General features: G+C 42.3%; 53 protein-coding genes (2 of these 53 running past the window's edge). 24 read left to right on the top strand and 29 right to left on the bottom strand.

The annotated features are described in order from the left end of the window. From B6N13_RS09140 to B6N13_RS09120, 5 genes are all read right to left on the bottom strand, one after another. Positions 1 to 592: the beginning of a serine hydrolase domain-containing protein gene (locus B6N13_RS09140; RefSeq protein ID WP_169459155.1), read on the bottom strand. Its footprint begins 983 nt before the window's first position; the window shows 592 of its 1,575 coding nt (coding positions 1-592); its start codon is at positions 590 to 592; its stop codon lies off the left edge, out of view. 193 nt (positions 593 to 785) lie between these two features. Next, on the bottom strand, positions 786 to 1,292 hold the full coding sequence (locus B6N13_RS09135) for a GNAT family N-acetyltransferase (RefSeq protein WP_169459154.1): 507 nt from the start codon (positions 1,290 to 1,292) through the stop codon (positions 786 to 788). Positions 1,293 to 1,384: 92 nt separating this feature from the next. Beyond that, the gene (gene dfrA / locus B6N13_RS09130; RefSeq protein ID WP_169459153.1) at positions 1,385 to 1,855 is read right to left on the bottom strand and encodes a trimethoprim-resistant dihydrofolate reductase DfrA; all 471 of its coding nucleotides are present in this window, start codon (positions 1,853 to 1,855) and stop codon (positions 1,385 to 1,387) included. A 28-nt stretch (positions 1,856 to 1,883) separates the two neighbouring features. After that, on the bottom strand, positions 1,884 to 2,483 hold the full coding sequence (locus B6N13_RS09125; RefSeq protein WP_248280277.1) for a GNAT family N-acetyltransferase: 600 nt from the start codon (positions 2,481 to 2,483) through the stop codon (positions 1,884 to 1,886). Positions 2,484 to 4,444: 1,961 nt separating this feature from the next. Further along, positions 4,445 to 5,392: a prolyl oligopeptidase family serine peptidase gene (locus tag B6N13_RS09120; protein ID WP_169459152.1), complete on the bottom strand. Its 948-nt coding sequence runs from the start codon at positions 5,390 to 5,392 to the stop codon at positions 4,445 to 4,447. 250 nt (positions 5,393 to 5,642) lie between these two features. Here B6N13_RS09120 and B6N13_RS09115 point away from each other — a divergent pair, with 250 nt between their 5' ends. Then, positions 5,643 to 6,005 carry a hypothetical protein gene (locus tag B6N13_RS09115; RefSeq protein ID WP_100635309.1) on the top strand — a complete coding sequence of 121 codons (363 nt, stop codon included), beginning with the start codon at positions 5,643 to 5,645 and terminating at the stop codon, positions 6,003 to 6,005. Positions 6,006 to 6,007: 2 nt separating this feature from the next. On the opposite strand, the gene B6N13_RS09110 is transcribed toward B6N13_RS09115, so the two are convergent. From B6N13_RS09110 to arfB, 15 genes are all read right to left on the bottom strand, one after another. After that, positions 6,008 to 7,675, bottom strand: coding sequence for an ATP-binding cassette domain-containing protein (locus B6N13_RS09110; protein WP_248280276.1), 1,668 nt, complete (start codon positions 7,673 to 7,675; stop codon positions 6,008 to 6,010). Further along, on the bottom strand, positions 7,635 to 9,410 hold the full coding sequence (cydD, locus tag B6N13_RS09105; RefSeq protein WP_169459151.1) for a thiol reductant ABC exporter subunit CydD: 1,776 nt from the start codon (positions 9,408 to 9,410) through the stop codon (positions 7,635 to 7,637). The genes B6N13_RS09110 and cydD overlap by 41 nt, the downstream gene beginning before the upstream one ends. A 5-nt stretch (positions 9,411 to 9,415) precedes the next feature. Continuing rightward, positions 9,416 to 9,526, bottom strand: a complete 111-nt coding sequence (gene cydX / locus B6N13_RS09100) for a cytochrome bd-I oxidase subunit CydX (protein WP_012069220.1) — start codon at positions 9,524 to 9,526, stop codon at positions 9,416 to 9,418. A gap of 64 nt (positions 9,527 to 9,590) precedes the next feature. Beyond that, complete coding sequence (cydB, locus tag B6N13_RS09095) at positions 9,591 to 10,727, bottom strand: cytochrome d ubiquinol oxidase subunit II (protein ID WP_012069219.1); 1,137 nt, start codon at positions 10,725 to 10,727, stop codon at positions 9,591 to 9,593. 1 nt (position 10,728) lies between these two features. Beyond that, positions 10,729 to 12,303, bottom strand: a complete 1,575-nt coding sequence (locus B6N13_RS09090; RefSeq protein WP_012069218.1) for a cytochrome ubiquinol oxidase subunit I — start codon at positions 12,301 to 12,303, stop codon at positions 10,729 to 10,731. Positions 12,304 to 12,957: 654 nt separating this feature from the next. Beyond that, positions 12,958 to 14,751: a lysophospholipid acyltransferase family protein gene (locus B6N13_RS09085; protein WP_169459150.1), complete on the bottom strand. Its 1,794-nt coding sequence runs from the start codon at positions 14,749 to 14,751 to the stop codon at positions 12,958 to 12,960. 2 nt (positions 14,752 to 14,753) lie between these two features. Continuing rightward, on the bottom strand, positions 14,754 to 15,206 hold the full coding sequence (locus tag B6N13_RS09080; protein ID WP_012069216.1) for a hypothetical protein: 453 nt from the start codon (positions 15,204 to 15,206) through the stop codon (positions 14,754 to 14,756). 24 nt (positions 15,207 to 15,230) lie between these two features. Then, the gene (locus B6N13_RS09075) at positions 15,231 to 15,674 is read right to left on the bottom strand and encodes a YHS domain-containing (seleno)protein (RefSeq protein ID WP_169459149.1); all 444 of its coding nucleotides are present in this window, start codon (positions 15,672 to 15,674) and stop codon (positions 15,231 to 15,233) included. 19 nt (positions 15,675 to 15,693) lie between these two features. Next, complete coding sequence (locus B6N13_RS09070; RefSeq protein WP_169459148.1) at positions 15,694 to 16,479, bottom strand: NRDE family protein; 786 nt, start codon at positions 16,477 to 16,479, stop codon at positions 15,694 to 15,696. Beyond that, the gene (locus tag B6N13_RS09065; RefSeq protein ID WP_169459147.1) at positions 16,479 to 17,036 is read right to left on the bottom strand and encodes a hypothetical protein; all 558 of its coding nucleotides are present in this window, start codon (positions 17,034 to 17,036) and stop codon (positions 16,479 to 16,481) included. The genes B6N13_RS09070 and B6N13_RS09065 overlap by 1 nt, the downstream gene beginning before the upstream one ends. 59 nt (positions 17,037 to 17,095) lie before the next feature. After that, positions 17,096 to 18,229 (bottom strand): D-alanine--D-alanine ligase, encoded by a 1,134-nt coding sequence (locus B6N13_RS09060; RefSeq protein WP_169459146.1) that lies wholly within the window; start codon positions 18,227 to 18,229, stop codon positions 17,096 to 17,098. Beyond that, positions 18,226 to 18,807: a VTT domain-containing protein gene (locus B6N13_RS09055; RefSeq protein ID WP_169459145.1), complete on the bottom strand. Its 582-nt coding sequence runs from the start codon at positions 18,805 to 18,807 to the stop codon at positions 18,226 to 18,228. The genes B6N13_RS09060 and B6N13_RS09055 overlap by 4 nt, the downstream gene beginning before the upstream one ends. A 174-nt stretch (positions 18,808 to 18,981) precedes the next feature. Beyond that, on the bottom strand, positions 18,982 to 19,185 hold the full coding sequence (locus B6N13_RS09050) for a DUF1289 domain-containing protein (RefSeq protein ID WP_169459144.1): 204 nt from the start codon (positions 19,183 to 19,185) through the stop codon (positions 18,982 to 18,984). An 82-nt stretch (positions 19,186 to 19,267) separates the two neighbouring features. After that, positions 19,268 to 20,548 carry an aminotransferase class I/II-fold pyridoxal phosphate-dependent enzyme gene (locus B6N13_RS09045; RefSeq protein ID WP_169459143.1) on the bottom strand — a complete coding sequence of 427 codons (1,281 nt, stop codon included), beginning with the start codon at positions 20,546 to 20,548 and terminating at the stop codon, positions 19,268 to 19,270. 106 nt (positions 20,549 to 20,654) lie between these two features. Beyond that, positions 20,655 to 21,068 carry an alternative ribosome rescue aminoacyl-tRNA hydrolase ArfB gene (gene arfB, locus B6N13_RS09040; protein ID WP_012069209.1) on the bottom strand — a complete coding sequence of 138 codons (414 nt, stop codon included), beginning with the start codon at positions 21,066 to 21,068 and terminating at the stop codon, positions 20,655 to 20,657. A gap of 140 nt (positions 21,069 to 21,208) precedes the next feature. Between arfB and hisA the strand changes: the two genes are divergently transcribed. Continuing rightward, positions 21,209 to 21,970, top strand: a complete 762-nt coding sequence (gene hisA / locus B6N13_RS09035; RefSeq protein ID WP_012069208.1) for a phosphoribosylformimino-5-aminoimidazole carboxamide ribotide isomerase — start codon at positions 21,209 to 21,211, stop codon at positions 21,968 to 21,970. 198 nt (positions 21,971 to 22,168) lie between these two features. Next, the gene (locus B6N13_RS09030; protein WP_012069207.1) at positions 22,169 to 22,975 is read left to right on the top strand and encodes a hypothetical protein; all 807 of its coding nucleotides are present in this window, start codon (positions 22,169 to 22,171) and stop codon (positions 22,973 to 22,975) included. A 78-nt stretch (positions 22,976 to 23,053) separates the two neighbouring features. Here the strand turns inward: B6N13_RS09030 and B6N13_RS09025 are convergent, their stop codons facing one another. Then, positions 23,054 to 23,521, bottom strand: coding sequence for a hypothetical protein (locus tag B6N13_RS09025; protein WP_169459142.1), 468 nt, complete (start codon positions 23,519 to 23,521; stop codon positions 23,054 to 23,056). A gap of 155 nt (positions 23,522 to 23,676) precedes the next feature. On the opposite strand from B6N13_RS09025, the gene B6N13_RS09020 reads away from it, so the two are divergent. After that, positions 23,677 to 25,026: a sigma-54 dependent transcriptional regulator gene (locus tag B6N13_RS09020; RefSeq protein WP_012069205.1), complete on the top strand. Its 1,350-nt coding sequence runs from the start codon at positions 23,677 to 23,679 to the stop codon at positions 25,024 to 25,026. A gap of 67 nt (positions 25,027 to 25,093) precedes the next feature. On the opposite strand, the gene B6N13_RS09015 is transcribed toward B6N13_RS09020, so the two are convergent. Then, positions 25,094 to 25,366, bottom strand: a complete 273-nt coding sequence (locus tag B6N13_RS09015; RefSeq protein WP_012069204.1) for a hypothetical protein — start codon at positions 25,364 to 25,366, stop codon at positions 25,094 to 25,096. Between the two features lie 464 nt (positions 25,367 to 25,830). On the opposite strand from B6N13_RS09015, the gene aguA reads away from it, so the two are divergent. From aguA to B6N13_RS08995, 4 genes are all read left to right on the top strand, one after another. Next, entirely contained in the window at positions 25,831 to 26,940 is a 1,110-nt protein-coding gene (aguA, locus tag B6N13_RS09010) for an agmatine deiminase (RefSeq protein WP_169459141.1), read from the top strand. Between the two features lie 291 nt (positions 26,941 to 27,231). Then, a complete protein-coding gene (gene rsgA, locus B6N13_RS09005) occupies positions 27,232 to 28,209 on the top strand; it encodes a GTPase RsgA (RefSeq protein ID WP_012069202.1) in 978 nt (325 codons plus the stop codon). 188 nt (positions 28,210 to 28,397) lie between these two features. Next, on the top strand, positions 28,398 to 28,925 hold the full coding sequence (gene hemG, locus B6N13_RS09000; protein WP_012069201.1) for a menaquinone-dependent protoporphyrinogen IX dehydrogenase: 528 nt from the start codon (positions 28,398 to 28,400) through the stop codon (positions 28,923 to 28,925). A gap of 101 nt (positions 28,926 to 29,026) precedes the next feature. Further along, on the top strand, positions 29,027 to 30,895 hold the full coding sequence (locus tag B6N13_RS08995) for a cation:proton antiporter (protein WP_169459140.1): 1,869 nt from the start codon (positions 29,027 to 29,029) through the stop codon (positions 30,893 to 30,895). A 42-nt stretch (positions 30,896 to 30,937) separates the two neighbouring features. Here B6N13_RS08995 and B6N13_RS08990 read toward each other — a convergent pair whose 3' ends face one another. Then, positions 30,938 to 31,306, bottom strand: a complete 369-nt coding sequence (locus B6N13_RS08990) for a hypothetical protein (RefSeq protein ID WP_012069199.1) — start codon at positions 31,304 to 31,306, stop codon at positions 30,938 to 30,940. Positions 31,307 to 31,481: 175 nt separating this feature from the next. Between B6N13_RS08990 and B6N13_RS08985 the strand changes: the two genes are divergently transcribed. From B6N13_RS08985 to B6N13_RS08975, 3 genes are all read left to right on the top strand, one after another. Next, a complete protein-coding gene (locus tag B6N13_RS08985; RefSeq protein ID WP_169459139.1) occupies positions 31,482 to 32,702 on the top strand; it encodes an MFS transporter in 1,221 nt (406 codons plus the stop codon). A 165-nt stretch (positions 32,703 to 32,867) separates the two neighbouring features. Next, positions 32,868 to 33,806 carry an N-acetyl-gamma-glutamyl-phosphate reductase gene (argC, locus tag B6N13_RS08980; RefSeq protein ID WP_169459138.1) on the top strand — a complete coding sequence of 313 codons (939 nt, stop codon included), beginning with the start codon at positions 32,868 to 32,870 and terminating at the stop codon, positions 33,804 to 33,806. Positions 33,807 to 33,880: 74 nt separating this feature from the next. Next, positions 33,881 to 35,317, top strand: coding sequence for an SLC13 family permease (locus B6N13_RS08975; protein ID WP_169459137.1), 1,437 nt, complete (start codon positions 33,881 to 33,883; stop codon positions 35,315 to 35,317). 109 nt (positions 35,318 to 35,426) lie between these two features. Here the strand turns inward: B6N13_RS08975 and B6N13_RS08970 are convergent, their stop codons facing one another. Continuing rightward, positions 35,427 to 36,254, bottom strand: coding sequence for a 5'-nucleotidase, lipoprotein e(P4) family (locus tag B6N13_RS08970; protein ID WP_169459136.1), 828 nt, complete (start codon positions 36,252 to 36,254; stop codon positions 35,427 to 35,429). A 222-nt stretch (positions 36,255 to 36,476) separates the two neighbouring features. Between B6N13_RS08970 and B6N13_RS08965 the strand changes: the two genes are divergently transcribed. Next, positions 36,477 to 38,090, top strand: coding sequence for an NAD(P)/FAD-dependent oxidoreductase (locus tag B6N13_RS08965; protein WP_169459135.1), 1,614 nt, complete (start codon positions 36,477 to 36,479; stop codon positions 38,088 to 38,090). Positions 38,091 to 38,170: 80 nt separating this feature from the next. On the opposite strand, the gene B6N13_RS08960 is transcribed toward B6N13_RS08965, so the two are convergent. Beyond that, positions 38,171 to 38,572 carry a carboxymuconolactone decarboxylase family protein gene (locus tag B6N13_RS08960; RefSeq protein ID WP_169459134.1) on the bottom strand — a complete coding sequence of 134 codons (402 nt, stop codon included), beginning with the start codon at positions 38,570 to 38,572 and terminating at the stop codon, positions 38,171 to 38,173. A 137-nt stretch (positions 38,573 to 38,709) separates the two neighbouring features. Here B6N13_RS08960 and B6N13_RS08955 point away from each other — a divergent pair, with 137 nt between their 5' ends. Next, positions 38,710 to 39,573, top strand: coding sequence for a LysR family transcriptional regulator (locus B6N13_RS08955; RefSeq protein ID WP_169459133.1), 864 nt, complete (start codon positions 38,710 to 38,712; stop codon positions 39,571 to 39,573). A gap of 220 nt (positions 39,574 to 39,793) precedes the next feature. Here the strand turns inward: B6N13_RS08955 and B6N13_RS08950 are convergent, their stop codons facing one another. Further along, positions 39,794 to 41,182, bottom strand: coding sequence for an MATE family efflux transporter (locus B6N13_RS08950; RefSeq protein WP_169459132.1), 1,389 nt, complete (start codon positions 41,180 to 41,182; stop codon positions 39,794 to 39,796). Between the two features lie 281 nt (positions 41,183 to 41,463). On the opposite strand from B6N13_RS08950, the gene B6N13_RS08945 reads away from it, so the two are divergent. After that, positions 41,464 to 42,261, top strand: a complete 798-nt coding sequence (locus tag B6N13_RS08945) for a transglutaminase family protein (RefSeq protein ID WP_012069190.1) — start codon at positions 41,464 to 41,466, stop codon at positions 42,259 to 42,261. Between the two features lie 39 nt (positions 42,262 to 42,300). Here B6N13_RS08945 and B6N13_RS08940 read toward each other — a convergent pair whose 3' ends face one another. Further along, positions 42,301 to 42,981 (bottom strand): hypothetical protein, encoded by a 681-nt coding sequence (locus tag B6N13_RS08940; protein ID WP_169459131.1) that lies wholly within the window; start codon positions 42,979 to 42,981, stop codon positions 42,301 to 42,303. A 188-nt stretch (positions 42,982 to 43,169) separates the two neighbouring features. Here B6N13_RS08940 and B6N13_RS08935 point away from each other — a divergent pair, with 188 nt between their 5' ends. From B6N13_RS08935 to B6N13_RS08905, 7 genes are all read left to right on the top strand, one after another. Then, on the top strand, positions 43,170 to 44,057 hold the full coding sequence (locus B6N13_RS08935) for a LysR family transcriptional regulator (protein ID WP_012069188.1): 888 nt from the start codon (positions 43,170 to 43,172) through the stop codon (positions 44,055 to 44,057). A gap of 121 nt (positions 44,058 to 44,178) precedes the next feature. Beyond that, on the top strand, positions 44,179 to 45,414 hold the full coding sequence (locus B6N13_RS08930; RefSeq protein ID WP_169459130.1) for a CaiB/BaiF CoA-transferase family protein: 1,236 nt from the start codon (positions 44,179 to 44,181) through the stop codon (positions 45,412 to 45,414). Positions 45,415 to 45,423: 9 nt separating this feature from the next. After that, complete coding sequence (locus B6N13_RS08925; RefSeq protein ID WP_169459129.1) at positions 45,424 to 46,389, top strand: hydroxymethylglutaryl-CoA lyase; 966 nt, start codon at positions 45,424 to 45,426, stop codon at positions 46,387 to 46,389. A gap of 63 nt (positions 46,390 to 46,452) precedes the next feature. Further along, the gene (gene dctP / locus B6N13_RS08920; RefSeq protein ID WP_169459128.1) at positions 46,453 to 47,442 is read left to right on the top strand and encodes a TRAP transporter substrate-binding protein DctP; all 990 of its coding nucleotides are present in this window, start codon (positions 46,453 to 46,455) and stop codon (positions 47,440 to 47,442) included. A gap of 69 nt (positions 47,443 to 47,511) precedes the next feature. Next, positions 47,512 to 48,075 carry a TRAP transporter small permease gene (locus tag B6N13_RS08915; protein WP_012069184.1) on the top strand — a complete coding sequence of 188 codons (564 nt, stop codon included), beginning with the start codon at positions 47,512 to 47,514 and terminating at the stop codon, positions 48,073 to 48,075. Then, complete coding sequence (locus B6N13_RS08910) at positions 48,075 to 49,346, top strand: TRAP transporter large permease (RefSeq protein ID WP_169459127.1); 1,272 nt, start codon at positions 48,075 to 48,077, stop codon at positions 49,344 to 49,346. Before B6N13_RS08915 ends, B6N13_RS08910 begins: the two co-directional genes overlap by 1 nt. Positions 49,347 to 49,567: 221 nt before the next feature. Continuing rightward, a complete protein-coding gene (locus tag B6N13_RS08905; RefSeq protein WP_169459126.1) occupies positions 49,568 to 50,920 on the top strand; it encodes a DUF945 family protein in 1,353 nt (450 codons plus the stop codon). Positions 50,921 to 51,019: 99 nt separating this feature from the next. Here B6N13_RS08905 and B6N13_RS08900 read toward each other — a convergent pair whose 3' ends face one another. Beyond that, positions 51,020 to 51,733, bottom strand: a complete 714-nt coding sequence (locus B6N13_RS08900) for an SPOR domain-containing protein (RefSeq protein WP_169459125.1) — start codon at positions 51,731 to 51,733, stop codon at positions 51,020 to 51,022. Between the two features lie 67 nt (positions 51,734 to 51,800). Continuing rightward, the gene (locus B6N13_RS08895; RefSeq protein ID WP_169459124.1) at positions 51,801 to 52,235 is read right to left on the bottom strand and encodes a YqaA family protein; all 435 of its coding nucleotides are present in this window, start codon (positions 52,233 to 52,235) and stop codon (positions 51,801 to 51,803) included. 198 nt (positions 52,236 to 52,433) lie between these two features. Between B6N13_RS08895 and B6N13_RS08890 the strand changes: the two genes are divergently transcribed. From B6N13_RS08890 to glgB, 3 genes are all read left to right on the top strand, one after another. Next, positions 52,434 to 54,050 carry a methyl-accepting chemotaxis protein gene (locus B6N13_RS08890; protein ID WP_012069179.1) on the top strand — a complete coding sequence of 539 codons (1,617 nt, stop codon included), beginning with the start codon at positions 52,434 to 52,436 and terminating at the stop codon, positions 54,048 to 54,050. A gap of 350 nt (positions 54,051 to 54,400) precedes the next feature. Continuing rightward, complete coding sequence (locus tag B6N13_RS08885) at positions 54,401 to 57,526, top strand: glycoside hydrolase family 15 protein (RefSeq protein WP_012069178.1); 3,126 nt, start codon at positions 54,401 to 54,403, stop codon at positions 57,524 to 57,526. Between the two features lie 26 nt (positions 57,527 to 57,552). Beyond that, a protein-coding gene (gene glgB, locus B6N13_RS08880; RefSeq protein ID WP_012069177.1) for a 1,4-alpha-glucan branching protein GlgB crosses the window boundary here: on the top strand, positions 57,553 to 57,671 show its 5' end (the start). It continues 2,077 nt past the right edge of the window; only the first 119 of its 2,196 coding nucleotides appear in the window; its start codon is at positions 57,553 to 57,555; its stop codon lies off the right edge, out of view.

Here is a 57,671-nt window from a genome sequence, read left to right as displayed (position 1 = left end):
AGCTAATACGAAACGGAGAAAGTGGTAAAAGCCTCAACCGTTCAAGAATCGTTTGACGATCAAAACCAAGAACCTCAAGTTCATCTCCAGCATGGTCTGGTAAACCTGATCGGTGGCTGTAAAGATCCCCGATGGTCAACTTGTCCCTAACAGCCGTATCTGAAAGGGCAAACCAGGGAAGAAGATCTTTCATGCGACTGTCCCATGAAACCACACCTTTACTAACCTGCCGAGCAACGGCTGTCGCACCAACAGCCTTAGACAGCGAAGCCAGCTGAAAGACAGTATCCGGTGTAATAGGCAAACTGTTTTTATCACCGCGTACCCCAAAACCTTTGGCGTAAATGGTCTTATCACCATGAACCACCGCAACAGCAATGCCCGGAATACCACTACGAGCTTTTATATCTTCAATAATACTATCCAACGCGGCGACAGCTTCCTCTATCTGGCCTTCAGGAACAGAAATACCAGAGGTTCTAGATGGAGAAAGTTCTTCAGCAAACAAGAGAGAGGACAAAAATGTAAGCGAGGCCGAAGCCAATAAAGCGGAAGCCACAAAACGGTGACATGAAAGCCTAAAAGTTAACATGAGATACCTCATATTCTCATTTTGTATAAACCGGCTCCGCCGAGACATCTCATCGTCAAATACTGACAAAGTCAAATCTGAACCAAAGCGGCCATCCCAGCCTTAAGAAAATCCTGAGCCCCTAACTAAATAATAGTCCTTACTACTACATTGAATTTAATAATACATAAGCATTTATTCAAGATTAAAATATCTATAAAACACCATTTATAAAATACCGCTGAACCACTTTACCATCCAAGGTCAATTCAGAATGCAACTCACCACCGTTCGCAATGATAGTACTGGCCGAAGCATAGTTGTCTTTATAACAATGCACATGGACACAACTTATCCCCATAGCATTTAGCTTTTCTACTGAAAGCTTCATTAACAACTTACCCAATCCTTTGCCTCGATAAGAGGGACGAATGCCTAGCCCAATATGACCACCACATTCTTCTATCGCGCTATTAAGGTAATGACGTAAATTCGTCACACCAACCAGCTTATCCCCTTCCACCAGCCACAAGGTTGTACTTGGCACAAAACCATCAGGTAGATTTATACCCAAGGAAAAATCAGACAACTTCGCTAAAAGTGTATCGAAATCTTGATGATCAAAACCCATAGGAAAAGGATAACGAACTTCATCCCCCAACTCTTTGATGTACGCGTTATAGCTTTGGATATATTTTGAAGATGGTAAGACTAAATCCATTTTGTCTCCGAGTTGAGGTGTGTTTTTTTAAAGGTGTTTGAGATGGTTAAAAGCTCTATTTGCAACACTGCCACCGCTTCTTATGGCTAAATCTACTTTTGCCAAATGCGATACGTATAATCTAAGTTTGAACTAAATCGTTGTTTGAATACTTCACTATAGCCATCAGGAACTTGAGGAAAAAACACATCACCATCAATATCTGTATGGACTGTCGATATGTGCAGTGTATCAGCGCAATGGATAAGTGCTTTATAAATTTCTCCGCCACCAGACACAAATGCATGGTCGGTAACATTTTTCAGTGTAGATAATGCATTATCAATTGATGAAAAATAGAATACATCTTTATCGTCTGATTTTAACTCAGAGCGAGTAATTACCGCATATTTTCTATTTGGGAGCTTCCCCATAGACTCAAAAGTCTTTCTACCAACAATTAACCATTGATTATATGTCATAGCTTTAAACAGCAACTGCTCACCTTTAACAGACCAAGGTATATCTAAGCCTGAGCCTATTACACCATTTTCAGAAACTGCTGCGATTAACGATAATTTCATACGACTCCAGTGAGGGTTAACACCGCAATCAGGCGCTTGTCGCCTGCATTGTCTGGTTATGCTGCTCTGGACAATCACTTACCAATCGTCCATACATTGCCGAATCAGAAACGATTCCATTGACCTCCCAACGCTGCCTTAGCAGACCTTCTTTGGAAAACCCGAGTTTCACTAGAGCTTTCGCTGAAGATTGGTTGTCTGGGTCAATCTCTGCTTCAATTCTCCGCAGTCCCAATGAGTAGAATCCATACTTAATCAATGCTTCTCCTGCCTCATTAATATACCCTTTTCCCCAACAAGAGCGACCCAAACCAAAACCGATCTCGGCACGCTTGGATTCTTGGTCGTAGCTAAACAACATACACTTTCCAGCCAGTTCGCCTGTAGACTTCAGATACACGCCTAGTATGAGCGACTCTTGACGCCGCATCGAATCGCTACTTTCATTAATGAAGTCAATAGCGTCCTGAATTGTCGTCCAAGGCGCAGTATTCCAATACCGCATAACCTCAGGATCTGAAAAAATTTTTAGTAGGCTATCCGAGTCATCAATTGCTAAAGGCTTCAATATTAATCGTTCGGTTTCAATAACTGTGAAAAACAACTCTTTGGGCATTAGATCCTCCATTTCTACGCATAACATTTTGTAAATACACATGCGCGTTTAAATATATTTATATTTAAAACTTTCTTAAAATTACTATAAATCACTGACTCTAAAGCCATTAACAAAGATTGCAACGAAAGTTAAAACTGGAAAAACGAGCGTGCGTGTTATTCCTTTTATCCACAGCGCGTTATTTCTGCTGTGTGAATCCTTATTCATTGATATTAGTAGAATTTTTTACTTTCCACCAGTACAAAACGCGCGCAACTGGTTTATTTAAAATGGCTAAACGCGCAAGAAAGTACACTATAAAAAAATAAACTGTATATCTATCCATTAATTGCGTTTTGGTTTTCACCCTAAATAAGCCTGTTCGATGCAACGAAGTTGCGCGCCCCTATGGAGTTTCAGAGTCATTAACAGAAAGATTCTCTCGGACAGCAAAACCAATCTATGCCTTACGATAAAAATCGTGTTGCTAAACCAATATTAAACAACATAAATGAGACGTTTGGGCGAAAGCCCGATAAAGCGAATTTTTGGTTACTTTTTGGGCGCTTGCAAAAAGTTACCCGCTCAGCAGAGCGGAAAAAAACTCGGGAATACAAAGCGTTTGAATGGAACATGGATTCCGTGTCGGGCTGAAGCCGTTGCCCACAATGAAAGCTTCGCTTTCAACGGCGAATCACGGTCGTGCCTCCCTCATCCGCCCTACGAAAACCAGCATTACCGATGCTGTCAGTTCGACGCGACGAAGTTGCGCGACTTTATGGCGTTTCAGGGTCAGTTAAAAATTCCCTTCCTAGAATCCGCAAAAACAATCCATGCCTTAGGATAAAATTCGTCTTGCTAAATCTAATCTTAAGCAAAATGAATGAGACGTTTGGGCGATAGCCCGATAAAGCGACCTTTTGGTTACTTTTGTGTCGCTAGACAAAAGTAACCCGCTCAGCAGAGCGGAATAAAGGTCTGGAATACAAAGCGTTTGAATGGAACATGAATTCCGCGTCGGGCTGAAGCCGTTACCCACAATGAAAGCTTCGCTTTCAACGGCGGATCACGGTCGTGCCTCCCTCATCCGCCCTACGAAAACCAGCATTACCGATGCTGTCAGTTCGACGCGACGAAGTTGCGCGACTTTATGGAGTTTCAGAGTCATTAACAGAAAGACTCTCTCGAACAGCAAGGCCAATCTATGCCTTACGATGTAACGAGCGTAGGTAGCAATCATGGGGCTATGAAAAAAATCAGGCATTAAAGATCTTAAAGCGAATTTTTGGTTACTTTTTGGGCGCTTGCAAAAAGTTACCCGCTCAGCAGAGCGGAAAAAAGGTCGGGAATGCAAAGCGTTTGAATGGAACATGAATTCCGCGTCGGGCTGAAGCCGCGACCTACAATGAAAGCTTCGCTTTCAGCGTCAGATCACGCCTCGTTCCTCGTCTCATCAGACCTACGTTCTTTGGTGTCTATTATTGAATTCACTATGAAGTCAGTTCGACGCGACGAAGTTGCGCGACTTTATGGAGTTTCAGAGCCATTAACAGAAAGACTCTCTCGAACAGCAAAACCAATCTATGCCTTACGATGTAACGAGCGTAGGTAGCAATCATGGGCCTATGAAAAAAATCAGGTATTAAAGATCTTAAAGCGAATTTTTGCTTTCTTTTGAACTGAAGTTTTTGGGCGCTTGCAAAAAGTTACCCGCTCAGCAGAGCGGAAAAAAGGTCGGGAATACAAAGCGTTTGAATGGAACATGGATTCCGCGTCAACGGGCTAAAGCCGCGACCTACCTTAGACCATAAGAGCTTGATACCCGTTTTCGCAGGAGTAGCCTTACTCTCGGCCATTCATGGGGCCTCGTTGCTACACTCTTTACTTACATTTTTCCGCTAAACAACCAGTAATTTTATTTACTCTTTAAACCTATCACTCCTTGCTGTTAAGCAATTATCATCTAAAACTGATTTAGTTTTACTCTGCTTCTAAATATTCTTTTCCGGAGTTCCAAGTATGGACTTCAACCAACTATTTATATCATACACTATCTCTTTACGTTTACTTTCACCGGCACTATTCACAAATCCATGATCAAGTCCTTCGTATCTTCGATATTCAATATTATGCTTTTTAAGCTCTCTAAGATTAGCGATCATTTCATCAACTTTTTCAGGTGATACTGATACATCGCTTCCCCCTTGGAGGATAAGTAAAGGAGTATTCACCTTTTTTAAAACCCAAAACTGATCAATAGATAGCATTTGATGCCACCATTTGTAGCCATGTCCACTAACTTCGAGCTCATTTGGCTGGCTGTTAAGTATATAATGTGAAAACTCTTTAAAACCCTCGATTCCTTCTTTCGCTTCTACATGATTTGCAGCGCTTGCTGAAATATTATGTATTACGTCATCTATAAACTTTCTCCCTCCGCCATTAAAAGAGACTGTTGCATTTATACCGTCAATTTTTACTGATAATAGATTCGCTATAATTGCCCCTTCGCTTCCTCCAAAAACAATAAGGTTAGCGTAATGACTGTCTTCTCGTATAAATTTCAAAACTCTTATAACATCAGCCACTCGCTGCTCTGGGCTGTCGTTTTGTATATATTGTGCTGGACAGTCATGACGTTCTACCTCTTCGCTATAAGTCAGCGTTTTATCTATACCGTATTTTTCAACCAAGAGAACGTCTGCTGCAGGCCAAATATTTTTATAATCTGTAAAGATTGATTCAACTTGTAGCACACTGTTGCAGTCAGAACCCTGAAGAATCAGCAACAACGTATCACTCTGTGATTCTGGTAATGAGCGAAGGAGGTAATAGGATATTTCAGTGCCATCATCCCTACTTATAGAATGAGTCCTAATGCTTTCGGCATTTAATGAAAATGTCAGAAACAATAATATTAAATATAATACAGCTTTCATTTCCCCCCCTAAATTTTATCAATGCGTCTACACGTTTACACATATTTAAAACCTTCTTAATATTACTATAAGCAGCTGATTCTAAAATCATTAATAGAAATAAAATACATTTTTTATTTGCTATGGAACCGTTTTTTCGGACTAAAACCTCGCCCCACAATGAAAGCTTCGCTTTCAATCGGCATTTTTTAAAATTTAGAGCCGCTGCGCTTATGATGCCCTACGCTTTAGTTTTACACGAATAGCTACGATGAAATCAGTTCGACGCGACGAAGTTGCGCGACTTTATGGAGTTTCAGAGTCATTGTTTGAAGATGTATCTCTTACTAAAAGAACAATCCATGCCTTACGATATAACGAGCGTAGGCAGCAATCATGCGCCTATGATGAAAATCAGGCATTAAAGATCTTAAAGCGAATTTTTGGTTACTTTTTGGGCGCTAGCAAAAAGTTACCCGCTCAGCAGAGCGGAAAAAAGGTCGGGAATACAAAGCGTTTGAATGGAACATGGATTCCGCGTAGAGCTAAAGCCGCGACCCACAATGAAAGCTTCGCTTTCAACGGCACATTACGCTGCGCTTATGATGCCCTACGATTAGCTAGGGAGTTATAGAGCTAAAGCTCGATGACTCTTGAGTTGTCGCCAATGCGGCTGCCCACGTGACTAACGAGGATTAAAATGTCTGGTTTGTAGTCGTTCTCTAATGAGTGACAAATGGTTTCGATGGTGGCTTTGTCTAAGCCGTCGAAGGGTTCGTCTAGCAGTAGAACGGGAGAGCGTCTTAGCAGTAAACGCGCTAGGGCAAGACGTTTACGTTGTCCACCTGAAAGGTTACGGCCTTGTGGGCTTAGTAAAGTCTCTAAGCCATTTGGTAAGCTCCGCGCCCAGTCACCGAGTGCTACGGCTTCTAGTACTGCCCAAAGTTCTTCGTCGCTTGCATTGGGGTTGCCAAGGTGTAAGTTGGCGGCAATGCTTTGCTGAAAGATATAAGGCGCTTGAGGCAAGTAACTTAGCTTCGCTTGATACCTTGGGTTGTTGTAAATTGGGTATTGTTCATCGTTAATGAAAGCGTCACCAGAGGACAGGCAATCACCTGCTATTGAGGCCAATAACGTCGATTTACCAGAACCACTTGCGCCTCGAATCCAAACAAATTCTCCCTGTTTTATTTTAATATCTGTGGCTGGACTGCCCATACCACTGGGCGCATGGTAGCCGCGCCATTGCTTAAAGGTGAGTTGTTCAATTCTATTAATCGGCTGCTCAGATGCCGCTTGTTCATCTTGATGCAGTTGATTCAAACGACGTAAGCCCACTTGAGATTGGCCTTGTGCAACAAAGGATTGCACCAGCGGTAGCACCAATTCGTTTACCGCCAGTATAGATAAAACAAATCCCACGACCCAAGTACCCTGCACGCCAGCAATTAAGGCCCAGCGGCCAGTTGTGTCATCCGCTTGTGCTAGCAAATAGAAACTACATGCCAATAAGAAAATGGTGACGCAGTAAGATAACAAACGCCCAAGGCTAACGGCTTGTTGGATACGAATTTCTGTTTTTCTTTGGCGTTCATCCAGTTGACCAAGACGCTGTGCATAATCTTCCCAACGTCCGCGAATAGTAAGCGTAATCAGTGCAGAGAAGAAGCTTACAAAGCGACTGCGACGATGCACTCCAAGTATTTGACCAACGTGTACTTCATGGCTGGCAAAGCGCCCACATAGGTAAGGAACAAGGACAATATGCAATAACGCGGCAACACCTAATGGCATGAGCAAGGTAGGCGAAATGAAATAGGCAAAAATAGACACGGCCACATAAGATAGTAGTGCGTAGATCCAAGGTAGAAACACCACCAGCGGCCAACGAATAATTTGATCTAGGTCGCTTACTAGGCGTTGTAACAAGTCTCCACGGCTTTGCTGGTGTAGGTTAGCGGCGTCATTGGCAACGCGCTGATCCCAAACCCAAAGGCGTAAAATCCGTAGCAATCCTAACAGGTGATTATGAGATGTAACTTGTTCGCCATAACGACCTGCGGTTCTTAAGATAGCCAAACCGCGAACAATCGCACCAGGAGTGAGGTAGTTAAATACCAGAGCCACGCCCATGGCGGTTGCCAACCCTGCTGCGGAGATAAACCAACCTGAAACCCCTAACAAGGCAACACCTGCTAATGTCGCAGCGATACCAGTAATAACAGGTATGATGAATCCCCATGGGTTAGCCAGTAAAAGGCGCTTAAGCGATAGCTTGGCGGTTTTCTTTGCGTGACTGCTCATGCAAACCTCCTGTGGTTAATACCCAATGTTTGTCGACCCAAGTGATAGGATGTGTATCGTGACTGACGATGAGTAAGGTTTTCCCTTTCGATGCCTTTTCTAACGTGTCTAGCACAGTTTGGGCGGTTTCTTTATCCAATCCAGAACAAGGTTCATCCAGTAACCACATGTCTGCTTTTGACAATAAGGCTCTGGCAATAGAAAGGCGCTGCATTTGTCCGCCAGATAAACCAGCCCCAAGCTCAGTTAACTTGGTTTCCAGTCCATCAGGTAAAGCTTGAATAAATTCATCACATTGGCTTTCTCGCAATGCGGCGGCGATCTCGCTTTCGCTCGGCGGCTCAATACCTAAGAGTAAATTTCGTCGAATGCTGCCATTTACCCATTCTGGTGTTTGTGGCAGCCAAGCCAATTTTGCGCGCCAAGAGGCTAAATCTAACTCGCTAAAAGGCAGATCATTGACTAGAAATTGCCCTTCATAGCCGTCTTCAAACCCCAACAATAGATGTAATAAACTGGATTTTCCCACGCCAGATTCACCACTCAACCAAACACGCTCACTTGCGGTGATATTGGCGGTAATAGGGGCTAATCGGTAACGCCCCTCTTCCGACCAACTTAGGTTTTCAAAGCCGATAGATTGCAATGGCTCGGCCATGGCGGCTTTTCCAAAACGATTGGCTGTTTTTTGCTTTTCTTGTGATGACGCAACATGCACTGGCGCATCCAGTATTGCTAATAGATCGGTCGCCGCGGCTTCCGCTTTCTGTTTCGCGTGGTAGTCATTACCTAGTTGGCGAAGTGGCAAATAAAATTCTGGTGCAAGCAGTAATAGAAACATAGCTTGCGTTAAGGTAACGGGCGAGCTGCCCACTTGCCAAGGTAAGACTTCTAATAAGCCTAACCCCAAGTACAAGGCAATCATGGCAATAGATAATGAGGCAAAAAGCTCTAAAGTAGCCGTTGATAAAAACGCTAATACCAAAACACCCATAGTTGTCTTTTGGTATGAAGCGGCGCTGTCGGACAAACGCTCGCGAGCTTCGGCTGTTCTGTTAAGACGTTTTAACTCTGCTAGCCCTTGGCTTAAGTCCATAAATTGGTTGGACAACATGGCTAAGACATTAAACTGTCGGCGGTTGGCTTGTGCGGCTTTATGGCCAACAAAAATCATGAAGATGATAACCAATGGCGCGGTCATCATGAATACAAAGAAGGCGATCCAAGAAATAGACACAACGGAAAGTAGGATCACACAAGGAATCAGGGTCACCATAAACACTTGTGGTTTATAGCGACTAAAGAAATCGTCTAACGCGTCTACTTGTTCGTAAACACGAGTAGACAGCGCCGCATCTTCTTCGATCCTTAGGCGCGCAGGCCCAAGATTTGTTAGATGCGACACCAATTTACTACGCAAGCTGTAACGAATATCACGGCTTGCGCTAGTGCAAATTCGCTCTCGACCAAAGCTGGCTAGAGCGCGAATTAATAAAGCAAATAAACCCATAACAAGTAGAGACAAAGAAAAAGATTGGTGCAACGCCATGTCTGAAAAGACATTCGCGAACGCCCAAGCTTGCAACACCAAAGACACAGCAAACAACACACCAAAGCCTTGTGCAAGACGGTATTTTGATGACTGCTGATTCGCTAACTGTCCCAAAAATACCGCTTCTGGTGTTTTGATTCGACTAGGTCGACGTGCCTTTTTTGCTTCCTTATCTTGCATCATAAGGTTTACTTCTGCTCCTCTTCACCTTCGTAACCTTTAAATTCTAACCATACGGCGTTGATAATACCGAAAGAGCAAGCTAACAATACACCAAGAACCCAAGCAAAATACCACATATTCTGTTCCTCTATATTTAGCTAGAGGATAGCGCTTAAATCGCCCTATCCTCTAATCCAATTACTAGTAAAGTGAATGATTGTTTTCTTCGATGTGTTTCTTAGTCAAACGACCGTACATCACAAAGTAGTTCCACAATGTATAAATAAGAACGATTGGTACAAAGATACAAGCCACAACGAACATGATCATCATAGTGTTTTCACTTGAAGTCGCGTCCCACATAGTCAAACTCATGCTTGGGTAGCTTGAAGACGGCATCAAGAATGGGAACATAGACCCACCCGCAGTGACGATAATACCTGCAATACCCAAAGATGAACTTAGGAAAGACAATGCGCCTTTTCTCATTACCGCAGTAATGGCTGCGAACAACATACCTGCAATGCCGATGATTGGAGCCAACATAAGTGCAGGCACTTTGTCGTAGTTAGCTAACCATGCGCCAGGCTGTACTTCTGCTGTTTTCATTAACGGAGTCATTACTTTATTGCCATCAATGGAACTAGTTAGAACATAACCATCAATACCGTAGGCTAACCAAACACCCGCAATGATAAACAATACAGCCGCTAGAGCACCTGTGATTGCCGTGATACGGCTGGCTTTTTCTAGCAAGGCATCGTCTGTTTTCATTTGCAACCAAGCACCACCTTGAGTCATGAGCATAAGCAAGCTGACCAAACCACAAAGGATCGCAAATGGGTTAAGTAGTGCAAAGAATGAACCTGTGTATGTCACACGTAAGTATTGATCAAATTCAAATGGAACACCTTGCAACAAGTTACCGAAAGCCACACCGAAAATGATTGGTGGAACCGCTGAACCAAAGGTAATCCCCCAGTCCCAGCCATTACGCCATTTTGTATTTTCCAGTTTAGAACGGTAATCGAAGCCGATTGGACGGAAGAATAATGCCGCCAATACCAACATCATCGCAAAATAGAAACCAGAGAATGATGTTGCGTAAACCACAGGCCAAGCTGCAAATAAAGCACCACCAGCTGTGATAAACCAAACTTGGTTGCCATCCCAGTGAGGAGCAATCGAGTTAATCATAACACGGCGTTCGGAGTCGTTGCCGCCAATGATTTTTAGCAAGCTACCAACACCCATATCGAAGCCATCGGTTACGGAGAAGCCGATCAACAAAACACCTATCAATACCCACCAAATGACTTTTAATAATTCGTAATCCATCTTACACCTCCTGTTTCAACTGAGACGTTTCTTGTTCAAGCGAGTAGCGACCTGTATGCAAACTAGAAGGCCCTTGCTTAGAAAAGCGAATCATCAAGTACATTTCAGCAATCAAGAACGCTGTATATAGAACAGTAAAGCCAATGATTGTTGTCCAAATTTCAGCGGCAGTTAGGCTAGATACGGCCACATGGATAGGTAAGATTTCACCAATCGCCCATGGTTGACGACCATACTCGGCAACAAACCAACCTGTTTCACATGCAATCCAAGGTAAAGGCAAGCTCATTAAGCACACTTTTAAGAAGGTACGGCTTTGACCGATGCGACGACGCGCATTTTGGTAGAAAGCCACGGCGAAGATGAACAGCATGATAAAGCCACATGCCACCATGATACGGAAAGAGAAGAACAATGGCGCCACCCGAGGAATAGAATATTCAACAGCTTGGTCAATTTCTTCAGATGTCACACGGTTAATATCTTCATTAAAAGCCGTTACCAATAAACCGTACCCTAGGTCGCCTTTTACTTTTTCGAAGTTTTCTTTAACAAGTGGATCGTCAGAACCATCGCGTAGTTTTTCAAGCAACTGATTTGCATAAATACCGTTGATGATACGTTGGCGGTTATGCTCTTTCAGTTCCTTGATACCAGTGACTTCATCACTTAAAGAACGAGTCGCAATGATCCCCATCAAGCCAGGAATTTTAAGTGCAAATTCGGTTTCCTGTAGCTCTTGGTTAGGGAAGCCAATCAAGGTGAAATCTGCAGGCGCTTCTTGAGTTTCCCATTCAGCCTCTACCGCTGCCAATTTCACTTTTTGAACTTCACCTAGTTCATAACCAGATTCATCACCCAAAATGATAACGCTTAATACAGATGCCAAACCAAATGCAGAAGCAATGGCAAAAGAGCGGCGAGCAAACGCAAGATCACGACCTTTAAGTAAGTAGTAACTTGAGATTGCCAAGACAAAAATGGAACCTGTTACATAACCAGCCGAAACAGTGTGTACAAATTTCACCTGAGCCACTGGGTTCAACAATAAAGCACCGAAATCAACCAATTCCATTCTCATGGTTTCGTAGTTGAAGTCTGAGCCTACTGGGTTTTGCATCCAGCCATTGGCAATCAAGATCCACAAAGCAGACAAGTTAGATCCTAGAGCCACGCCCCAAGTAACCATTAAGTGCTTCACTTTGCTTAAACGATCCCAACCAAAGAAGAATAAACCAACGAGCGTCGATTCTAGGAAGAAAGCCATTAAGCCTTCAATGGCCAACGGTGCACCAAAAATATCACCTACGTAATGTGAGTAGTAAGACCAGTTAGTTCCGAATTGGAACTCCATTGTCAAACCTGTAGTCACACCTAAGGCAAAGTTAATACCAAACAATTTACCCCAAAACTTAACCATGTCTTTGTAAACTTGCTTACCTGTAATTACATAGACGGATTCCATGATTGCAAGTAAAAAAGCCATCCCTAGCGTTAAAGGGACGAACAAAAAATGGTACAGAGCAGTGAGTGCAAACTGAAACCGCGATAATTCCACTACAGCTTCGTTAATCATATAGCTTCAACCCATTCATTTGATTGAGAAAAAAAGGCGATCGTAGACACTTGTTTAATATGTGCTCTTGTTATCCAACGCCCACCGAAGCCTCAAAACATTTCAAGGCTTACTATAAGGCCAGATTATGAGTGTAGTTGCGATTGGAAACATTGCGTTAGATCAAGATAAAGAGAGTGAAAGAAATAAGTAGTAAAAAAGATTAGCTTAATGGGCAAATAAATTAGTTCTAAAGGGCGACACAAAAATGATAGGCAAGTATTGACGTATAAAATGTATGATCAGTATCACAAAAGAATTATTTTCACACAGAGCCATTTTTCTTATTTTGGAACCTCATCAATGAGATTAATTTTGAACACTGTGCATTCTTACTTAAAGCTCTGTTTTATCTGTCTGTCAGCTGCTTTTTAGCGGCTTGTAGCATGCCTAAAGAAATAAAAGAAAATGAAGATATTGCTCAACAGGTTATAAATACGCTGGGGCTCATTCAAAATCATGTAAAGGTGCGGGACACATTACACATCTGTAGTATCCAGATAAGGTCATTGAAGTCATTCGCGAAATGAACACTCGTAGCGCTAAATAATACCTTCCAGCTCCCCCCCAGCTAAGGGGGAGATTATCTTCTTCAAAGCCACAAGACTTCACTTACTATTTCAGCAAATACGCTTCAGCTTCTTCTCGTCCCATGTATTTGCCTAAGATCGATACAGGCACGTCTTTTAAATTCACCACAATCAAACCATCCAAGGTGTTATGAAAAGCAGGGTCCACATTGAAACACACCAATTTTCCATTCATTTTTAAATATTGACGAATCAACACTGGAAGGCCTTTGCCCTGCTCCATTCTCGATAATACGTTAGATAGCAGGGTTACACTGGCTAATGACGATAATAAATTGGGTTGCCAAAACACGGAGCCGCTGTTTCTAAAAGGAGTCGAAGGCATCACCAAGCTGGCTTTTTCTTTGTCATAATAATGAACCGATAAGGTTGCCGCGATTAATTGTCTTGCAACATGACTGTACTCATTGCTAATACTCACAGGGCCAAATAAGTTCGTGTATTTGGGGTTGCGATAGGCAAAAGTCGCAATGCCTTTCCATAGTAACAATAAAGAGTTTAAGTTCTTTTGATACTTCCCTGCGACAACAGACCGACCCATTTCAATGCTTTGCCCTAAACTATCGATAAAGGCTTGGTCGTAATGAAACAGGCTACGAGAGTACAAGCCTTTTAAACCATGTTGTTTAACCAGTTTATCCACCAGCCCCATTCTATAGGCACCGACGACTTCTTTATTGCCATGATGCCAAACAAAAAGCTGGTGGTAATACAGATCATATTCGTCGACATCACAGGCCAAACCACTGCCTTCCCCCACAGCACGAAAGCTCTCTTCTCGTATACGGCCAATTTCTTGAATAAGCAAAGGGATAGATTGTGTTGGTGCGTAATAAACACTGAACTCCCCCTGCTCCACGAGCTTCATTTCGCTGGGAAGACTGGCGATTTCACTCTCTAATAGATCTGGATTTATAGCGGCAATAATAGGTAAATCAACTTGCTCAGTGTGAGCGACAGACTCTTGATCCTGCTGCGGACTCATTAAATAGGTGTTTAAACGCAAATAATTAACGAGGTCTTGATTGTTATCGAACTGATTAAGCTCTGAAAAGGGCATCGCGCTACCAATGGAAATCTCAATAACGGACGACTTCTTATTCAGCAACTCTCGTCCGAGCATTGCCGTTCTCAATAACGGATGAATTCGACCTGCTTGATAAAAAAGCTCGCTGTTTTTGCCATTGATAAAAATAGGAACCGTAGTCGCCTCACTGCGCTTCAAGAAATTCGCAACAGACTGACTCCATTCAATGTCCGCCAATGCCTGTTTTTCTTTTAAAATATCTGATGATAAAGCTTTGGATGGTTTCGCATAGGTAGACACTTCCCCAGCCGGAAAGACAATCAACACCCCGCCCTCGGACAAATGTCGATGGGCATCACGAATCGCCTTGCCATTCGTCCGCTGAGCGTTTTTGCCACCGAATACATCCACACCGATAAATAAATCACTGATTTCAGGCAAACGCTTGAGCAATTCATTGGCCAGCACTTTCACATCACTGCGCACTTGTCCAACCAAATCTGCCAAGACCACACCTTCAATCGCACCAAGGGGATGATTGGCGACGATCACCACAGGACCGTCTTTGGGGATCTGGTCGATGCTTCCTTTGGCAATGGAATAATCAATATCCAAAGCTTCTAGGGTATAACGCATAAATTCAAAGCAGTTCTGATTACTTGGCCTTTGTTGATACAAACGATCTAATTTAGCGAGTCCTGTCGCCCATTCAATAACAGATTCCCCTACACCAAATGGTGTCACTCTTTTTAAGCGAAACGGACTTGGCAAACGAACAGGACTGGCTAACATAATTAGGCTCCTCTATTTACAAGCTTGTTTAACGTGCCTTGTGGTGCTCGAAGATCTCGTACTGATAAAAACAAAGCGCATAACCAAACCAAACACGCCATGGTGAAAAGCAAACCACCATCGTTACCAACGATCTCACCCACTTCATTGAACTCTGGCATGACCACACCCAATGGCGTAAACAGATGAAACAGAATGGCACCACTCATAATGCCCATTGCCATCAAAGCCCCCAGTCCATGCCATCGACTAAACAACAAAATAGAAGCAATCAATTCAGCCACACCAATAATGTAGCCACCGTATTGACCAAAAAACGCCAATCCAGACCAAGCGCCCAGCACGCCAAAGATATGGTCGGTCTCATAGGAGCCAGTGAATTTAAAGAACAAGGACTGCACAAATACAAAGGCGATAAACACCGTTGGTACATATTTCACGATTTGCTTATTCATCTTGATTAACCTTATTTTTAAGTATTATTTTTTATTGATTAGCGTTGGCCAGTTAGCATCGGCTTGTTTGATGTGCAAAGCCGGATCTTGATCCCACTTGCGTTTGATGTTGTTGTCGTAATTTAGATAAAGTTTGCCGTCAACAATCGCCCAATCTTTCGGGTCAGCTGACGCAAAATCGTTTTTTACAGACACAGCCCAAGCGCAATAACCGCCATATTGTGGCGCGTATTTTTCTGGTTCTGCCTTGAACATATCCAGATGCTCTTGAGTAGCGAAATACCAATCCGCACCTTTATATTCGGTGACAAACTTATCACTGCCTTTGACCGGTTTATGATCAGTGAAATAGGCCACTGTGTCGTAACCGCTCAGGGCTTTAGAACTAAAGTAGCCGGTGTAAATTTCATCTTGCGCTTGGGCAAAACTGCTTATAAACAAGGCAAAAAACATCATTAAACGCGTCATAACAACTCCTAAATTTTGATTAATAAGAACCACTAACGAGAGAAACCTTTTCTTGAAAACAGCTGTCTTGAAAACGATTGTTTTGAAAACCATTGTCTTGAAAACCATAACTCTGAGACGCCAAGGCTTGTGGCGTTAAATGCAAACACGGAGATCCCGCTACATAGGTCATCTGCAAATCGTTTTTACTCGCTTGAATGCGTGTGAAGCACACGGTTTGAGCATCTTCTCTGTGCATACAAACCGAGAAATGAGACTGTTCTGGATGGTGCTGAGAATGAAACAGCAGCAAATCGTCAGCGCATGTGACGGCTAGTTCGTCATAGACGGATTGTCGATAAGCCGTGACTGTTTCTAGTTCCACTGCAGACGAAAAATGCGGTGATTGGGCATAAAGAATCGATGCGTTTTCACCATCCCATTGAAACTCTCTAACCTTGCTATTACCCAGTTCAAAAGCCAGTAAGGTAAAAGGGGCAAACTGTTGAAGATCCAACTGGGCAAACTGCCATTCAATTTGAGCAAGCCCTGTGGCACTGGATAATTGCTTGACCAGTTGCCCACGACTCGTCAGTTGGCCTGATGGCGTTTTGCCTTGATAGTTATTCAGCAAACACAAAGACACACCGGCCTCGTTTAAGCTAATCCAGCTGCCTTTGCCCACAGGATCAATCGGCATGAGCACTTGGATGCCTTGCAGAACAAAAGACTGAGGCGACAAGGCGGGAGTTCGTGTTTTTTGCTCATCACGATTAAAAAACAGCTGATAACCAGATTCGTCAATCCACCAAGAAACCGAGCACATTATGATTGCCCTCTTAAAAATGTTGCTGTGGCTGGGGCAATACCAAAATCTTCATCGATACTTTTATTCATTAAGCTGGCGGCCACTTTCACCATGGCAAAATGATGATTGGCATGCAGAGCAGCAAAGGTAATTTCACGCTCTAATGTGGATGACATAAGACAAGCCTGAGTGTGTGACACAGAGACTTCCGTCAAAATACTCACGCTTTTTTTGAGTTGTTTATCCGATAACCCCATCAACCAATGTTGTAAGCGTGCGATTTCTTCCAAGGCAACCGAGCGCGAGGTTTCCACCGCATGACCACGGCGACGCCGGTTATAATCGATCACTATTCCTGCTTGATACACGGCATTAAAGACATCTAACCAATGACGAAAATGCTCTCCAATAGAACTGTTTACCACAGGCTTCATCGACGCTTGATAAGACTCGTCATCTAGCATCTGCAAACAACGAGAAGCCTGAGCAAATACCTCAAGACAGCCTTGCACTACAGGTGCGTAAGTTGCGGCTGGCAACTCACTTATGTCTCTTTTCTTTAATACCGGTTGCATCTTCTTTCCTTCCAATACGGCACTGAACCAAAACCTAGAATTTCACTTAAAACGGCGCTTCAATCTGTGCTGGGGTAATGTTGAGTCAGGCTTTTTTCTTCACGCCACGCTTTTAACAGGGAGCGAATCGAGGGGGATTTAAAACCGCGTTTTTTCTGCAAAGCACCAATCTCGAATAAGATTCGGTACTGTTTTAGAAGGGTGTTAAAAATCTCTGAAAGCTTGGTATTGCGATCCCAAATATGGGTCGCTTCACTACTGGCGCCATTCATTTCTAAAATGGAAAATTGCTCGCCTGCCATAAAGGATTCGATATCAGCAAACTTGATGTCTAAGCGGCCGTAGTAGTAACCCTCCACGTCTTTTAGAATCTCATCCAATTGGCGAGTTAAAGCTTCTGTGATGTATTGGTTACCATTGCGAAAGATCGACCCACGACTGTGGCTGCCAGCAAACGCCAGGGGATACTCTTCGCCTTCGGCGGGGATCCAATCCAGCTTTTGCGTATGACGTGGGAAATACAGGTGAGTTAATTGCCCAGCACGAGGACAGCGCTCGATCAGCTGTTTCAAGCTGTGTGTGCCATCACCAACGACACTCGGAGCGTATTTCAATGTGATGGAAATAATTTCGCCCTGTTCGCGCCCTGGATAACGAACATAAAAAACACCCGCCTCCGCTTGGTAAGGTGCTTTTCTTTGCAAAAGAAACTGCGCAGAAGCAGGAAAATCCTCTATATAGTCTTGAAGCTGATCGGCGGATTTCAGTAATTTGACGCCGACACCACGACATCCCAAGTCAGGCTTCGCCACGATAGGAAAAGACAACTGAGCCTCTACCATGGCTTGTAGAGCGCTTTCTAACTGAGTCGCTGAGCTTTGTTGAGTTTTCGTCAGAGTAATAAAAGGCTCAATCCATTGCTTAGCGAATGGACCTGCCAAATTCAAAATATCCGTTTTCGATTCGCCCACCATGCCACTGAGCTTGATACTGGGATTGGCAATTAATGGCAGGCAAACATCCCCATGACGCAGACCAAGAAGCAAACTCTGCATAACTACAGGCGTATAAAAAAACCAGCTTGGCATGAACTCATAAGGTGAAATACTCGTCTCTTCTTCTATTTGAAGTAACGGCATTCCTGCATTAATTTTATTAGGCGCAATGAACTGCCCCTTTACCATGACGCTCATGACATACCTCGTGTAAACGATTTATTGAGAAAACGATTCATTAAAAACAACAGGCCAAAAGCCACAGGAATTAGCAGCCATTTCAGCTCGGACAATGACATAAACACATGGCTGCCAACTTGATAAATCAAGGTGAAGACCAGCAAGGTCCAAATAGAAGTTGCAAGCAAAACCGCGCTAAAAAAGACGGGTAATGGGATGGCCAAAAAGCCACTCAAGGTGAAACCAATTGTTCGTAAACCAGGAATAAAACGGATAAGAAAAAGGTTCGCAAAAGCCCGTTGAGTCAGCTTTTGTCTAATCACTTTAAAGGAAGTATTGGTCAATGCCCGATAACGCAACCAGCGGACTTTTTGGGCATAGCGCCCTAGCACATATAAACCTAGGTCCCCTGTCGCAATACCGATAAAAATCGACATTAACGCCAGCGAGGGAAGCAAATCCCCATTGGCAGACAAAGTCGCTGCGGTGGCAATGGCTAGGTCTTCAAGTAAATAGGACAAGAGCACAATGCCAACACACAATAATGTCAGCGATGTGTTGGCAGAGGTTAGCCATGTTTGAAGTTCAGCTATCAAGGTAAATCACCTACCCGCATTATCTAAAAACTTGGAAAAATCCAAGTACCCTTAAATTGTTTCTGGGAATTAGACGTGGGTAGATATGGATTTATTACAGCAAAATTAAAAAACGTTAAATTAAATGGCGCAGAAAGTTAGAAAGAAATAATAGAAGACAGGAATGAAAGAACACTAAGAGTATTTGGCGTCGTGTTTCTGCTTTCGCAAGGCACAATTTGCCAGCACTTCTCGCTTTTGCGTTTGTGTCGATTTTTGCCAATCCATGATTTCCGTAATGCTTCGAAAGCAACCTACGCAAATATCCTCGGCATCAAGACAACATTGTCGAATACAAGGACTTTGAATGATTGGGTCTTTATCCTGATTAGCTGGCATGAATGATGACTTATTCCGGTGGAATGAAATAGGGGGCTACACATATAGCCCCCTATTTCTAGTTTATGTATTCCTAACCTAATTACTTAACAGTAACCTTGTCCAACGCTTGGCTAATGTCGGCAATGATATCTTCAATGTTTTCAATACCAACAGAAATACGCACCAAGTCTCGGCTCACACCGGCTTTCGCTAGCTCTTCATCGTTTAATTGACGGTGAGTGGTGGAAGCGGGATGACAAGCCAATGATTTTGCGTCACCAATGTTCACTAGGCGCAATACCATTTGTAGTGAGTCAATAAACTGTGTGCCTGCTTCTAGACCGCCTTTAATGCCAAAGCTTAATACACCAGACGCTTTACCATTGGTAATGCGTTTACTCATTTCGTTGTACTTGTTATCTGGCAAGGCTGCGTAATTCACCCAATTCACTTTATCGTGATTCTGTAAAAATGCCGCTAGTTTTTCAGCGTTAGAGCAATGACGCTCCATTCTTAGACCTAGAGTTTCCAGACCTTGCATGATCAAAAATGCACTGTGCGGAGACAAGGCAGATCCCGTATTACGTAGTGGAACAACACGGCAACGACCGATATAAGCCGCTTCGCCTAGTGCTTCTGTGTAAACCACATCGTGGTAAGAAGGATCTGGCTCATTCAACATTGGGAAACGTTTTTTATTCGCTACCCAATCAAACTTACCAGAGTCAACAATAATGCCACCTACGGTAGTACCGTGACCGCCAATGTATTTTGTTAGGGAATGAACCACAATGTGTGCGCCCAATTCAAAAGGACGGCATAGGAATGGCGTGGCAACCGTGTTATCTACGATAAGCGGAACACCATGTTTATTAGCAATCGCCGCTAGCGCTTCAATATCTACAATGTTGCCTGCTGGGTTACCAATGGACTCACAAAAAATAGCACGAGTGTTTTCGTCAATGGCCGCTTCAAATCCCGCTAGATCATCGGCCGATACCATGCGTGTTTCGATACCTTGTCTTGGGAAGCTGTGAGCGAATAAGTTGTAAGTGCCGCCGTAAAGCTGGCTTGTGCTGACAATGTTTGAACCCACATCACAAATACATTGCACGGCATAAGTAATGGCTGCCATACCAGATGCAACCGCAAGGGCCGCGATACCGCCTTCCATTGCAGCAACACGTTGTTCTAGAACATCCGTTGTTGGGTTCATGATACGAGTGTAAATATTGCCCTGAACTTTCAGGTCAAATAAGTCCGCTCCGTGCTGAGTATCATCAAAAGTATAAGAGGTAGTTTGATAAATTGGCACAGCCGCCGCTTTTGTCGTGGCTTCTGACTTATAACCGTGGTGCAATGCTAGTGATTCTAGTTTCATGTTAAGCAAACCTATTTTTTATTATTCCAAAGAAAGTAACCTAAACATAATACAAGGCAATGGCACTTTAGAAAAACAAGTATTGCTCATTTCATGAGGTAATTTTTTAATCCCAATTACTACGGCGTAAACTTTTGATTTGGCCTTTTTGCTTTTTCTGGTCAACACGTTTTTTTTGCGATGAACGAGTTGGCTTGGTCGGTCTGCGAGTTTTCTGTACTCTCACCGCTTCCAGTATGAGTTCTTTCAATCTTGCTAAGGCATCCTCTCGGTTTAACTCTTGAGTACGGTGTTGCTGGGCTTTCAGCACAATGTCACCATCTTTGGTAAGGCGGGAATCATTTAACGCGAGCAAGCGCTCTTTATAAAATTCTGGCAATGAAGACTCTGCGACGTTAAAGCGCAAATGAATGGCAGAAGACACTTTATTTACGTTTTGACCACCAGCTCCTTGTGCTCGGATAGCGGTTAATTCAATTTCGTGGTCTGGGATCGCCACGGCGAGGGTAATTTGTAGCATGATGATTGCTTTATGTTTCTTTCTATTTTGGGAGGGGAAATTATAACAGGCTTAAGAAGTGTTTGCTTTGCTGCATCGTTTCTCAGTACATTATCAGTTACAATCCCTGTTTTATTTTTCAGACTATATAGGAGTTTTTTGTGACCCAATTCCGTCCTTGTATCGATCTACACCAAGGCAAGGTTAAGCAAATTGTAGGTGGAAGTCTAAACGACAAAGGTGCCACAGAGAACTTTATCAGCGAACACAATGCTGAGCATTACGCCAATATGTATCGCGAACACGGGCTGATTGGTGGTCATGTTATTGCCTTAGGCAAGGGCAACCAAGAAGAAGCATTAAGCGCCCTACGCGCTTATCCTAATGGTTTGCAGTTTGGCGGTGGCGTTAACAGCAGCAATGCGGAAAGCTACTTAAAAGCGGGCGCTTCTCACGTTATTGTCACTTCTTATTTGTTTGAAAATGGTGAGTTTTCTTGGGATCGCTTAGATAAAATTAAACGCGAAACAGGGACTGATCGTTTGGTATTAGATTTAAGTTGCCGCCGTACCAAAGATGGCTGGTACATTGCGACCGATCGTTGGCAAACAATTACCTCCACTCAAGTCAACCAAGACAACCTAATTGAACTAGCCAATCACTGTGACGAGTTCCTTATTCACGCAGCCGATGTAGAAGGCTTGCAAGCGGGTATTGATGAAGACTTGGTTAAGTTACTTGGTCAAGGTTGCCCCGTTGCGGTTACCTACGCAGGCGGCGCTCGCTCTTTAGCTGATTTAAAACGTGTTCACGAGCTATCGAATGGCCTAGTAGATTTAACAATCGGCAGTGCGCTGGATATTTTCGGTGGCAAAGGCGTAACGTTAGACGAATGTATTTTGTGGAATCAGTCACAAAAATAAAGTCAAAAGAGAGGCAAGCCGTTAACTTGTCTCTCACTCTTTCTGTATTACAATATTATCTCAAATATTCATAAGAGATTTTATTTACACATTTAAATAAGATACTCGCATCGGCAGCAGATACTACAGCTCGACATACTATCCGCCATGCCGCATACTTAGTGCCTTATTTTTCGCTTCTAATCTCAGGATTATTAAATGCCTACATTTCGTTCTGGCCTTTTACTTGCAACACTTTTACTAAGTGCTTGCTCGATGCCAATTTTTCAAGATTTACAAAACAAGCCAACTGAGAAAACCTCTACTCCAAATACAGTAAGCACAGAACAATCTATGCCAAGCAAAACGACAGACAACGAAGTGGCTACTGTAGAAACGAGTGTTATTACTGAGACAAATAACAGTAACAGTAACAGCACGAAAGCCAGCAGTACTGAGAGTAATACAGATCTTGCCGAGCAACTTAATACACAAAGAAAATTGGCTAATGCCAACTATATAGAACTTAAAAATCGGGTAGGAAACGCGCCAGAGCTGCCAAGGCTATTAGCAACAGAGCAATTAGATTCGAAAGCAATTAACTTAGGCATTCAGCAGCTACGTTCGTATATCAGCAAAACAAATAGTGCACTTGCTCTATTAAACGCTCGGGTTAATGATAGAGAAAAAGTAGCAATGAATGGTGATCTGATTCGAATATTCTTATCTGAAGCGACGGTTACCCATGACAACATGACATTTAAAGCGCAACCTCTTGTCGGTCAATGGGTTCGTGGTGAAAGTCGAGTTATTCGTTTAAAAGACAATATCTTGTTTGAGAACCCAAAATCAGAAGACTTACATATTACGTTTTCAGAAACATACCAGCTCGTTGTTAATGGAGAGGTCATCTCTACCATTAATCCAAAAAAGGAAAAAAACAACGCAAGCTTCAATGTAACCACATCTGCTAATGACGGTACTATCGTGGGTAAATTGGACTATCGAGTCATTGATAACGAATAAACTAATTATCGCTATCTCTCATACTCCCTATTTTTCTATAAACCAAAAGAGCCTAGAGAGCTCTTTTGGTTTATAGACTTACCCCAGATTAGCGGCTTTCCTCCGTTTCTGCGCGTTATCCAATACCATCTGAATACATGCCAAATAATCAACAATGATATTGGCAAATAACTTATTGTCTAACTCTCTAACTAACTTTCCGATACGCTTTATTACCTGCCAATTAACAGTCATAACACGACTTAAAGCATGTTTATCCGCTGCTTTAAGTGCTGATAAATAGGCTGTTGCTATATAACCTGGTTCAGGGTTCATCGTGCCAGTATCCTTCGGTAACGTCCCTACACTTTGCAGCAAACGTTCAGCCAGCCGCCGATATAAAGACGACACTTTTTTAAACACATGCTTATCAAGTGTATTCCCTACTCGCCCACATAATGCCGAGTTAGCAAAAAAACCGTCAAAACACATAGAAAGCATGTCGCATAAAATACGTGAATCCCTATTGGGATAAAGCATTTTTTCTGTTCTATGGTTTTTAAGCATGTCTGTCTCCTTTCAAAAAAGGGTGAGCTTTGTGCAAATACGGATATTTAAGGCCGTGTTTAATGCAAAGTTACGGCAAAAGACTAGGACAAGCTTATCTTCCTATGATTCCATAACTCTTATAAATTTTTATGATCACATCAGGGAAAATAATAATGTCTTTACCAAAGCTATTTATGCATGTTCAAGATCCATTATTAGCTTCAAATCTGCTTTCTTTAAATGGCGTTCGACAATATGAACTAAACATCAGTCATCAAGATAAAAATTGGCTAGATCAACTATCTTTAGCTAAATGCGATGTTGCTCTTATCGAAGTCAATTCATTACATGATGCCGCCTTAAAAGAATTGATTCATAGTCCTGTTCTTTATCAAACAGAGTTTTTATTTTTCAGCAAAGGCGAACCCGATCCAATATTAGATTGCCTAATGCATAAAGGTGCTGGATTTCATTATCGAGCGCCTTACAATTTAAAACTGATTGAATCTTCATTAGAAGAAGTCTTTTGCGAACTAAACCGCTCTCACGAAAACGCCAATACCCAAACCAGCTATCTGGATCAATTTGGGTTATTAGTCGGCTCATCAACTGCTATGCATTCTCTCTACCGTACTATTCGAAAAGTCGCGGCAACCAAAGCCAATGCTTTTATCATGGGCGAAAGCGGAACAGGTAAAGAGCTTATCGCCAATACTTTGCATGTTTTCAGCCAACGCGCTGAAGGTCCTTTTGTCGCCATCAACTGCGGTGCGCTTAGCCCAGAGTTGATTGACAGCGAACTATTTGGCCATGTTAAAGGTGCTTTCACCGGAGCACATAAAGATCATCAAGGCGTTTTCGAGCAAGCAGAAGGCGGCACACTCTTTTTAGATGAAATTACCGAGATGCCTTATGAGCAGCAAGTAAAACTCTTACGAGTACTCGAAAGCGGTGAATACAAACCCGTCGGCGCCCAACAAGTTAAAATGGCCAACGTGCGCATTGTGGCAGCAACAAACCGTACGTTAAGTGATGCCATCCGCGATGAAGTATTCCGCGAAGACCTCTATTTTCGTTTGGCTCAATTTCCTATTATGGTTCCCACTTTGCGTGACCGAGAAGGGGATGCCTGTGGTCTTGCTCAACACTTTTTGGCTTACCGCAATGCCCAAGATGGTCAGCACAAACAATTTTCAGAACAAAGCCTAGAAAAAATTAATCACTACACATGGCCTGGTAATGTTCGAGAGTTAAAACATGCAATAGAGCGAGCTTATATTCTGGCCGATACTATTATTCATCCAGAGCACCTTGTTACCAATGACCTCAGTGATCAAACCGAGACAACTAAAACAGCTGGCATTCCTACTGGTATGCGTCTTGATGATATTGAAAAAATCGCCATCTTAAAAACGCTAAAAAACAATGCTGGCAATAAAACAGATACGGCAAATCAACTTGGTATCAGCATAAAAACTCTATATAACAAACTCGATAAATACGACCATACTGATTTTTTATAAAGTAAGAAATTACTTTATAAAAACGTTAGAAAAAAGGCCGATCAACTCGGCCTTTTTTCTGCTCGTTTTAGCAATCAGTGTCTTTGGCGTTCATGCCTTCTTTCGCTTCTTCACACTTGTCTTCAATGGCGTTACCTGTATCTGTCATAGTGTCTTCAATTGAATTGCCCGCGTTGTTTAGCGCTTCACCAGCATTATCCATTGTTTGCTCAACAGCATCACCAGCATTGGACATAGCGTCTTCTACTTTGTTGTCATCAGAACTCTGGTCACATGCTGCCAATGTACCAGCAGTAACAAGAACCAAAGCAGTATTTAGTAGAGTGCGTTTAATATTCATAATGGTAACCTCCATTTAGTTTTTTAAAATTTGGGCGTTATGGCTGCGTTTATATCCAGCCCTCCCAAGTAATCAACTCAACAATCAGAACAAAAGAATGTAAGTCCTTATCGTTGATTTCCCTTAGAGTATTGCGAAGCTTGTGCCAACTTTTAAAAAAACACATAACATATTGATATTAAAGAAATTTAATTTCAAATACTCATCCATCATAACGACTAGATAGCAAGCCAATAAGTAGTTTTTACAAAACTACTCGGTAACTGTTTCCGTCGAGTAATTGTAAAGACGCAAAAAATGTGGTCCATAAGCCATCAATCCGATGAAAGAAACAAACAAAACAACGAAATAAACAGCTAATTTCATGGAAATACACAAAAAGACTCTTGAATGTTTGTATCTCTATCATAGAATTGGCCAAAATCTATGCTTTATTTATAAAAGCGACCTTTAAGGACATGTTAATGAGCTCTACGCTGTACACCTCACCAAGATTAGATGGCTTTCGTATGCCTGCGGAGCACGAGCCGCAAGAACAAGTTTGGATGGCTTGGCCAACCCGCGAAGACAACTGGCGAGAAAAAGGTAAGCATGCTCAAGCTGAGTTTGTTGCCGTTGCTACTGCGATTGCACAATCAACAAAGGTCACTTTTATTGTCGATGCTAAGCACTATGAACAAGCTCGCCTCGCCTTACCCGATCAAATTCGAGTGATTGAGATTCCATCCGATGACTGTTGGATGCGTGACATAGGTGCAACCTATGTGGTGAACGATCAAGGCGAACGCCGTGCAAATAGCTGGCAGTTTAATGCTTGGGGTGGTGAGTTAGACGGCTTATACGACTCTTGGGAGCAAGATAATGCGGTCGCCGAAAAAATGGCTGCCGTCACAGGTGACTATGTTTACCACGCGCCATTAATTTTAGAAGGCGGTTCCATTCATGTGGATGGTGAAGGTACTTTATATACGACAGAAGAATGCTTGCTACACCCAAGCCGTAATCCGCATTTAAGCAAAGAAGACATAGAAGACCTATTAAAGGTGTACTTAAATGTTGAAAAAATCATTTGGCTTAAAGATGGGCTTTATAACGATGAGACCAATGGGCATGTCGATAACATTATGCATGTCATTCGTCCGGGTGTTGTCGCATTAACCGATTGCGAAGACTCAAACGATCCACAATACGCCATCAGTAAAGCGGCACTAAAAGTCCTAAGCCAAGCAATCGATGCAAAAGGCCGAACACTAGAAATTATTAAACTTCCAATGCCAGGACCGCTTTTTGTATCAGAAGATGAAGCAAAAAACTTATTAAAAAGTGACTCTATGAATCGCCAAGTAGGAGAACGTCTTGCAGCCTCTTACGCCAACTTTTTAATAACGAATAATAGTATCGTATTTCCAACATTCGGCGAGAAAACCGATGAACAAGCAAAGGAGATTCTACAAAAAGCATTTCCTGAGCATAAAGTTATCGGTGTTTATGCTAGAAATATATTATTAGGTGGCGGAAACATTCACTGCATTACTCAGCAAGTTCCTGAAAAGTGTTCTATTAAAGTAGTTTAAGCCCCCTAATAAGCCTTTAACGGATTTATATTGGTTATATATGTTATGCCTATATTCAGTATAAATACCAAGAGGATAAACCTTTTTTATGGCACTAATATTTCTGTTTGTAGCGCTCACACACTGTGCTAATCTCGTGTATTAACGCCTTGTAGAAATGGTTTATAACGCATTGGTGTTTTGTGTATTTTCTGGCTAGAACATAAACAAAGTTTTGCTTATGTTCGGTTGTACTAATTGAAGCGCATTGCTTCTTATTTACGATAGCGTATTTCGCTTGGGGTAATATCAATGGATTCCACGTTCACTTTATTGGACTTAGGCTGGCAGGCTTACTTTCAACAACAGTTATCATTGGATGATTTAGAATCTAACCGCATTGCACGTATCTGCTCTCAAAAAGGCAGCAACTACGAGCTTGTCAGTGAATTCGGCTTTTTCACTTTAGAAAACCATTCCGATATGCCAAGCATGGCTGTCGGTGACTGGGTTATTACTGACACTGAACATAACTTCCTACGCCTGTTAGAACCAAGTTCTATATTTGAAAATATCGCTTCAAATATAGACACTGTGTTTTTAATTTGCGCATTAAATCAAGATTTCAATTTAGCGTTAATTAAACGTTATTTAGAACTTACCCATGAAGCTCAAGCAGATGCTGTTGTTATACTGACAAAAGCAGATACTTGTAACGATGCAGCTGAAAAACGAGCCCAAGTAGAAAAGCTTGATCCGTTACTCATCGTAGAAACGGTTAATGCTTTGGATCCAGACAGCCTACGCTGTTTATCACCCTTGCTTAAAAAAGGTAAAACCATTGCCTTACTTGGCGCGGTTGGTTCAGGTAAATCTGCATTAATCAATACTTTGATGCAAACCACAGCCGAAGGCAAAGCGCAAAGGAACATTGGTGATTCTGGCGCCTTAAAAATCATGCCATCAGGGGCTATTTTGTTAGATACTGCTGGCATGCGTGAACTACAACTTGCTGAATTTGATAGCAGCGCCATTGCCAATTTCGCTGACATCATTGCATTGGAAAAAGAATGCCGTTTCAGTGATTGTCATCACCAAGGTGAGCCAGGTTGTGCTATCAAAGGTGCAGTTAAGGCAAATCGTTTAGATGAGCAACGTGTAGCTGACTTTATGCTGCTTCGTAATGAAGACAACGATGATGATCAAGTTACCAGATCCAAACCACAAGAAAAGTTTTATCGTAGCGCACAATCCGATATCCGCGCTCGAAAACACAGTTCTGCTGAGTAAGCTCTCGACGATCTAAAATTAGCAAAACAGAAAGCGGACTATACTGCATAGCCCGCTTTTTTATGATCAAAAAACTTTCAAAATAAATAACAGCGCCCTCTGCCCTTTACAGCAAGTCACTGAGTGTTTATAACAACCGCTCTATTCGTTTTCCCCTACACCAACAGAGGCAGCTTTTCTGAATCACCATGTCTAATATTTTACTGATTTATTCAACAACAGACGGTCACACAAAAAAGATAAGCCTTACAATGCAAGATGTTATCGAGAGCCAAGGCCATACCGTCACACTTCTACCAGTAGAAGAGGCAACAGCTGAAACCTTAGTCAATTATGACAAGATAGTCATTGGCGCCAGCATCCGCTATGGCAAACATCAAAAAGTTGTAATTGATTTTATTGAGCAAAATAAAACTCAGTTGGAAAGCAAGCCAAGCGCTTTTTACACTGTTAACTTAGTTGCTCGTAAACCTGAGAAATGCCAACCGGATTCCAACCCCTACATTATCAAACTTTTAGCTCAACTAGACTGGCACCCAACTTTACAAGGTGTATTTGCGGGCAAATTAAATTACCCACAATACGGATTCATCGACCGCAATATGATCCGTTTCATTATGTGGATGACCAAAGGGCCAACAGACCCAAAAACCAATATGGAATTCACCAATTGGAATAGTGTGAATTTGTTTGCTCAAGCTGTTTGCGATATGTAATAAAACGATCGATGGCAATCCATCTATCTTTAAGCGACGTAATTGTACAACTCCAAACCGTCTGTCTCTTCTATTTAGGCGATTAGAAAAGGAAAAACGAAATGACTGATACGCTGTTGCTAACCTTTATTTTTTTGGTTGCAGGAGTCATTTCTGTTCCTATTGCATCACGGCTTGGACTAGGCTCTGTCTTAGGGTACCTGCTTGCTGGCATCATTATTAGTCCATTACTAACTCTATTAAAAGTTGACATCGTTTCTATTCAACACTTTGCCGAACTTGGTGTTGTCATGATGTTATTTCTTGTCGGGCTAGAACTAAATCCTAAAAAACTTTGGGCATTAAAGTCCAAATTAATCGGCTTAGGTGGCGGACAAGTTGTGTTAACTGCCATTTTAATTATGGGGATAGGCATGTTGCTAAACCAAGAATGGCGTACCAGCTTAGCTATTGGTTTAGTACTCGCCCTATCTTCAACTGCCATCGTAATCCAAACCTTAACGGAAAAAGGTTTGATGAAATCAGATGGCGGCCAATCATCTTTTGCCGTATTGCTCGCTCAGGATATTGTCGTTATCCCAATGCTGGCCTTTATACCTCTACTTGCCACACCAGAACTCATCGAATCTTTAAGTCATGCGGCAGAGATATCTCAGGATGAAAGCCATTCAGTATCTTTAGTCGATGGTTTAGAGGCATGGCAGACGGCATTAGCCACCATTGGTGCTATTGGTATAGTGATTTTAAGCGGTAGCTTTTTAGTTACGCCGATATTTCGTTTTATCGCAGTAACACAATTAAGAGAACTTTTTATAGCCGCCGCGCTGATGTTCGTTATCGGCACCACTCTACTCATGTCTTTGGTTGGACTTTCTCCTGCACTCGGAACATTTCTAGCCGGCGTGGTGTTGGCTAACTCACCTTATCGACATGAGTTAGAAAGTGATATAGCTCCTTTTAAAGGTTTGTTGCTGGGATTATTCTTTATGACCGTCGGCGCAGGTATAAACTTTACCCTACTTTTTAATCACTTTTTCTCTATTCTTGGCTTAACTGTTGGTCTAATTCTGCTGAAAGCTACCACGCTGTTAATATTAGGACGGATATTTAACATTCGTGGTTCAAATAAATGGCTGTTTGCGCTAGGCCTTGCCCAAGCTGGGGAGTTTGGTTTTGTTTTGCTGTCTTTTACTGTCAGTAATGCAGTGATATCACAAGATGTTGCCGACATTCTGCTGCTTGTTGTGGCGTTATCTATGTTGCTCACGCCGATGCTATTCATTATCTATGACCATATTATCGCGCCTCGTTATGCCACAGACCAAACCGCCAGTGCGCACGACGACCTGCCCGATGACAACAAAATCATTATTGCCGGTTCAGGTCGAATGGGAAGTACGATAGACAATCTTTTGCGCTTAGCTGGTTATCATTCAACAGTGATTGATTTCAGCGTAAAACGATTAAGAGCACTTCAGCATTTTGGCGTTAAAAACTACTTTGGTGACGCCACCCGTCCAGACTTACTAGAAGCTGCAGGTATAGATGAAGCATCATTGTTGATTATTACCATTGATGATCCAGAGCAAATTACCAAACTCGTTAAATATGTCAAAGAGCACTACCCTGATCTACACATTATCGCGAGAGCTTTCGACAATAATCACGTTTACGATTTATGGGCTTCAGGGTGTCGCGACATTATTCGAGAAAACTACGACAGTAGCTTGCGTATGGGACGGTCTGCTTTTGAAGCACTTGGCATTTCTCATAAAAAAGCCGAACAGATGATTGACGTGTTTAATCAGCACGACAAAGTATCTATGGTGGAAGTAGCCGATGCACATCAGATAGGTGTACCCTTCCATGAAAACACCGTATTTATTGCTCGTCTAAAAAAATACCTTGAAGAGAAAAACCCACAACTTCAAAAAGCCATGAAAGACATTCAAGCTCAAGCTGATGACTAAAAATATTCGTATTTAGCATCAAGCAAGTTAGTGCTAAATACATTAATGGAGCGCCACTTTACTTTGCAGTTTGGCGAGCCGTTCATTCCATTTTCCTGCATGGGAACGCTCGCAAGCTTCTTCTGTATCAAAGCTAACTTGCTGACGAAGCTGGTTTAACTTGATGTTTACGCTGTTTAACTCATTATTAATAAGCGTATAAAAATAATCATCTTGCTTATCTTCGATGGCTTTACACAAGGCCTCATCGGTTTCAAAAACACAAACGATCTTTAGCGAATTAGGAAACGCATTGTAATTGACCAAATGCGTTAGCCAGACAAAACCTTCCACTGAACCCAGTGCCGTTTCACACACATTCGTTAACGCTCCACGAAGTGCATTATCGATTTTTTTATCGGATTTCTTCATAAAAATACATTACTGATTTAAGAAGCCGAAAGTGTAACCTGTCGCACAACCTCAACCAAGTTGATCAAGCAGATTCCCTATCATGCATTTCTTCTAAAAAATAACCTGCTATAATTTCAAAACACTGTTTCAATATAAAGCTTCTACATAAAGCGCCGCATCAACGGAGATAACCTTGCACAAAACATTTCGCTCATTGAGCAACCCGCAATATCGGCTTTGGGCAATGGGAGCTTTTGTCTCAAATATTGGCACATGGCTGCAACGTACTGCGCAAGATTGGATTGTGATTGCAGAACTGTCTAACGGAAACGCCACAGCAGTAGGTATTGTTGTCGCTCTGCAATTTGCTCCGCAATTTATTTTCTTACCTATCATTGGTTGGGCTGCTGATTACTTCGATCGCCGCAAACTACTTATCGTCACACAAAGCTTGCGCGGTTTGCTCGCGCTGGTTCAAGCCATCATGATTCTGAATGGTCACCTTGAGCTGTGGCACATGTATATTTTCGCCTTTTTACTCGGCTGCTTTACCGCATTCGACACTCCAGCGAGACACGCATTCGTAGCCGATTTAGTTGCTGATAAAGATCTAGCTAACGCCGTTTCTTTGAATTCTATTTCATTTAATAGCGCTCGGATGATTGGTCCTGCTATCGCAGGATTTTTAATTCTATTAATGGGTGCTGGCTGGGTGTTTGCGCTAAATGCCTTGTCCTTTATTCCAATTATAGCCATCACTTATATGATAAAGGCCAAACCAGTCAATTCACTTCCAAGCGTCGAAAGTGATTCTAGCAAATCTAGTAAAGCCACCTTATTTGATGGATTTCATTATATTCGTCAACGTCCAGACATGATCATTGCCATCACCATGTTCTTTTTCTTCGCTATGTTTGGGCTAAACTTCACTGTCTATCTGACGTCAATGACAGTGCATGTGTTTACTGGTAACTCTCAGCAATTTGGCATTCTGATGTCTATTATGGCGGTAGGCTCTATTATCGGCGCCATGATTACCGCTAACCGAGAAAACCCTAATGTTCGTTTTATATCCTTTTCAGCTATCGGCTTTGGGGGAATTGCCTTGATAGCCTCGATCATCCCTAATTTTTGGTTATTTGCGGTCTCACTCAGTTTAATAGGCATGACTACTCAACTTTTTACCACATCCGTACACAGCCTAATTCAACTCAGTGCACAAAAATACATACGCGGTCGAGTCATTGCTATTTTGTTAGCAACCTCTGTAGGAGGTTCGGCTATTGGTGGGCCTTTGGTCGGTTGGACTGCCGACTTACTCGGTGCTCGTTGGGCTATCGCCTGTGGAGGCATTATTGCTTTGCTAACCGCTGCGCTTGGCTTACGCTATCTATATCGACAAGGTGATAAATAAGTTTTTTTAAGATTAAGCAAAGCTCCCAACTATTAAGCTGCACCATGATGCATTACACTATTTGCTCACGATAACATTCGACCCAAACATTCGATAAAAAGCAGGAAACTCACATCGACCTCCTGCTTTTCCTTTGATTTAAGACATCCAGTAAGGAATCACGCTGTGAAAAAAGTATTTATTGATGGCGAAACAGGCACCACAGGTCTGCAAGTAAAAGACCGTCTAATTAACCACCCACACATTGAAATCATCAGTATCGACCAAGATAAAAAACGCGACGTAGAAGAAAAGCGTCGTCTGATGAAAGAAGCCGATGTAACAGTACTTTGCCTACCAGATGATGCCGCAAAAGACAGTGTTATTTTGGCAAAAGAAGAAGGCTGTCGTATTTTGGACGCGAGTTCTGTCCATCGTGTCGCCGAAGGCTGGGTATATGGCTTGCCTGAACTTGATGTCACTCAACGCGACAAAATCAAAGATGCACAGTTTGTCTCTAACCCCGGTTGTTACCCAACTGGCGTGATCTTGCTATTGAAACCATTGATTGAAGCTGGATTATTGTCCGCGTCTTATGATTACTCAATCAATGCCGTATCTGGTTACAGTGGTGGCGGCAACGCGCTAATTGACCGTTATGAAAGCACCAACAATGCGCCGATATTCGGTGCTTACGGCTTGTCTTTCAACCACAAACATCTAGCTGAAATGAAAAAATGGTCAGGTTTGGATAACGCCCCCATTTTCGTTCCTAGTGTGGGTAACTTCCGCCAAGGCATGCTGACCTTCTTGCCAATTCAGCTTAAAGGCGATGTCACCATGGAACAGTTACAAGCTAAATTGGCTGAAGTGTATGCTAACGATACGTTTGTAACGGTGAATGATTTTAATGTGGTTGCCGATAACGCAGCACCATTTTTGACACCACACGGTCTTGAAGATACCAACCAAATCGAACTATCGGTTCTAAGTGAACCAGGAAACAAGTCTGGCATTCTTGTCGCCAAACTGGATAACCTCGGTAAAGGCGCGTCTGGCGCTGCCGTACAAAACCTAAACATCATGTTAGGATTTGACGAAGCAACTGCCGTGAATCTTCGCTAATAAAAAACCTGGCCTTCTTTGACACCTAAATTTAGGTATAAAGAAGGCCAGATTTCCTCCATTAGGGTTATCTAATGAGCAATCAAAGTCATTCACCAAATATATCGTCACCAACAGAAAAAAATCCACAGCAAACTCTAAGCAAACCACACTGGCCACTTTATCTAATTTTAGCGATGACATTTGTCATAGGCGCTGTTTCCTATCAATTTCTAACGCTCCCCCAATCGCTGACTGCAGGCCTGCTGTTCATTTGTATCGCTTTTTGGGCAACATCTCTGGTACCAGCTTATTGGCCAGCATTAGGCTTATTTGCTTTTGCGACGGCAACACAGCTTGCTCCGACACAAGTCATATTCGCTGGATTCCAATCGTCGACATTTTGGTTACTGTTCAGCGGTATGGTGTTCGGTGCAGCGATTAATCATACGGGGATCAATTCTCGCGCAACACGTTTGTTAATGCTGATTCTTGGCAATAGCTACCAAGGCACTATTATCAAAATTGCGTTGTTTGCGATGGGATTGGCCTTTTTGATTCCTTCTGGCGTAAGTCGTATCGTACTCATCATTCCGATCATTGCTTCCCTTGCCGATCACTTTGGTTATGATCAAGACTCTAATGGCCGAAAAGGCATGTTATTGGCCGCGGCATTTGGAACCTTTTTACCAGCCTTTTCTATTTTACCTGCGAACGCGCCTAACATGCTGCTTTCAGGTATGGCCGAAGCGCTTTATAACGCACCCTTTTCTTATGGCGAGTATCTACTTTTGCACTTCCCTATCTTGGGACTTGGAAAGTTAATCATGACTGTTGGCGTTATTCTGTGGCTTTTTCCAGATAAAACACCAAACCAAGCGATACAAGCGACAATCGAGAAGTCAGTCATGACAAAAATAGAAACACGGTTGTTAATTGTGCTTTGTGTTTGTTTTGCTTTCTGGTTCACGGACTCGCTGCATCATATTTCAGCAGGCTGGGTTGGGCTAACTGCTGCATTAGTTTGCCTATGGCCAAGTCTTGGATTAATGGCAAAAAATAGCATCGATAAAGACATTCAGTATGGCACACTGCTATTTGCGGCAGGCATTATAGGATTAAGCGCGATCATTGCTTACTCAGGCCTTGGTAATATCTTGGTTAATTATTTAACCGAAGTCATTTCTTTCTCAGAGGATTCAGCTTTACTGAATTTGAGCTTGCTGACATTTATTTCCACTTGCGTGGCTGTGGTAACTAATTTGGCTGGTGTTCCCGCTATTATGACCCCAATGGCAGAACATTTAGCCAACATCACCGGCCTTTCTAGCCATGCAGTGCTAATGACGCAAGTATTGGCTTTTTCCAACGTGTTGCTGCCTTATCAGGCGCCGCCACTGATTACCGCGATTGCGCTTGGCAATTTATCCATCAGCGCCGTCACTAAAGTTTGCTTAGCGACCTTTGTTTTAACAAGCTTGATACTGCTGCCACTGAACTTCATCTGGTGGCATATTCTCGGTATATTTTAGGTTAGTTCTTAGCTAAGATAGACAAAAGCCGCCTACCCATTCAGATAAGCGGCTTTTTAATGGCTAAGCTATTTAATGGCTAAGCTATTTAATATTTAAAATATGAAACCTACTTCGTTGGCTGCCAAACGTTAAGCTTAGACTTACGCATTTGGTCTTTTTCTGCTGCAGAAGCGCCCCAATTACCATCATAAACTTTACCTTCCCAATCACCATAAGCCGGATTAGGTAACATGATAAGTGTTGTACCAAACAGCGCTTTATTTTTCTCAACCGCTGCATCACTTTCCGCTAACCCCTTGGTTCTAAAATCGGTGGAGAAATCGTTTAAGTTATCACCCATCAACAACGCAACGTCGTAGTTTTCTGCCACTTCTTGTCGGCGAGGTTCTTTGTTACTAGTAGATGTATTCAACATTAAGTGCGCATCATCCACATTGGGAAAACCTAGGTCTTTTAGGTTTTTACGCGTGCCCTCTAAACCTGATGCTTTACGGTTAGTAATATAAAATACTTCACCACCTTTGCTCGCCACATAGTTCAGAAACTCAGTCGCGCCCGGCATGGCTTTCGCCTGTGCAGCATCCATCCATTCGCCCCATGTTTTGCTTGAATAGCCAAAATCCTTACCGATCAACCAAGCTTGATAACCGCTGTTGTCGATAACAGTTTCGTCAGCATCGACAATCACCGCGATTTTTTTGCTGCCTTTATGTTGGCTAGCGTATTGATCAAATTGCATTTTTGCCAAATTAAACGCTTGATAAGACAAAGCCTTATATTCAGCAGAGGCTTGCATCCACAAGGTCGACATAACTAATTGTTCGTTTAAGTCTTTGGCCGAATAATCAGATTCTTGGGCAAGAGCGGAGAACGAAAAGCTGCCCGTTAGCAGTGCAGTTGATAGAACCAGTGTACGAAAAGTGATTGAAGACATTAAAAACCTCTTATTTATAGACACATATGCAACTCAATAAACGCTTCTTGCAAAAAATACACCTTCTTTGTCTATTCGTCTTCCTCTTTTATTCAAACAATCAAGAACGTCAATCTTGTTAGAAAAACCATCTCGCTGCCATTTGAGAACAGCTTTTTCAACGAAAATATCGTATTATCCCCGCTATTAGCCATTGACCCAGCATTCTAACTATTGATTCCTATGATACGACTTTCCAATATCCAACTTCCTCTTGATCACGACGCTAGCGCAATAGAAAGCGCGATTTTATCCATGCTTGAAATTCCAGCAGAGAAACTCGTTAGCTTTAACGTTTTTCGTCGCGGATACGATGCGCGTAAGAAAACTAATATCATGTTGATTTACACCTTGGATGTTGAAACGACGTGTAACGATGTTTTGCTTAGCCAATTTGCGGATCACCAGCAAATAAAAGTCACACCAGACTTAGATTATCATCCAGTTGCTCAGGCACCGGTAACTTTGGCAGAACGCCCTATCGTTATTGGTTTTGGTCCATGTGGCTTATTAGCAGCCTTGGTTTTAGCGCAAATGGGTTACAAGCCAATTGTGCTGGAGCGCGGTAAAGAAGTACGTGAACGTACCAAAGATACCTTTGGTTTCTGGCGTAAGAAGATTCTGAACACTGAATCTAACGTACAATTTGGTGAAGGCGGTGCGGGAACCTTCTCTGACGGCAAACTCTATAGCCAAGTGAAAGACCCTAAACAATACAGCCGAAAAGTCCTTAATGAATTTGTTGCTGCAGGCGCACCGGACGAAATTCTTTACGTCAGCAAACCTCACATTGGTACCTTCAAACTGGTTGCCATGGTCGAGAAAATGCGTGCTCAAATTATTGAATTAGGCGGAGAGATTCGTTTCAGCTGTCGTGTTGATGATTTACATATCGAAAATGGCCAAGTCACCGGCGTCACTCTTGCCGATGGTGAAAAACTCTATTCGAAACACATCGCCATCGCCATTGGTCACAGTGCTCGCGACACTTTCGAGATGCTGCACAACAAAGGCGTTTACATTGAAGCCAAACCTTTCTCGGTTGGCTTTCGTATCGAGCACGAGCAATCGTCAATCGACAAAGCCCGCTTTGGTCCAAATGCGGGCAACGAGATTCTTGGGGCAGCGGATTACAAACTGGTTCACCACTGTAAAAATGGTCGTTCCGTTTACAGCTTCTGTATGTGTCCTGGCGGCACCGTGGTAGCAGCGACATCGGAAGAAAATCGCGTAGTTACTAATGGTATGAGTCAATATTCTCGTAACGAGCGTAACGCCAACAGCGCCATTGTAGTGGGTATTGATCCATCCGATTACCCAGGTGGTCCGCTTGCAGGAATCGAATTCCAACGCAAGCTAGAAAGCCTTGCCTATGAACTAGGTGGTAGCAACTACGATGCGCCAGCTCAAACCGTCGGTGCTTTTTTACGTAACGAAACACCTGAAAAATTGGGCACTGTGGAGCCTTCTTTCAAACCGGGTATTAAACTAACCAACCTAGCGGATGCCTTGCCAGACTTTTGTATCGAAGCCATTCGTGAAGCCATTCCAGCTTTCAATAAGAAAATCCGTGGTTTTGCCTTCGATGATGCTTTATTGACTGGCGTAGAAACACGTACCTCAGCACCAATCAATATCAAACGCGATAATGACAGCCTAGAAAGTATCAACACCAAAGGCTTATATCCTGCAGGAGAAGGCGCAGGTTATGCTGGCGGTATCATGTCGGCAGCTATTGATGGCATTAAAATCGCCGAAGCCATGGCATTGAGTATTAACGCTAAAGCAGTCAAATAACCATTAGATATCGCTTATAGAAACTAACTAGAAAGGGCTCTCTAATGAATAGACAGCCCTTTCTTCTTTTTGCTAACAAGCTATTTATCTGATCCTGCCGTCACATCAATACCTCTTTCATCAAAGACTTCTTTGGCCGCAAAGAGTCCATTTAACGCTGCTGGAAAGCCCGCATAAAGTGCCATTTGCATCAACACTTCGATGATTTCTTTTGGTGAGCAGCCCACATTGAGTGCAGCATGGATATGGACCTTCAATTGTGGTGTGGCATTGCCTAATGCGGTTAATGCCGCCACGGTAGCGATTTCACGAGACTTCAAATCCAAACCAGAGCGGGTATAGATATCGCCAAAACCAAACTCGATCATCAAGGTAGCGAAATCTGGCGCGATAGGTTGTAATGCATCGACGACTTTCTGACCTTGTTCGCCATCTATTTCAGCGAGTTTTTCCAAACCTAATTGATAACGATCTTTATTCATTTTTCTCTCCTAAACACTTCATAAAAGGACACCAGTTACAATGCTTGTTACTATGCCATTTTTTATAATTGAAATATTTAGATGAAATAGAGAATCCATTTTTCAGTATTGAAAAATAACTTTTGGCGGAATATCTTATGAAAGAGATGATTTGGGACGATACGAAAGCTTTCTTGGCACTTGCCCGTTTTGGCACGCTTACCATAGCTGCAAAATCTCTAGACATGGGAATTGCTACGCTATCACGAAAAATAGAACGTCTTGAGCACAGTCTACAAACACCGCTCTTTTTGCGTTTTCAAACAGGCTACCAACTGACGGATGAAGGTAAGAATCTATTAAATAAAGCAGAGGCAATGGAAGCTGCTGCTTTTACGTTTACCAAGAGTGCGAAAAAGGAATCTCAACTGATCGGAAGGGTCAAAGTCGCTACGGCTGAAAACCTCGCCACCCACCTCATTATTCCAGCGCTAGGCCATTTTCAGCAAACCTGCCCAAACTTACACATCGATATTGTCACCGACATTCATACAGCCAATTTACATCGTCGAGATGCTGACCTCGCCTTACGTATGGTGCGTCCAACCAATGGTAATGTCAGCTTCCAGCGTGTTGGCACGCTAGGCTACGGACTCTACTGTAGTACTCATTACCAAAATGAACGCGATGATGCTAATGACAACTTTATCCAATGGGGAGACGGTTACGAGCATTTGCCCGCAGCACGATGGATAGCCAGTCAATTAGCCGGGAAAGAGCCCATTCTCACCACGACATCAGTGGCAACCCAAGTCAGTGCTTGCCTAGCGGAAGTCGGCGTAGCGATATTGCCACACCTAGTTGCGCGTCACACTGAACTCGTTTGCCTCGCTAACATACCAGAGATCAATCAAGAAATTTACCTCGTTATCCAAACCGATTTAACCCAATCGAAACGCACTCGCGCTGTCGCGGATTTTCTTTCAGAGCTGGTAAAGACACATCAAGATCGCCTTAATTAAGGTACGGCCATACCTTAAATATTCTCACCATAAACTTAAACTGGTCATTCATGTTCATACAGCGGATGTGTTCTAGCTCGTCTAACAAAAATCTCAGTTGAAAAAACCAATCATCATTTTTCGATAGATAATCTAGGGCTTTCTTTAGCACTCAATCTCAATGGAGCTAGCGGTGTTGGGAACCTTTAAGAACAATAAACGCAATCAGTATTTTAAAAGCTCATTGTGCTTCTTTAAAAAACAATCCAAGACTTGTGTTTTGAGTTCGATTACGCTGACTTAATACAAAAACAGTCAGCAACAAAGCAAGAAACTCAGTGCTCGCGGCTGCATACCAAATCCCCCACTCGGAAAAGAAGTACGGTAGAATAAAAATCAACGGCAGAGAGAACGCATAGGTTTTCATGATGCCTAAAATGCCCGCTCTTTTTGCATCACCAATGGCTTGGAAAAACATGCTAATCATCATTTGCGGGCCAACCAGAAAAAGCGCCAAAGTAGAAAACGGTAAAATTCGCACTACCTCACTAATCACAGCTTGATCACTAACAAACAGCATTCCTAAATCACGTTTAAAAACAAACGCTATCGTCTGTAATAGCAGGCAATAAACAAAGGCGACAGTCAAAGCAATTTTAATACTGACATTTACCCGGCCCAGCTCATTTGCTCCAAAATTGTTACCAACAATCGCTTGAAACGCCATGCTAAGCCCAAGTAAAGGCAAAAAAATAAACGTCATTAAACGCGTAATAATGCCATAAGCTCCCACTGTTGTTGCATAATTTGCAGCATCCCACGTTTGTAAATTGTATAAAATAGCGCCAGACGTTAATGCCAAGCCGATATAATTTAAACTCGAAGGTGCTCCTAAAGACAAAAACGTCAGCCAATGCTGTCGAGATTTTGAAAACAATACAACCTGAAGGTTAAGCTCGTTTGTCTGATATTTCCGATAGAAAAAGACAATAACTAAAGAGACAGCTTGTGCCAAAACAGTGCCATAAGCCGACCCCTCTACGCCCCAATTCAAACCAACAATCAACAAATAGTTAAATACGCCATTCAGTAACACTGACAAAAGAGAGACCGACGCCATGAAAGAAACACGCCCTTCGCAGCGTAAACTGTCACCATTAATAGCTAAAACAAAGACCAAGGGAGAGAAAAAGACCAAAATAGATATATAGCGATAACTCATATCGGCAATCAAATTTGAGCCATTACTCACAGCATCTGTTAACGCGTGCCCACCTAGTAAAAACAAACCGATCAGCACAGCACAGACCACTAAAGACAAACTAATCGCTTGCGAAAACACTTCTACGGCACTAGATCCATTTCCCGCGCCTAATTGCCGCGCCATCAAACTGGCAAAACCATTCGATACTAACGTTGACAAAGCAACAATCAGAATAAAAGCAGGAAACATAGAAGTAACGGCAGTTAGGGCATCGGCGCCAACAAACATACCAAGGAAGTACGCGTCCACCAGCGCAAACGAACCATTCACCATCATGATCAAAATAATCGGTGCCGCTGTTTTTAGAAACACCAAGGGTAAAGGCGCATTAAGAAAATTATTATTTTTATGTAATTCTGTCGTCATTCGAAATACGCCCGGTTACATCATCATAGGTAAAGGTATTTAGAGCATAAGCTCTTATCATTGGGTCCCAGAATATTATTCTAAGCAAAGATCAAACGGGAGCTTTTATCATAAGAAGTATTAAAAACAGCAATATCAGCTATGTTTCATCATTAGATACTTAGACCTGAATAAGTTAAACACACATTCATTTATTTAGCGTAGATATAAAGATGTTCTATAGCTGATCATACTTATAGCTGCTACTGTAATGAATAAACCATCAATTCGGGAGTTGTTTTATGTGGCTAGAAGCATCCAGTACTCTTGAGTTCAACATTGAGACACCGTCACCTTTCGTACTGATGTTACGCCCTCGTAGCGGTATGCAGCAGTGGATTGCTCGGGAAGAATATGTCTTGTCGCCCAGTGTGCCAGCAGTGGAGTTTACCGATTCCTTTGGAAACTTATGCCAAAGATTAGTCGCTCCTGTCGGACATTTTTCGATTCGTATCTCAGTGGTAATAGAAACCGCCAACGCTTCAGATACAGCACCCGGCGCGCCTTTTGTCGATATCCAGCAACTACCCGACGAAACCTTACCTTTTTTGCACCCGAGTCGTTATTGCGATTCCGATCATTTTACAGAAATGGCATCATCCATCGTTGCAGGCTTAACGCCAGGCTATGACCAATGCAGTGCTATCGTCGATTATATTCGCAAAAATATTCAGTACACACCGGGTGAAGGCGAACAGAACATAAGTGCATCAGAGTTAAACGGACTGGGGCGAGGCGTTTGTCGAGACATGGCACATTTGGGCATTGCTTGCTGTCGAGCGCTTGCCATTCCTGCACGCATGGTGGTCGGTTATCTTGAAGGCTTAGAGCCGATGGATTTACATGCGTGGTTTGAAGCCTACGTTGGCAATCGTTGGTACACATTTGATCCAACGCAAGCGGATTTACAAGGTGGTCGTGTTGCTATCGCTTTTGGGCGAGACGCTGCTGATGTGGCGATCTACACCCAGTTCGGGCCACCGGTAGAGCTGCTCAATCTCGATGTTAAGGTCCAAGAAACGCAAGGGCCAACGCGATAAAGCAGCATTTTTTATGAAGCAAAACGATTAATGAAGCTGTTAGACAATATCAAATTGAATAATAGCATCACCCTGATTCATAACTCGATTCACACCTAAAGACTCGGCGGCCGGCACTAATCCATTTAAGGTTCCAGTAATAAAAAAGTAATCTTTATTGCCGTAGCCTCGTTGAATACACTGAAGTATCCCTTTCTTCACCACGTCTTTCTTTGCCTCTACAAGTGGGTCTAATTCAGCTGAGAAGCTATAACCTTGATTGCCGCCTTCAAAAAGTATCTCACCAGCAACTGGCTTTTGAGAGACAAAAACACCGTAGTTAAAGTAAAAGTCACACGCTGAATGGTTCGTAGGGTGAATAGCCGGACGAATCAGTTCGACTGCTGCAAAAGGTGTCAATTCATCAACCAATTCATTCATTGCATCTGTCGTACTTGGTACAGTCAATTGAAAACACACTTCTAACTCAGTACCGCGAAATGCTTGATGTGGAATGGTGTCGCCAAGATTAGCGAATACTTGGAAGTCAAAAATAGGAGAAAGAATAATCACGCCATCTTTATCGACAATTTTCCAACCAGCAACCACGGCCCCCTTCTCTACAATCTTGGTAATCAGAGTATCCTGCACTTCACATACTGCGTCGAAAGTATCGGTTAACGATAATGATGACTCATACTGAAATCCTTTTACTATCTGAGAATATTCTTCGAAAACCATATCGTGAAAGCCCTTTGTAAAAAATAATAGAGGTATAAAATAGCCAAGTGTAACAAACGCTTAATCGCAATTAAGCCGCCGCTATAGTATGAGAAAAAAACGAGATGATATATGATCTTTGCGCAATTAATGTCATATAAAAGAAAGTAGCGGCTACCAAAAACAATAAAGTATGGATGTAATCATAAATGCGAATTGACCCAACTTCCCTGCGCTTATTCGTCTGCGTCATTGAGCAAGGCTCGATTGCACGCGCTGCCGAATTGAATTTTATTGCCGCTTCAGCCGTATCAAAACGCATCAAGGAATTAGAGCAATTGCTTCATACCCCATTAATGATGCGCACCAATCGAGGAGTGGTTGCTACACCTGCAGGCCAAGCGTTGTTACAGATGTCCCGCGGCGTGCTGCATCAACTGGATGACATTTATAACCAAATGAATGAGTTCTCACACGGAGTTCGAGGGCAAGTTCGAATGGTGGCTAATATTTCTGCTATCAGTCAATTTCTCCCTAAACAACTGCGCTCTTTTTTGAACCAAAACCCTTTGGTGCAAATTCATTTGGAAGAGAAAATCAGTAGTGAAATTATTCGTGCTGTTGCTGAAAATGCTGCAGACATTGGTATTGTCACCATCGCTTCAAGAGAATACCCAGACCTTTCCATCTATCCTTATAAAACAGACCGTCTGGTGGTAATCACTCCGGTTGGGCACCCCCTTGGACAATACAAAGAGGTCAAGTTTGTAGACACTTTAGGGCATGACTATGTCGGTTTACATACAGGAAGTGCTATCAATAACCAAATGATTAATGCCTCTACCAATGCCAATTTACCACTAAATATGCGTATTCAAGTCACCAGCTATGAAGCGCTTTGCAGCATGGTGGAATCAGGGCTTGGTATAGGACTTATGCCTATCGACATTGCTCGCCCCTATATAAAAGCCTCACGAATAGAGGCTTTGCCATTATTAGACAGCTGGGCACATCGAGAGCTTAAGATCTGTGTTCGCAGTTCGGATCAACTACTCGACGCTGCTCACCATTTATTAACCCATTTACGTACAACTTAATGTCTATCAATCTTGCCATATCCTAAAGAGATGGCAGCCTAACATTTAGGCGCTTTTCTCTTGTTCTAGTTTAAAAGATGATAATTACAACAATTACAAAAAATAATTAAGGGAAACGAGAATGAGCCAACGCGACTCGTCATCTAACACAAATTCTAACAATGAAACCGAATTACCTTTAAAGGGCGTACGTGTTTTAGAACTAGGATCTCTCATCGCCGGTCCCTATGCTGGCAGCATTTTTGCTCAATTCGGCGCAGAAGTAATTAAGGTTGAACCTCCCGGAAGCGGTGATCCATTGCGCAAATGGCGCAAAATGTACAAAGACACTTCTCTTTGGTGGTACTCACAAAGCCGCAATAAAAAGTCTATTACGCTAGATCTTAAATCAGCGGATGCACAAGCCATCATCCACGACTTAGTTAAAGACGTCGACATAGTCATCGAAAACTTCCGTCCTGGCACCTTAGAAAAATGGAATCTGGGATGGGAGCAATTATCTGCCGTCAAACCAGAACTCATCATGTTACGTGTTTCGGGTTATGGTCAGGATGGACCTTATTCTTCGCGTCCTGGTTTTGCTGCGATTGCAGAATCCATTGGTGGCTTACGTCACCTTGTTGGTTATCCCGATAGACCTCCAGTTCGAGTGGGTGTCAGCATTGGCGACACACTTGCATCACTTTACGGCGTAATCGGTGCCATGATGGCGATGCATCACTTAAAAGTAAATAAAGGCACTGGGCAGTTTATCGATGTAGCCTTATACGAATCTGTATTCGGTGTGATGGAAAGTTTAATCCCTGAATACGGTATGTTCGGTTTTATACGAGAACGTACTGGCGCTAGTATGCCGGGCATTGCACCATCTGGTTCTTATATGAGCAAAGACGAACGCTACATTGTTATTGCCGCTAACAGCGACAGTATTTTCAAGCGTTTAATGAATGCAATGGAACGACCAGATTTAGCAAACGATCCAGAGTTAGCGCAAAATGACGGTCGAGCTAAACGCTCCGACGAACTAGATGAAGCAATTCAAGCTTGGACATCTCAGCACTCTCTTAAAGATGCACTCGCCATTTTGGAAGAAGCCGCTGTGCCGTCTAGTGGTATTAATAATGCGGAAGATATTTTTAACGACCCACACTTTCATGCTCGAGAAATGATTGTTGAACACCCACTTTCCGGTGACGATAAAATATCACTTCCTGGCATAGTACCCAAATTAAGCCTAACACCTGGCAAAACTCAGTGGCTAGGGCCAAAACTGGGCGAGCACACTGACGAAATTTTAGGCTCAGTTGGCATCGACGAAGACAAGCTCGCCGCGCTACGTGCCAAGGGTGTGATTTAGGAGCCTATTATGTTCATGCAGAATCTACCGACCAAGGTACGAATTAACGAAGTGGCGACTCGCGATGGCTTTCAGAGCGAAGCGCTTTTTATTCCAACAGATAAAAAAATCGAGATTATCGATCGCCTATCTTTACTTGGTTTAAATAAAATCGAAGTCACCTCTTTTGTATCACCAAAGGCAATTCCTAATCTGCGTGATGCTGAAGAAGTCATGAATAGTATTACGCGCAATCCCAAGGTCACTTATGTGACTCTGGTTCCCAATGAAAAAGGCGCAGAGCGCGCACTGGCGACCAAGGCGGACGAAGTCAACCTGGTTATGTCGGTGAGTGAATCGCATAACCTTTCGAACATGCGTATGTCATGCGAGCAGTCATTGGCGCAGTTCAAACGTATTTGCGAGTTAATGAAAGGCAGTAGTACTCGAATTAATGCTTCATTGGCCACTTCATTTGGCTGCCCTTTTGAAGGTATTATCGCTCCTGAACGTGTAATCAAAGTCATTCATCAATATCTTGATATTGGCATTCAGAGTATTTCGATTGCTGATACAACAGGTATGGCATCACCAAGACAAGTCTATGAGCTATGTTCGCAAGTTCGCGATATTTTTCCAGCGCTCGATGTCACGTTGCATTTACACAACACGCGCGGCATGGGATTAGCGAACGCGCTTGCAGGTTTATCTGCTGGCATCACTCAACTAGATGCGTCATTAGGTGGCATCGGCGGTTGCCCTTACGCACCAGGAGCCACAGGTAACATCTGTACAGAAGACCTAGTGCACATGCTAGAATCCATCGGTTTAGACACGGGGGTAGATTTGACTACTTTATTAGTCATGGCTCGCGAGCTCCCAGAATTACTAGAACACGATATATCAGGACAAGTTGCCAAGGCAGGTTTACGAACTGAAACAAGACCTTTATCACAAAGTGTCCTTGACCTTAAAGCTCGTATTGAAAAGCACTAAAATAAAAAACTAGCAGTAATAAAACTATAAAAATAATGATTAATAAGAAAACAGGACTTTACCATGAATTATAAAACCCTTCTAAAAACTGGCTTATTAACGTCTACTTTGATGGCTTCTTTGCCAACATTAGCAGAAACAACGTTAGGGATTTCGCTGCAATTACCTCTTAAACATCATCTTGGTCAAAACCTTGTCGACTTCAAAAAAGAAGTAGAAGAAAAAAGCCATGGCGATATTAAGATCAAAATTTATCCTTCTGCACAGCTGTTTAAAGACAGCGAAGTACACCAAGCAGTGAGTTCTGGCGCCATTGAAATGGGTGTAATGAGTCTTTCCCAGCTTGCAGGTACTATTCCAGCGGTAGATGTTTTTTATGTGCCATTCATGTTTCCGTCCCAAGACAAGGTAGAAGCTGCAACTCGCCCTGATAGCCAAGTTCGCAAATTACTGGATGAAGCTATTCTAAAAACGGGTACGCGTCCATTATGGTGGCAAGCTTATGGTGGTGTAGCGTTACTTTCTAAGAAAAAACCAATTGAGCTACCAGAAGATATGAAAGGCATGAAAGTGCGTGTATTTGGTAAAACATTGGGACAATTTGTTGAAGCCGTAGGTGGCGCACCAACATCGCTATCAGGCTCTGAACAATTCCTAGCCTACCAACGCGGCACAGTAGATGCTGGTATGACAGGTGTATCTGCGGTTGGCCCACGTAAGCTTTACCAAGTAATGGATTACCTTACCCTAACAAATCATGCTGACATTGAGTTCTTAACTGTTATCAATGAAAAAGTATGGGAATCTTTATCTGCTGATAATCAAAAAATTCTGTCTGATGCAGCTCGTAAAGTTGAAGTAGAGCTAAGAGATAAAATCAAAAAAATCGAGAGCGATGCTATCGTAGATGCTGAAAAACACATGAAGGTGATTCATCTTACTGATGACGACATCATCGCTTGGCGTAAAGCGACCACCTCTGTGAAAGAATCTTTCTTAGATAATTCAGGTCCACTCGGTTTTAAAGTCATTCAAGCTGCCGAAAACCTTTAAGCTTATAAAAATATATCGCGGATGAGCCCTTCATCCGCGATATTTCGTTGTTTTTTGGAGTATTGGCTTATGTCCAACCATGAAGAAAAAAAGCAGGACTTGTCAGCTTGGCGAGCAGAACACCCCGCTCTTTGGGTTCGTATAAACTACCGAGTCATTCGATTATGCGGCCAGCTATCTGCAGCACTGTTTGTTTTCATCGCTGCAATTATCACTTATGAAGTCGTTGCCCGTTATATATTTACTGCACCTACTATCTGGTCAGAAGACATATCACTACTTTGTCAGATTTGGGCAACCTGTTTAGGCGCCAGTTGGGTATTGCAAAACAAAGCACTGATTCGCATCGATTTTCTAACCAATATGCTGGGCGAAAAAGCAAAAAAACTATCTGACTTCGTCGCACTATTATCGATCATCTTCTTCGCAGGATTTATTACCTTTTATGGTTATCAATTATTAAAAGAATCCATTGAAATGGGCTCTGCATCAGCAAGTATGCTGGGGTTACCACTTTGGACAACAAAATCAGCCATCCCTATTGGATTTGGGTTACTAACATTACAAGCCGTCATGGAAATATTTTTGATGTTCGCGGGTGATTATCAAGAACACGAAGAGGTTTCACTATAATGACGATTATCTTGTTACTGGTTATCATGGTCTTAGCGCTGCTAATCGGCGTGCCTGTTGCTTTTGCCTTAGGCGGGTTAGGTTTAGGTATGCTGTTATTAGCAGGCTTCTCACCAATGATGGCACCGCTCGCGCTGTACTCTTCTTTCGACAGCTTTATTTTATTATCTGTTCCACTGTTTTTATTGATGTCGAATATTTTGCTGCAAGGCGGCATAGGCAAAGACTTATTTAGAGCCGTACAATCTTGGGTCGGTCATTGGCCTGGCGGCCTTGGTATTGCCACAATCGCTTCTTGTACTATCTTTTCGGCTATTTCTGGATCATCTGTCGCTACAGCGGCAACCATAGGAAACGTAGCTATCAAAGAAATGACTGACCGAGGCTATAACAAACCATTCGTATACGGTTTGATCGCCGCTGGTGGTACCTTAGGTATCCTGATTCCACCTTCTATTCCAATGATCGTGTATGGCGTTATTACTGAAGAATCCATTGTCGATTTGTTTTTAGCAGGTATCGTGCCTGGTTTATTAATGGCAGGTAGTTTCATTATTTACTGCTTTTTTTACGCACGTTTCAGTAAAGATTACACGCCAAGTGAAAAGGCGACTAGCGCTGAACGCAAAAGTGCCAGTTTACGAGCAATACCAACGCTGTTATTAGCTAGCATCATCATTGGCGGTATTTATACTGGCGTATTTACGCCAACTGAATCTGCGGGTATCGGTGTTGCGGTTTCGCTGATTATTGTCATTATGATGGGAACCTTTAGCCTTGAAAAATTCAAAGCAGCAGCGATGAGCACAATGAAAAATACGGTAACTATTTTTCTTATCATTGCTGGCGCGAAAGTCTTTGGTAAAGCGATTACTCTGTACCAAATTCCTCAAGATATTTCGATGCTAGTCAGTGAGAACATATCTGAAGTAGGTTTATTTATTGCGGCAGTGTGTTTTGTCTTGCTAATTATGGGCTTCTTTCTTGAGTCTGTCTCTATGCTATTGATCATGATGCCAGTGCTTTATCCATCGCTTGGCATGCTAGGTATCGACCCAATTTGGTTCGCTATCATCTTTGTGATCATGATTGAGTGCGCATTGATTACACCGCCCGTTGGACTTAACCTCTTCGTCATTCAATCGGTGTCTGGAGGAAAATCCGCGGAAGTCATTCAGGGTGTTTGGCCTTTTATACTCATCATGCTTGGCTGTTTGCTAGCTGTATATTTTTTCCCTGCTATCGCTCTTTATATCCCCTTCCAGTTATAAGTTAACTCAAAACACTATCCAGCTTTCACAGTATCGCTGGATAGTATTTTCTATAGAAAACTTAATATTCCTTAACAACTCCACCTTCATGCGACACAATCCTTCTCACCTTTCTGTTTTTATTTAATATTCTTCACAAATACCCGTCTTCATTTTGTTTCATTAACATTAAATCTGTATCATGTGCTCACCTTAATCCACCCCATGAAAAGGAACTTCCAGTGAAGAAAATACTTTCCGTACTCGTTTTCACGCTTGTTGCTGCTTGCTTAGTTGCCCCTAAATTTATCGCTCCTAAACATCAAAAAGAAGTCGCGGAGCTGGTCTCAAATATTAATAAAGCTCCGGGTTATACAGCAAATATTGTGTCTACAGATTTAGCGTGGTTCGGCTCTGAAAACAAAGTGCTTGTAACTTTCGACACCATGCAAATCGATCCCACCATTCAAGAGGGAGTTCTTGAAGCCGAACTCATTATTGATACACACTACGGCCCTTTACTATTTGCAAGCCAAGGCTTATTTGGTTTGTACGATACAGAGATTCGTTATACAGGAGAGAAACAACGTAACTTTATCGATTGGAACGAAGACCAGCCTTTATATGAACTTTCTGTACTTGGCGGTTTTACAGGTAACTTCAAAATAGCTGATAGTATTCCTGCCTTCAGTAACCCTGCTAATACCTTTCAATTTAGTGGTTATACAGGCCAAGGTGAAATGACAGATCAAGGATTCATCTACCAAGGCACCTTAGATCAAATTGATGTCGTTGACGGCTATACTCCAGTTAAAGCAGAAGGATTCACACTATCTATTGAGTTGAACGCAAACTTAGCGACCATCATGCAAGGTGGATTTTATGACAGCACTACAGACTTCAATCTTGAAAAGCTTAATATAGGTACTGATACAGAACTATCCGGCCTAAATATCGAAATGGGTTCTAACTTAGATAAGGAAACACAACTAGGTAGTATTGAAATTGGTTACCTTATTAAAGATGCCATGTTTGGAGAATTTAAAGCAACTGATCTGTCTTTAGCCACTGAACTGACCAAGTTAAGCAATAAATTCTTTATTGATTACAAAAACTTCTCTGACAACCTGCTAGCTGAAGCCCATTCGCCAGATGCTGTATACGAAGTACTATTGGCCTTTATGCAAGATAATCTTGGTGAGTTACTTGCAGCGAAACCAGAATTCAACATCACCGATTTCAGTGGTACTTTCCCTGAAGGTAGCTTCAATGCAACACTAACAAGCAAATTTGCTGATATTGACACGCCAACTATTGAAGAACTTTCTCTACCTGAGTTTTGGTTGTACAACGCGATTGTGACAGCCAATCTTGAAGCGGATGAACCCTTGGTACGTAGCCTAGCAGAGCAATTCATTGCCAGTAAAATGCGCGCGCCATTGAATGCACCTGAAGTAAAGCAGCAGGCATTAATGATCATCGATAGTTTTGTACAACAAGGTTTGATTAAACTAGAAGATGATAAATATAAGAGCGAAATTATGATCGAAAACGGTCAAGGCAAAATCTACGATTCTGTATTTCCTTTGATGTAGGTTACTTATTTAAACTGATCCTAGTTCCAAACTAAAAAGGCGCGTCTTATACTCTGGTTTACAGAAATAAGACGCGCCTTTTTTATTCAACTAAAAAATTTAGTTGTTAGTGAAAGACTCACCATTATATTGCGTGATTAGGCAATCTTTGCCCTTTTCTTTTAACATTTTACAAAAGTCTGAGCTAAAAGTTTTATTCACAAATGGCCCTACTTTAAGCTGATACATGGTACGACCATTGACTTCTTTTTGATTCACTAACGGCTCTAAACCGTCAAAAGCCATTGGATAGGACTTCTGTAATACTCTCCAACCACGAACTGCTTCATCACGATTACCATAAGAAGCTACCTGCACACCGTATTCGTCTCCAGTCACTGTTGTTTGTTTTGTTGCCATCACTGGCGCAACGACAACAGGAGGAGCCGCTCTATCCATTTCGAAGTTTTCTTCTGGATCGATAGTCATTGGGTCAGCATTACCTTGACTATCCATAGGCGCCTGCATAACAGCAGGAGCAACATTAACAGCTGCCATAGTGGCACTAGTCGAGATATCATTGCCTGCCATGTTATTTGACATTGCTGCAGATTTTGTTGGCAGAGCTTTACCTTGCTTTAATGCCGCAACTTCAGCTTCTAGCTCGTCAATTCTATCCAATTTCGATTGTACGTTTTGCCATTGTTCATCATGATTACGAACTTTATCTTGCAAATCGCCATAGGTCATAAAGGTGTTTTTATCGTCCAGAGATGAGCAAGCACCTAATGATAATCCTGCCATCACTACGATCAGTTTTTTGGACATTCCCATTATTCTATTCTCCATGTACATCATTAGAACTTCGCGCTTACTAGCATGGACTTTTTATCCGTACCTCTTACAGAGTCAATAGTAAGTGCTGTCCCCACAAAATTAAGGCATAACGAGCCGCTTTGCCAATCAAAACCAAAGGTAAAAAATACCAAATAGGTGTACGCAACACTCCCGATACTAAAGCAATCCCGTCGCCAACAACAGGTAGCCAAGTAAATAATAAGCTCCAAATGCCATACTTATTGAAAAAAAGTTCTGCTTTTTGCCGAGTGGACGCCTTCATCGGAAACCATTTTTTGTGCTCAAAACGAACCAAATACAACCCTAAGAACCAGTTTGTCAGCCCCCCTAATGTATTCCCCAAGCTTGCCCAAATCCATAGATAAAATACCGACAAAGTTGCGTCATTTGCATAATAAAGCAACAAACCTTCTGAGCCCAAGGGCAAAATAGTAGCTGATAAAAAAGAAACTAAAAATATGAATAAATAATTTAACACTATCTCTCTTTACCTACATTAATCGAGTAATTAAATATCTAAACACAAAAACAATGACCAATCTCAATTTTACCCACTAGGCAATATATAGAAAAACAACTACTCTAGGGATCATGGCCATTTTTTATCTCAAAACAGCCATTTCAATAGCTCCATTTATTGGCGTCAAATACGTAAAACCAACCTAACGGAGGCGACATGCTGGATCGCATTAATGACATAAAAATTCGTTATAAGTTATGGGCTATTATTGGACTAATGTCTATGGGAACCACGGCACTTATTCTCGTGTCTCTTTCTTCATTGTTTAATAGCCATGTGGAAGCCCGAAAAGATAGAACACAAGATATATTAGATATAGTAAACACCACTCTATCTCCTATTTATAAAAAACAAATCTCTGGTGAGTTAACAGCAGAACAAGCAAAGCAACAAGCTATAACACTACTATCTGAATTCAGTTATGGTGACCAACAAAGTCTATGGATTATCAACAAAAACAGCCGTACTCTACTTAGCGCTCCAGCAAACTATAAGAGTAGTACTTCGCCTTCATCCCTAACTGAAGAGTTAAACAAGTCACGAGCATCTACAACTAAAGAGAATTATCAAACTCTCGAATTTGAGTACCAAGGTAACGATGGCGCAGCTCATCGAATGATTGCCAGTGCATCTACGTTCACACCATGGAACATTACCATTATTGCTACCGCATCTATGGATGCTGTGTTCAGTTTTTTCTTAAAAGCTTTAATAGATTACGCCATTGTCGTTGGCCTATTAACTGTATTGGTGGGCGGAACCGCTTTGTACATTATTCACTTGGTTACTAGCCGTGTGACTTCGTTATGCAAAACAATGACGTCGGTACAACATTCGGGTGACCTTACTCAACGGGTTGAATTTACTGGCCAAGACGAAATGGGGGAAATGGCGCGTGCATTCAACAGCATGATGAACGATTTCCAATCCATCGTGCGCAATGTCAGTCATTCCAGCGAAACTTTAGACAGCATCGTTGGACAAACGAATAACTCGACAACCAAAACAGCACAAGGCGTCGCCAGACAATTATCCAATACAGGCAAAGCAACAGAGCTAATGCAAAGCGTGATGACCTCGGTTGAAGATACCCTTGCCATTGCCGAACAAGCCAACAACACAACACAAGAACTTGGCCAGCACTCCAAACAAGGCCTTGGTGTTATGAATAAAGCGAACCAAGATATTCAGCAGCTATCGGTTGAAGTCGGCGATGCTGCCAAACAGATTCAAAAATTACGTGAAGACGTTACTCATATTAATGAACGACTAGGCATCATTGCTGAAGTAGCAGACCAGACAAACCTATTAGCACTGAACGCTGCGATTGAAGCCGCTCGTGCTGGTGAACAAGGTCGAGGCTTCGCTGTGGTTGCCGACGAAGTACGACAACTTGCCCAGCGTTCACAACATGCAGCGACGGAAATTGGCGGATTGATTGATCAATTAACTCAACAAACACTGGCTACGGTTGAAGTGATGGAGTCCGCCAGAAACACAGCAAATCAAGGCGCTGAACAAACATCACAGGCAGGCCAAGCCTTTACTCAGATTGCCAATGGCGTTCTCTCTATATCCAAACTAAACAGCAGTATTAGCAAAGCCGCTGACCGACAATTTGAGTCCTCTCAAACCGTTAATCAAACGCTCGAAAGCATTGCGAATATTTGTGAAGAAACTAATCACAACTCCACCGATATTCAAACATCGGTAAACAACCTGCAAGATTGTGCTAGTCAATTACGTCAGCTGGTTCATCAATTCAGCACTTAACTATTAGCGTTTTTAGACCTCTTTTTATATAGATATAAAAAGAGGTCATGTAATTAAAAATCCATGACCTCTTTCTCACTTCTAAGATCTTGTCCTTGCGTCATAAAACATTAAACAATGCACCTTAAACTGCACTTAAGTAATATTTCCTGCTCACATTTTGTGCATAAATGCCTGACTTGATTGAAATCACGATATTTTTAAAAATTAAGTGAAAAAGAAGCTTCTTTACCACTTTAACTTCTTGGTGAGTCACATTATGTTTGGGTATAGTGGTTTTAGACTTAATTAGTACTATAGTACGAACTAAGCTTTAAGCTTAAACAACAGAGTTTTATAAAGGATCGAACATGGCGTCTGATACGCACGATAAGCTAGATTCTCTTTATCAACATATTCAAGCGGTTATCCTAACCCGCCAACATCCAGTGACAGGACTTTTTCCTGCAAGCACCAGCATCAATAATCACGGTAATTACACCGATGCTTGGGTGCGAGACAATGTCTACAGTATTCAAGCCGTATGGGCCTTACACCTAGCCTATAAGCGTGCATCGAATCCGCAAAAACGCGCCAATGAACTTGAATTCGCCTGTATAAAAATGATGCGTGGCTTATTATTCGCCATGATGCGTCAATCCCATAAAGTGGAAGCCTTCAAGCATAGTCTTGATCCTAAAGATGCACTGCATGCTAAATATGATACAAAAACCGGTTTAGAAGCCGTGGCGGATGATGCCTGGGGACATTTGCAAATTGATGCCACTAGCTTTTATTTATTGATGTTGGCGCAAATGACCAAAGCTGGCAGCAAGCTGATCTTTTCTCGTGACGAATTCAACTTCATCCAAAACCTTATTTATTATATTTCGCGTACTTATCGCACCCCAGATTACGGCATTTGGGAGCGTGGCAATAAAGTAAATAATGGCAAAGCCGAAATAAACGCCAGCTCCGTTGGTATGGCAAAGGCCGCCATGGAAGCTATGGACGGATTGAATTTATTTGGTGAAGAGGGTCCCGAGTGGGCAGTAGTACATTCCTTTGCTGATGCCGTCGCTCGCGCGGGTTCTGTATTGCAATCGCTACTACCTAAGGAATCTCGCTCCAAAGAAGTGGATAGCGCTATTCTCAGTATCATTGGCTTTCCAGCCTTTGCGGTAAACGATGAAAAATTAACTCGCCGGACACGCAAAGAAATCATTAGCAAGTTGGGCGGCGAATACGGCTGTAAACGCTTTTTATTAGACGGTCACCAATCTGAGCTAGAAGATCAAAGCCGAATCTATTACGAGTACGATGAGTTAATTAATTTCGAGCACATTGAATCCGAATGGCCGCTATTTTTTACTTATCTTTATATTGATCGATTGTTCGCTCGTGATTGGGAAAGCGCCAACTTTTATCGCCATAAACTTGAATCTTTAATGGTTGAAAAAGATGGGCAAATGCTGCTTCCTGAACTTTACTATGTTCCCCAAGAAAGCATTCTCGCTGAGAAAGAAAGACCAGGATCTCAAAAGCGCCTTCCTAATGACAATTTACCCTTGGTTTGGGCGCAGAGCTTATTCTTAGTCGGCAAGATGCTCGATGAAGAACTCATCACCACTGATGATTTAGATCCACTTGGTTTACACCGCATTCAGCACAGGCCAAATAAAGTCACCACATCCATGGTCATTTTGGCGCAAAACGACAAGGTTAAACAAAAGCTTTTAAATGCCGGTTGCTTATGCCAAACATTAGAAGATATTGCACCACTGAAAGCCATTAGTGCAGACCAGTTAGTTGAAACCTATCGCCACCTAGGTGCTTCAGAGACGTTAGGTCTTACCGGTCGTCCTAACCGTGCACTAAATAGCTTGGCTACATCTCAGGCATTTAGTATTAATGACGAAAGTTACTTGTGTTTGTCTTGGATTCAAAATGAAGACAAAGACTATCGAAAAATTGATCCTAGCCTATTCCAAGCTCATATTCGTAATGAATTAAAAACCATCGCCAACCATTGGTATTATCAAGCAAATGCCGTTTTCAGCATTCTCATTGATGAAGCCATGAGCGAAATGAAAGGCAGTGATGAACTGTTTGAGTTTATTCGTTTGCTGCAAAAACGTGAGCACGAAGAGTTCCGCGTGATCCCGCAATCGGCTAAAAATGCCTTTAAATCGGGTAATAGGCGTGCCATTATCATCAACTCCCTTGATCATAAACAGCTAGAAACTAAGCTCCCAGTGCACGATACACCTTGGCCTTTAGCTGAAAAGCCAAAAGCCTATGATACTGCTAGTATTAAAGCAGCCGAAACCGATGCTCTGCTTGCTCGCTTAGTTGATCAACCTAGCTTAGACGAAGCGGTAGATTGCCTAATGGAGCTTGGTGGTCGTCGTGCGTTAATGAGCACTATACCAAACTCAACACCCGCGATTACTGCCTATAAAGTATTAAACAGCGTCTACCTTCAAACGCTATTGTCAGAAAACTGGCGCCCTGCACGAATACTGTATTCTCTGATTCTAAAGCCTTCAACAGATCTAGCGACGTATATTGCCGACATTACGGTTCGCCAGCGCTTATTAGTAATTGGGGAAACGCCAGAAACAGAAATCGATATCAGTTCACCACTGCATCAAGATGCCATTTTAGACATGCTGAGAAGTGTCTCGTCATCGCCGATTGGTCTAGTTATTTGCCATGAGTTAATTGCTATAGCAGGTACACTAATTAAAGTACACCCTGAGTTTTTTTCAGGTGTTCGTACTATTCGCATTCACAATTTGGCCATGCTTTGTGCTCGACAATTTGATCCAGAAGACGATGCACCAGTTTTTGACACATTATCTAAGGTCTCCCCTAGTGAGCTTTACGAAGCACTCACTCAAGTGTTACAACAGAAGCACGATGAATACGCACATGTGGCAAATAACATGCGTTATCACAACAGTACCGACGCACAAAGCAAGATGAAAGATGTCGACTGGTTTGACTGGCGTTCTGAGCAAGGTATGATCACTAAGCTCCCAGAATCTATGTTATTGCAACTCTGGGGAAGTTTAAGTCATGTAAATACCATTGTGTTTGGTGATTCACAGAGTAATACCGCACTGGATTGCAAGCGTGCGCTCAGTTCTATGACTCCAGGCGAAGATACCTTTGCCTTGTTGATTGAAACTTTAACATCAGACATTCATCCAAGCTGGTATAAGAGCCTTATTTTTGAAGGTTTGTATGCCTTCATACAGTTTTGTCAGCAACATAAAAACTGCAAGTTTGATCAAGAAATCAACTTGCCGGTGCTCGTCTCTCAAGCGGCTTTGGATCATGCCAAGCAACATCAAGCAGAACACCCAGAAGAACGTTGGGCAGAAGCCGCATTAGATGAATTTGCACAAATAACACCTAATAAAGTAAACCAATATTTGCGTTGGGCAGTGAGTAAACTTCACAGTCATCAGCACCAACACTCATCGAGTTAACACACTCACTCTTGCTGGAGAAGTGAATGGATTTAATAAAAAACGCCCTAATTAACGATGTGCTGAATGCACATTGTTCAGACCCCTTTGGCTGTTTAGGACTACAATCATCACCATCTAAAAAAGGTTTGTCGCTACTGGTTTG

Source organism: Marinomonas sp. UCMA 3892 (assembly GCF_012726345.1).
Taxonomy (GTDB): Bacteria; Pseudomonadota; Gammaproteobacteria; order Pseudomonadales; family Marinomonadaceae; genus Marinomonas.
This window is presented reverse-complemented; position numbering and strand designations above follow the sequence as displayed.

Bases quoted from the DNA above. Each gene is read 5' to 3' on its own strand.
- B6N13_RS08990 (WP_012069199.1), bottom strand. From the start codon at position 31,306: ATGAAGAAATCCGATAAAAAAATCGATAATGCACTTCGTGGAGCGTTA.
- B6N13_RS08885 (WP_012069178.1), top strand. From the start codon at position 54,401: ATGGCGTCTGATACGCACGATAAGCTAGATTCTCTTTATCAACATATT.
- dfrA (WP_169459153.1), bottom strand. From the start codon at position 1,855: ATGAAATTATCGTTAATCGCAGCAGTTTCTGAAAATGGTGTAATAGGC.
- B6N13_RS08915 (WP_012069184.1), top strand. From the start codon at position 47,512: ATGTCCAACCATGAAGAAAAAAAGCAGGACTTGTCAGCTTGGCGAGCA.
- B6N13_RS09080 (WP_012069216.1), bottom strand. From the start codon at position 15,206: ATGAATAAGCAAATCGTGAAATATGTACCAACGGTGTTTATCGCCTTT.
- B6N13_RS09075 (WP_169459149.1), bottom strand. From the start codon at position 15,674: ATGACGCGTTTAATGATGTTTTTTGCCTTGTTTATAAGCAGTTTTGCC.
- B6N13_RS09065 (WP_169459147.1), bottom strand. From the start codon at position 17,036: ATGCAACCGGTATTAAAGAAAAGAGACATAAGTGAGTTGCCAGCCGCA.
- B6N13_RS09085 (WP_169459150.1), bottom strand. From the start codon at position 14,751: ATGTTAGCCAGTCCTGTTCGTTTGCCAAGTCCGTTTCGCTTAAAAAGA.
- B6N13_RS08955 (WP_169459133.1), top strand. From the start codon at position 38,710: ATGAAAGAGATGATTTGGGACGATACGAAAGCTTTCTTGGCACTTGCC.
- B6N13_RS08925 (WP_169459129.1), top strand. From the start codon at position 45,424: ATGTTCATGCAGAATCTACCGACCAAGGTACGAATTAACGAAGTGGCG.
- B6N13_RS08975 (WP_169459137.1), top strand. From the start codon at position 33,881: ATGAGCAATCAAAGTCATTCACCAAATATATCGTCACCAACAGAAAAA.
- arfB (WP_012069209.1), bottom strand. From the start codon at position 21,068: ATGCTACAAATTACCCTCGCCGTGGCGATCCCAGACCACGAAATTGAA.
- B6N13_RS09050 (WP_169459144.1), bottom strand. From the start codon at position 19,185: ATGCCAGCTAATCAGGATAAAGACCCAATCATTCAAAGTCCTTGTATT.
- B6N13_RS09020 (WP_012069205.1), top strand. From the start codon at position 23,677: ATGTCTTTACCAAAGCTATTTATGCATGTTCAAGATCCATTATTAGCT.
- B6N13_RS08890 (WP_012069179.1), top strand. From the start codon at position 52,434: ATGCTGGATCGCATTAATGACATAAAAATTCGTTATAAGTTATGGGCT.
- B6N13_RS08930 (WP_169459130.1), top strand. From the start codon at position 44,179: ATGAGCCAACGCGACTCGTCATCTAACACAAATTCTAACAATGAAACC.
- B6N13_RS08960 (WP_169459134.1), bottom strand. From the start codon at position 38,572: ATGAATAAAGATCGTTATCAATTAGGTTTGGAAAAACTCGCTGAAATA.
- B6N13_RS09120 (WP_169459152.1), bottom strand. From the start codon at position 5,392: ATGAAAGCTGTATTATATTTAATATTATTGTTTCTGACATTTTCATTA.
- B6N13_RS09030 (WP_012069207.1), top strand. From the start codon at position 22,169: ATGCCTACATTTCGTTCTGGCCTTTTACTTGCAACACTTTTACTAAGT.
- B6N13_RS08910 (WP_169459127.1), top strand. From the start codon at position 48,075: ATGACGATTATCTTGTTACTGGTTATCATGGTCTTAGCGCTGCTAATC.
- rsgA (WP_012069202.1), top strand. From the start codon at position 27,232: ATGGATTCCACGTTCACTTTATTGGACTTAGGCTGGCAGGCTTACTTT.
- cydX (WP_012069220.1), bottom strand. From the start codon at position 9,526: ATGTGGTATTTTGCTTGGGTTCTTGGTGTATTGTTAGCTTGCTCTTTC.
- B6N13_RS09045 (WP_169459143.1), bottom strand. From the start codon at position 20,548: ATGAAACTAGAATCACTAGCATTGCACCACGGTTATAAGTCAGAAGCC.
- B6N13_RS09110 (WP_248280276.1), bottom strand. From the start codon at position 7,675: ATGAGCAGTCACGCAAAGAAAACCGCCAAGCTATCGCTTAAGCGCCTT.
- B6N13_RS08970 (WP_169459136.1), bottom strand. From the start codon at position 36,254: ATGTCTTCAATCACTTTTCGTACACTGGTTCTATCAACTGCACTGCTA.
- B6N13_RS08950 (WP_169459132.1), bottom strand. From the start codon at position 41,182: ATGACGACAGAATTACATAAAAATAATAATTTTCTTAATGCGCCTTTA.
- B6N13_RS09015 (WP_012069204.1), bottom strand. From the start codon at position 25,366: ATGAATATTAAACGCACTCTACTAAATACTGCTTTGGTTCTTGTTACT.
- dctP (WP_169459128.1), top strand. From the start codon at position 46,453: ATGAATTATAAAACCCTTCTAAAAACTGGCTTATTAACGTCTACTTTG.
- B6N13_RS09135 (WP_169459154.1), bottom strand. From the start codon at position 1,292: ATGGATTTAGTCTTACCATCTTCAAAATATATCCAAAGCTATAACGCG.
- B6N13_RS09060 (WP_169459146.1), bottom strand. From the start codon at position 18,229: ATGAGCGTCATGGTAAAGGGGCAGTTCATTGCGCCTAATAAAATTAAT.
- B6N13_RS09070 (WP_169459148.1), bottom strand. From the start codon at position 16,479: ATGTGCTCGGTTTCTTGGTGGATTGACGAATCTGGTTATCAGCTGTTT.
- B6N13_RS09025 (WP_169459142.1), bottom strand. From the start codon at position 23,521: ATGCTTAAAAACCATAGAACAGAAAAAATGCTTTATCCCAATAGGGAT.
- aguA (WP_169459141.1), top strand. From the start codon at position 25,831: ATGAGCTCTACGCTGTACACCTCACCAAGATTAGATGGCTTTCGTATG.
- B6N13_RS09115 (WP_100635309.1), top strand. From the start codon at position 5,643: ATGAAATCAGTTCGACGCGACGAAGTTGCGCGACTTTATGGAGTTTCA.
- hemG (WP_012069201.1), top strand. From the start codon at position 28,398: ATGTCTAATATTTTACTGATTTATTCAACAACAGACGGTCACACAAAA.
- B6N13_RS08945 (WP_012069190.1), top strand. From the start codon at position 41,464: ATGTGGCTAGAAGCATCCAGTACTCTTGAGTTCAACATTGAGACACCG.
- cydB (WP_012069219.1), bottom strand. From the start codon at position 10,727: ATGGATTACGAATTATTAAAAGTCATTTGGTGGGTATTGATAGGTGTT.
- B6N13_RS08940 (WP_169459131.1), bottom strand. From the start codon at position 42,981: ATGGTTTTCGAAGAATATTCTCAGATAGTAAAAGGATTTCAGTATGAG.
- B6N13_RS08965 (WP_169459135.1), top strand. From the start codon at position 36,477: ATGATACGACTTTCCAATATCCAACTTCCTCTTGATCACGACGCTAGC.
- B6N13_RS09125 (WP_248280277.1), bottom strand. From the start codon at position 2,483: ATGGAGGATCTAATGCCCAAAGAGTTGTTTTTCACAGTTATTGAAACC.
- B6N13_RS08935 (WP_012069188.1), top strand. From the start codon at position 43,170: ATGCGAATTGACCCAACTTCCCTGCGCTTATTCGTCTGCGTCATTGAG.
- B6N13_RS09090 (WP_012069218.1), bottom strand. From the start codon at position 12,303: ATGATTAACGAAGCTGTAGTGGAATTATCGCGGTTTCAGTTTGCACTC.
- B6N13_RS08995 (WP_169459140.1), top strand. From the start codon at position 29,027: ATGACTGATACGCTGTTGCTAACCTTTATTTTTTTGGTTGCAGGAGTC.
- cydD (WP_169459151.1), bottom strand. From the start codon at position 9,410: ATGATGCAAGATAAGGAAGCAAAAAAGGCACGTCGACCTAGTCGAATC.
- B6N13_RS08900 (WP_169459125.1), bottom strand. From the start codon at position 51,733: ATGGGAATGTCCAAAAAACTGATCGTAGTGATGGCAGGATTATCATTA.